The 55744-nt window shown below is 65.6% G+C and carries 43 protein-coding genes and 6 pseudogenes; 20 read left to right on the top strand and 29 right to left on the bottom strand.

Features of this window, described 5'->3' with window-relative positions; genetic code table 11:
* Positions 1-730 precede the first annotated feature (730 nt).
* Together ACMATS_RS37755 and ACMATS_RS37750 are read left to right on the top strand one after the other, a co-directional pair.
* Positions 731-1132, top strand: a complete 402-nt coding sequence (locus ACMATS_RS37755) for a transposase (protein ID WP_414170618.1) — start codon at positions 731-733, stop codon at positions 1130-1132.
* Positions 1036-1656 carry a transposase gene (locus ACMATS_RS37750; RefSeq protein WP_414170617.1) on the top strand — a complete coding sequence of 207 codons (621 nt, stop codon included), beginning with the start codon at positions 1036-1038 and terminating at the stop codon, positions 1654-1656. The genes ACMATS_RS37755 and ACMATS_RS37750 overlap by 97 nt, the downstream gene beginning before the upstream one ends.
* Here ACMATS_RS37750 and ACMATS_RS37745 read toward each other — a convergent pair.
* The 4 genes from ACMATS_RS37745 to ACMATS_RS37730 all read right to left on the bottom strand — a co-directional run bounded on the left by ACMATS_RS37745 (position 1581) and on the right by ACMATS_RS37730 (position 4656).
* Positions 1581-2396 (bottom strand): ExeA family protein, encoded by an 816-nt coding sequence (locus ACMATS_RS37745; protein WP_414170616.1) that lies wholly within the window; start codon positions 2394-2396, stop codon positions 1581-1583. The genes ACMATS_RS37750 and ACMATS_RS37745 overlap by 76 nt on opposite strands.
* Positions 2393-3301, bottom strand: a complete 909-nt coding sequence (locus tag ACMATS_RS37740) for a DDE-type integrase/transposase/recombinase (RefSeq protein ID WP_414170615.1) — start codon at positions 3299-3301, stop codon at positions 2393-2395. The genes ACMATS_RS37745 and ACMATS_RS37740 overlap by 4 nt, the downstream gene beginning before the upstream one ends.
* A gap of 19 nt (positions 3302-3320) precedes the next feature.
* Positions 3321-3947, bottom strand: a complete 627-nt coding sequence (locus ACMATS_RS37735; protein WP_414170614.1) for a DUF6431 domain-containing protein — start codon at positions 3945-3947, stop codon at positions 3321-3323.
* A gap of 472 nt (positions 3948-4419) precedes the next feature.
* On the bottom strand, positions 4420-4656 hold the full coding sequence (locus ACMATS_RS37730) for a hypothetical protein (protein ID WP_414170613.1): 237 nt from the start codon (positions 4654-4656) through the stop codon (positions 4420-4422).
* Positions 4657-5553: 897 nt separating this feature from the next.
* Here ACMATS_RS37730 and ACMATS_RS37725 point away from each other — a divergent pair.
* From ACMATS_RS37725 to ACMATS_RS37710, 4 genes are all read left to right on the top strand, one after another.
* Positions 5554-5712: a DUF5993 family protein gene (locus ACMATS_RS37725; protein WP_414170612.1), complete on the top strand. Its 159-nt coding sequence runs from the start codon at positions 5554-5556 to the stop codon at positions 5710-5712.
* 9 nt (positions 5713-5721) lie between these two features.
* Positions 5722-6279, top strand: a complete 558-nt coding sequence (locus ACMATS_RS37720; RefSeq protein WP_414170611.1) for a disulfide bond formation protein B — start codon at positions 5722-5724, stop codon at positions 6277-6279.
* 375 nt (positions 6280-6654) lie between these two features.
* Positions 6655-7332: a response regulator gene (locus ACMATS_RS37715; RefSeq protein ID WP_414170610.1), complete on the top strand. Its 678-nt coding sequence runs from the start codon at positions 6655-6657 to the stop codon at positions 7330-7332.
* A gap of 110 nt (positions 7333-7442) precedes the next feature.
* Complete coding sequence (locus ACMATS_RS37710) at positions 7443-7616, top strand: hypothetical protein (RefSeq protein WP_414170609.1); 174 nt, start codon at positions 7443-7445, stop codon at positions 7614-7616.
* Between the two features lie 66 nt (positions 7617-7682).
* On the opposite strand, the gene ACMATS_RS37705 is transcribed toward ACMATS_RS37710, so the two are convergent.
* Complete coding sequence (locus ACMATS_RS37705; RefSeq protein WP_414170608.1) at positions 7683-8642, bottom strand: transposase family protein; 960 nt, start codon at positions 8640-8642, stop codon at positions 7683-7685.
* 222 nt (positions 8643-8864) lie between these two features.
* On the opposite strand from ACMATS_RS37705, the pseudogene ACMATS_RS37700 reads away from it, so the two are divergent.
* The 3 genes and pseudogenes from ACMATS_RS37700 to ACMATS_RS37690 all read left to right on the top strand — a co-directional run.
* Positions 8865-9589, top strand: a pseudogene (locus tag ACMATS_RS37700) (IS5 family transposase); the annotation flags it as partial.
* Positions 9590-9856: 267 nt separating this feature from the next.
* The gene (locus tag ACMATS_RS37695) at positions 9857-11443 is read left to right on the top strand and encodes an IS1182 family transposase (RefSeq protein WP_414170607.1); all 1587 of its coding nucleotides are present in this window, start codon (positions 9857-9859) and stop codon (positions 11441-11443) included.
* Between the two features lie 99 nt (positions 11444-11542).
* Complete coding sequence (locus tag ACMATS_RS37690; protein WP_414170606.1) at positions 11543-11887, top strand: transposase; 345 nt, start codon at positions 11543-11545, stop codon at positions 11885-11887.
* Between the two features lie 125 nt (positions 11888-12012).
* Here the strand turns inward: ACMATS_RS37690 and ACMATS_RS37685 are convergent, their stop codons facing one another.
* Together ACMATS_RS37685 and ACMATS_RS37680 are read right to left on the bottom strand one after the other, a co-directional pair.
* Entirely contained in the window at positions 12013-12774 is a 762-nt protein-coding gene (locus ACMATS_RS37685) for an FG-GAP repeat domain-containing protein (RefSeq protein WP_414170871.1), read from the bottom strand.
* 75 nt (positions 12775-12849) lie between these two features.
* Positions 12850-13308 (bottom strand): annotated as a pseudogene (locus ACMATS_RS37680) (fibronectin type III domain-containing protein); the annotation flags it as partial.
* A 722-nt stretch (positions 13309-14030) separates the two neighbouring features.
* On the opposite strand from ACMATS_RS37680, the gene ACMATS_RS37675 reads away from it, so the two are divergent.
* The 3 genes and pseudogenes from ACMATS_RS37675 (at position 14031) to ACMATS_RS37665 (ending at position 15891) form a co-directional block, all read left to right on the top strand.
* The gene (locus ACMATS_RS37675) at positions 14031-14780 is read left to right on the top strand and encodes a transposase family protein (RefSeq protein ID WP_414170576.1); all 750 of its coding nucleotides are present in this window, start codon (positions 14031-14033) and stop codon (positions 14778-14780) included.
* Positions 14781-14834: 54 nt separating this feature from the next.
* A complete protein-coding gene (locus ACMATS_RS37670; protein WP_414170605.1) occupies positions 14835-14978 on the top strand; it encodes a hypothetical protein in 144 nt (47 codons plus the stop codon).
* A 192-nt stretch (positions 14979-15170) separates the two neighbouring features.
* Positions 15171-15891 (top strand): annotated as a pseudogene (locus ACMATS_RS37665) (transposase family protein).
* A 6-nt stretch (positions 15892-15897) separates the two neighbouring features.
* On the opposite strand, the gene ACMATS_RS37660 reads toward ACMATS_RS37665, so the two are convergent.
* From ACMATS_RS37660 to ACMATS_RS37630, 7 genes are all read right to left on the bottom strand, one after another.
* On the bottom strand, positions 15898-17043 hold the full coding sequence (locus ACMATS_RS37660) for a sensor histidine kinase (protein WP_414170870.1): 1146 nt from the start codon (positions 17041-17043) through the stop codon (positions 15898-15900).
* 1201 nt (positions 17044-18244) lie between these two features.
* Entirely contained in the window at positions 18245-18568 is a 324-nt protein-coding gene (locus tag ACMATS_RS37655; protein WP_414170604.1) for a hypothetical protein, read from the bottom strand.
* A 259-nt stretch (positions 18569-18827) separates the two neighbouring features.
* Complete coding sequence (locus ACMATS_RS37650; protein WP_414170603.1) at positions 18828-19316, bottom strand: MEKHLA domain-containing protein; 489 nt, start codon at positions 19314-19316, stop codon at positions 18828-18830.
* Complete coding sequence (gene ilvC / locus ACMATS_RS37645) at positions 19309-20307, bottom strand: ketol-acid reductoisomerase (RefSeq protein ID WP_414170602.1); 999 nt, start codon at positions 20305-20307, stop codon at positions 19309-19311. Before ilvC ends, ACMATS_RS37650 begins: the two co-directional genes overlap by 8 nt.
* A 1435-nt stretch (positions 20308-21742) precedes the next feature.
* Positions 21743-22423 (bottom strand): response regulator transcription factor, encoded by a 681-nt coding sequence (locus ACMATS_RS37640; RefSeq protein ID WP_414170601.1) that lies wholly within the window; start codon positions 22421-22423, stop codon positions 21743-21745.
* Positions 22424-22856: 433 nt separating this feature from the next.
* Positions 22857-23927, bottom strand: coding sequence for a UDP-N-acetyl glucosamine 2-epimerase (locus ACMATS_RS37635; RefSeq protein ID WP_414170869.1), 1071 nt, complete (start codon positions 23925-23927; stop codon positions 22857-22859).
* A 795-nt stretch (positions 23928-24722) separates the two neighbouring features.
* A protein-coding gene (locus tag ACMATS_RS37630; protein ID WP_414170600.1) for an IS5 family transposase occupies positions 24723-25534 on the bottom strand; the annotation gives its coding sequence in 2 pieces (ribosomal slippage) (positions 24723-25208 and positions 25211-25534; 810 coding nt in all).
* 347 nt (positions 25535-25881) lie between these two features.
* Between ACMATS_RS37630 and ACMATS_RS37625 the strand changes: the two genes are divergently transcribed.
* The gene (locus ACMATS_RS37625; RefSeq protein ID WP_414166345.1) at positions 25882-26703 is read left to right on the top strand and encodes an IS5 family transposase; all 822 of its coding nucleotides are present in this window, start codon (positions 25882-25884) and stop codon (positions 26701-26703) included.
* On the opposite strand, the gene ACMATS_RS37620 is transcribed toward ACMATS_RS37625, so the two are convergent.
* The 3 genes and pseudogenes from ACMATS_RS37620 to ACMATS_RS37610 all read right to left on the bottom strand — a co-directional run bounded on the left by ACMATS_RS37620 (position 26630) and on the right by ACMATS_RS37610 (position 28720).
* A complete protein-coding gene (locus ACMATS_RS37620) occupies positions 26630-27193 on the bottom strand; it encodes a hypothetical protein (RefSeq protein ID WP_414166346.1) in 564 nt (187 codons plus the stop codon). The two genes, ACMATS_RS37625 and ACMATS_RS37620, sit on opposite strands and share 74 nt — an antisense overlap.
* A 116-nt stretch (positions 27194-27309) precedes the next feature.
* A pseudogene (locus tag ACMATS_RS37615) lies at positions 27310-27980 on the bottom strand (IS3 family transposase); the annotation flags it as partial.
* Positions 27971-28720 carry a transposase family protein gene (locus tag ACMATS_RS37610; protein ID WP_414170576.1) on the bottom strand — a complete coding sequence of 250 codons (750 nt, stop codon included), beginning with the start codon at positions 28718-28720 and terminating at the stop codon, positions 27971-27973. The pseudogene ACMATS_RS37615 and the gene ACMATS_RS37610, both read right to left, overlap by 10 nt.
* A gap of 518 nt (positions 28721-29238) precedes the next feature.
* On the opposite strand from ACMATS_RS37610, the gene ACMATS_RS37605 reads away from it, so the two are divergent.
* On the top strand, positions 29239-30441 hold the full coding sequence (locus tag ACMATS_RS37605) for an IS110 family transposase (protein WP_414170599.1): 1203 nt from the start codon (positions 29239-29241) through the stop codon (positions 30439-30441).
* A gap of 416 nt (positions 30442-30857) precedes the next feature.
* Here the strand turns inward: ACMATS_RS37605 and ACMATS_RS37600 are convergent, their stop codons facing one another.
* Complete coding sequence (locus tag ACMATS_RS37600; RefSeq protein ID WP_414170868.1) at positions 30858-32318, bottom strand: SDR family NAD(P)-dependent oxidoreductase; 1461 nt, start codon at positions 32316-32318, stop codon at positions 30858-30860.
* Positions 32319-32667: 349 nt separating this feature from the next.
* On the opposite strand from ACMATS_RS37600, the gene ACMATS_RS37595 reads away from it, so the two are divergent.
* On the top strand, positions 32668-33417 hold the full coding sequence (locus ACMATS_RS37595) for a transposase family protein (protein WP_414170576.1): 750 nt from the start codon (positions 32668-32670) through the stop codon (positions 33415-33417).
* A gap of 1200 nt (positions 33418-34617) precedes the next feature.
* On the opposite strand, the gene ACMATS_RS37590 is transcribed toward ACMATS_RS37595, so the two are convergent.
* From ACMATS_RS37590 to ACMATS_RS37555, 8 genes are all read right to left on the bottom strand, one after another.
* Positions 34618-35589: an ATP-binding protein gene (locus tag ACMATS_RS37590; RefSeq protein WP_414170598.1), complete on the bottom strand. Its 972-nt coding sequence runs from the start codon at positions 35587-35589 to the stop codon at positions 34618-34620.
* Between the two features lie 618 nt (positions 35590-36207).
* Entirely contained in the window at positions 36208-37314 is a 1107-nt protein-coding gene (locus ACMATS_RS37585; protein WP_414170597.1) for an LCP family protein, read from the bottom strand.
* 27 nt (positions 37315-37341) lie between these two features.
* Positions 37342-39615, bottom strand: coding sequence for a glycosyltransferase family 4 protein (locus ACMATS_RS37580; protein ID WP_414170596.1), 2274 nt, complete (start codon positions 39613-39615; stop codon positions 37342-37344).
* 20 nt (positions 39616-39635) lie between these two features.
* Positions 39636-41726 carry a hypothetical protein gene (locus ACMATS_RS37575; RefSeq protein ID WP_414170595.1) on the bottom strand — a complete coding sequence of 697 codons (2091 nt, stop codon included), beginning with the start codon at positions 41724-41726 and terminating at the stop codon, positions 39636-39638.
* 651 nt (positions 41727-42377) lie between these two features.
* Positions 42378-42785, bottom strand: a complete 408-nt coding sequence (locus ACMATS_RS37570) for a WhiB family transcriptional regulator (protein ID WP_414170594.1) — start codon at positions 42783-42785, stop codon at positions 42378-42380.
* 634 nt (positions 42786-43419) lie between these two features.
* Positions 43420-44304, bottom strand: a complete 885-nt coding sequence (locus ACMATS_RS37565; RefSeq protein WP_414170593.1) for a class I SAM-dependent methyltransferase — start codon at positions 44302-44304, stop codon at positions 43420-43422.
* Entirely contained in the window at positions 44295-45233 is a 939-nt protein-coding gene (locus ACMATS_RS37560; protein ID WP_414170592.1) for an alpha/beta fold hydrolase, read from the bottom strand. Before ACMATS_RS37560 ends, ACMATS_RS37565 begins: the two co-directional genes overlap by 10 nt.
* Positions 45230-46318: a YcaO-like family protein gene (locus tag ACMATS_RS37555; protein WP_414170591.1), complete on the bottom strand. Its 1089-nt coding sequence runs from the start codon at positions 46316-46318 to the stop codon at positions 45230-45232. Before ACMATS_RS37555 ends, ACMATS_RS37560 begins: the two co-directional genes overlap by 4 nt.
* 1027 nt (positions 46319-47345) lie before the next feature.
* On the opposite strand from ACMATS_RS37555, the gene ACMATS_RS37550 reads away from it, so the two are divergent.
* The gene (locus tag ACMATS_RS37550; protein ID WP_414170590.1) at positions 47346-47531 is read left to right on the top strand and encodes a hypothetical protein; all 186 of its coding nucleotides are present in this window, start codon (positions 47346-47348) and stop codon (positions 47529-47531) included.
* Positions 47532-47772: 241 nt separating this feature from the next.
* Here the strand turns inward: ACMATS_RS37550 and ACMATS_RS37545 are convergent, their stop codons facing one another.
* Complete coding sequence (locus ACMATS_RS37545; protein WP_414170589.1) at positions 47773-49842, bottom strand: FG-GAP-like repeat-containing protein; 2070 nt, start codon at positions 49840-49842, stop codon at positions 47773-47775.
* A 1074-nt stretch (positions 49843-50916) separates the two neighbouring features.
* A pseudogene (locus ACMATS_RS37540) lies at positions 50917-51179 on the bottom strand (IS5/IS1182 family transposase); the annotation flags it as partial.
* A gap of 310 nt (positions 51180-51489) precedes the next feature.
* Between ACMATS_RS37540 and ACMATS_RS37535 the strand changes: the two are divergent.
* On the top strand, positions 51490-52542 hold the full coding sequence (locus ACMATS_RS37535; RefSeq protein ID WP_414170588.1) for a hypothetical protein: 1053 nt from the start codon (positions 51490-51492) through the stop codon (positions 52540-52542).
* Between the two features lie 377 nt (positions 52543-52919).
* Here the strand turns inward: ACMATS_RS37535 and ACMATS_RS37530 are convergent, their stop codons facing one another.
* Entirely contained in the window at positions 52920-54020 is a 1101-nt protein-coding gene (locus ACMATS_RS37530; RefSeq protein WP_414170587.1) for a calcium:proton antiporter, read from the bottom strand.
* Between the two features lie 289 nt (positions 54021-54309).
* On the opposite strand from ACMATS_RS37530, the pseudogene ACMATS_RS37525 reads away from it, so the two are divergent.
* From ACMATS_RS37525 to ACMATS_RS37515, 3 genes and pseudogenes are all read left to right on the top strand, one after another.
* Positions 54310-54511, top strand: a pseudogene (locus ACMATS_RS37525) (transposase); the annotation flags it as partial.
* A 116-nt stretch (positions 54512-54627) separates the two neighbouring features.
* Entirely contained in the window at positions 54628-55152 is a 525-nt protein-coding gene (locus tag ACMATS_RS37520) for a hypothetical protein (protein ID WP_414170586.1), read from the top strand.
* Positions 55062-55676, top strand: a complete 615-nt coding sequence (locus ACMATS_RS37515; RefSeq protein WP_414170585.1) for a signal peptidase I — start codon at positions 55062-55064, stop codon at positions 55674-55676. Before ACMATS_RS37520 ends, ACMATS_RS37515 begins: the two co-directional genes overlap by 91 nt.
* Positions 55677-55744 lie beyond the last annotated feature (68 nt).

The raw sequence follows: 55744 nt of genomic DNA, 5'->3' as shown, positions 1-55744 counted from the left end.
GGCCGGCCCGCCTTCTCTCCGTCCGAAACCGAGCCTGAGCATGCGTCGATGGTGCGCACAGTTCTCAAAGCGCCGGCCACCCGTTGGGGCGACCTCGCCATATACCTTTACGCAAACTGACATGGAGCTCATGAAGCCAGCTTCTCCACATGTGTCGGGAATCCGTCGCCCGGTCTGGCGCACGATCCTCAACTGCCCTAAACGCAGGAGGCTATGAAGAGAATCATTTGCGGCCAGCGAGCTCCTTGAGCTTCTCAGAAATCTTACGGAGCGTCAGCAACGGAAGTTGATGCTTGGTCAACTTAATAGCGGATCCCCCGGTTCGAACGTCACTTTGACGATGAGTGCATGGCTGCCGCACACCGCCCCGGGCATCAACTACTCGTCCCTGGTGGGCGATTCGAGGGGCAGTGGTGATCGAGCGTGTCCAGGAGTATAGGGTTTCACCCGGGGTTGTTCTTCGGTCGGAGTCTGGCCTCGTCCATGCTGCACCGGACTATTCCCACGAGGAAGCTGCCGCCCGTATCGCCTGGTGCATCAGCAACCGGGCGGTCACTGGAAGCGGCGGCGCGGGCAAGGCCGTCGTCTCCCTCGGCCCTGCCCGCTTCATGGATATTTACCAGTCCAATCCCGAGTGCGGGATGCGCGGTCTTTAGAGCTCGTAACACGATCTTGTTGAGTGTGGCTGGTCAGCCGTGACGCCGGGGGTGTTTCTGCTGTTCGTGACGGTGTGAGCAAGCGGCCGTGGATCGTGGATGACGGACTGTGGGCATTGGTCGAGCCGTTGCTGCCGCCGTGGCCCGAGCGGGCTCCGGGGCCGCGGCCGGTGTCCGACCGGCTGTGCCTGCAGGGCATCCTGTACGTGCTGCACCAGGAGATCAGCTGGCAACTCCTCCCGCCGGAGCTGGGGTTCGGCTCGGGCCAGACCTGCTGGCGACGGCTGGGCCGGTGGCACGAGGCCGGCGTTTTCGACCGGCTGCACCGCCTCCTGATCGCAAAACTGCACGCCGCCGGCGAACTCGACTGGTCCCGTGCGTGTGTCGACGCCTCCCACATCCGCGCGAAAAAGGGGGAGCCGGGACCGGTCCGTCGCCGGTCGACCGCAGGAAAACGGGCAGTAAGCACCACCTGATCTGCGACGGCAAGGGCACCCCGTTCAAGGTCATCACCACCGCGGCCAACGTCAACGACGTCACGCAGACCCTCGCACTCGTCGACGGCATCCCGCCTGTCGCCGGACGGCCCGGCCGCCCCCGCAGACGCCCCGACGCCCTGCTCGGTGACAAGGGATACGACAGCAACCCCAACCGCCGGGAAATACGCAAGCGCCGCATCCTGCCGGTCATCTCCCGCAAAGGCACACCGAACATCGAGGACCTGGGCAAGCTCCGCTATGTCGTCGAGCAGACCTTCGCACTGCTCCACCAGTTCAAACGACTCGCCGTCCGCTGGGAACGGTGTTGCGCGACGTTGGCGGTGTGCATGATGGCGACGCTGCGGTTGTCGACGAACGGGTGTGAGAAGTCCCCGGCGGCCGTCAGGCCGCCGGGGACTTCGTGGTCATGGTGTCGCCTTGGTGTTCAGTCTGTCGCGAGGATTTCGGTGATGGCCGCGCGGGCGGAGGACTCGTCGACGATGCTCTTCTCCTCGGTGTAGGCGGCGATCAGGGAATGCCAGGCGATGTTGTTGACCTGGCGGGGCAGGCCGCGGCCGGTGATGTGGATCAGGTCGACGGCGTCGTCGGAGAAGAGCGGGTCGGACCGGCCGGCGATGGTGAGGTGGTGCTTGATGTAGCCGGAGGTCTCCTCTTTGGACATGGTCGGCATTTGGTAGCTGATCGCGATCCGCTGCTCGAGGGCGGCCAGGACGCCCATCTTCATCTTCTTGCGCAAGGTGGGCTGGCCGATCAGCAGGACGGCGAACGGGGTGGTGGAGTCCATGTCGTAGTTGGTGAGCATCCGGATCGCGTCGAGCTCCTGGTGGCTGAGCAGGTGCGACTCGTCGATCACGACGGCCGGGGTGCGGCCGCGCTCGTCGACTTCCGCGGCCAGGGCGGCTGATGCCTGGGCCGCGAGTGCGGCCGAGTGGAATTTCGGGGTGCCGCCGAGGCTGGTGACGATCAGGTCGTAGAGACCGCGCATCCCGCACTCGGGGTTGGGCTGGTAGATGACGGTGAACCGGGCGGGGTCGAGGGAGGCGACGGCGCCTTTGAGGGCGACGGTCTTGCCGGAGCCGACCTCTCCGGTGACCACGCCGATGGCCCGGTTGTTGATGCACCAGGCGATGCGGGCGGCGGCTTCCTTGTGGGAGTGGTGCTGGTGCAGCATGGACGGGGCCAGGCTGCGGCCGAAGGGGACCCGGGTGAACCCGTAGTAGCCCTGGACTCTTTCGATCACCGCTGCCCCCTCGAGTCGTCCATCAGAGTCGAGTAGTTGATGCCCTGGGCGGTGCGGCGGCGGTGCTCGTCACCGAGGACCTTCAGGTAGTCGATCCCGGTCGCCGGGGCCGGCTCGGCCGGTGTCTCGGGGGTGGCCTTGGGGTGGGCATGGCGTCCGACGTGGTGCGGGACGGCTTTGCCCAGGGCCTTGCCGGCGGCCCTCACCTCGATGTCGGTCAGGTCGAACGGATCGAAGACCAGCTCCACCCGCATCCCGGCCAGCGACGGGTCGACCTCGTAGGTGTTGCCGTGCAGGGAGACCGTCGCGGTCTTGGTCACGGTCCGCGTCTGCGACCACAAGAATGCCTCCCGCAGGTCCGCCGGCGAGGGCAGCGGCAGCGGTCTGGGAATCGAACTCAGCCAGCGTTCGATCGGCGGCTGTCCGGTCTCCGAGTGCACCGTGCGGTGATAGACCGTCTCCACCCACGCGGTGAAGAGCCTGTTCAGCTCGGTGAGATGCTCAATCCGGCCGACGGCTTCGTCATCAAGCTCGACGAGGAACTGATCCCGAACTGTTCGGAAGAATCGCTCAATTTTCCCGCGTCCCTGAGGCCGTCCGGGTCTGGAGTGAGTGAGCCGGACCGCCAGGGATGCGCAGGCTCTCAGCAGCCAGGTGTCGACGAAGGCGGAGCCGTTGTCGACATAGACCGCCTCCGGGACACCCCTGGCCGCCAGGGCCGGGCGGAGGGCGGCCGCGAGGCGGACGGTGTCCTCGGCGAACCCGAAGCGGTGCCCCACGATCGCCCGCGAATGGTCGTCGATGAACGCGAACAGGTACGTCTTCCGCCCGCCGATCTTCGGTCCGTGCAAGGCGTCACCGGTCCACAGCTCGTTGCCTCTGGCGGCCTCGAACCGGCCGAACACCCCTTTGCCCCGGCCCCTTTCACCGCTTCCGGTGATGCCGGCGGCGACGAAGTGCCGCTGCAGGGTTAGGTGAAAGCGGACAGGCCAGAAGCCTCCCGGCTATGACCCGGCCGGCAAACGCCCACCGCGACACGGTGTTCACCGCCGGCCACTTCCCTGCAGCGGCCCCGTGGGCAGCGGTGACCACCGCGACCGCGTCGGCCACCGGCGAGCCGGACGGCTCCGGCATCACGGGGTCATCGGCGATCGCGACCAGGGCGATGGTGAAGAAGCGGCGGACGTCCTCGGCCCGGAGGGCGAACCGGCGGATCCAGCCCCTGGCCGTGCTCTCGGCCCGGTCCAGCTGCACCGCGATCCGCCGGTGCCCCAGGCCCAGGGCGGCTATCTCCAGCCCGGCGCCGATGACTTCGGCCGTATCGGCCCGGCGGGGCCACATCGTCTCGGCCAGCAGAACGTGCGTGACCAGGCACTTCGAGCACCGCGTCCGGCGCGGCCGGAAGAACAGGTGAGCGCCCAGCCCGCCCCTGACGGCCCGCGGCCGCCCATGACCCCACGGCGCCAGCACCCCTCCGCACGGCGGACAGAACAGACGGCCTTCCGCCAACTGCTGTTCGACCAGCAGGACGTCGGAGTCGACGACGAGCACTGAGCACCTCCGCCCCGTGCACACCATGTCGTCGTGCACGAAACAAGATCAGGATGCCCAGCAAGATCACGGCTCATACCCACCGTGAATGTCGCAAACCCCCACCCACATGCTCACGCAGAAAGTCGTCCAACAACCACGCCGCCTACGCGTACCGCTGCGCATCGCGGCAGCCATCTGCAGCGAACGCTGCCCATGGAGGCGTCGTGCCGGTCGTCATCGCGTAGCCGATTGCCCGGCGTGGGAACGCGTCATGGACGGTCGCGAGTGGGACTTGCCCTACCCGACTTCGATCTCGGCATATCGTCCCACCACAGCACATCCGGCGTGATCGTGTCGAGGCGGCGTTGTGCCAGGTCACGGGAGGGTTCCGCTCGTCGGGCCGGGTCAGGTTCTTGCGGCGACGTGAGGGCCTGCGGCCTTGGAGTCCAGGGTCGGCCATGAATTGTACGACGATGTTCACCGGGGCCTGTCAGTCCTCGGCCCACGGGTCCAGCGTGATCCGCGGGGAGTCGTAGGTCCGGCCCCATGCGTTGAAGAAGCGGGTGATCCGCTCGGCGAGTGCCGCGCGCCTGACCTCGTATTCGGCGGCTCCGGCGGGCGGCGGTGTCACCTTGTAGAACCGGGACCCGCAGGCTCCCCGGGCCCGACGTGCGACGGCATGCGGGAGGTGGTGCTCGGTCCGCTGGTCGGCAGATGAAGCCCGCAACGGTCACTTCCCTGCCGAGCCCCTCCCGCTCCCACACCCCCCACACCATGAGAAGAGGCCACGGCGAGCAGGCCCTGTTTGATGACCTCGACGACGAGTGCCCCTTTCGTGGCCAAGGTCCGGGCCGACGGCGCACCGCGCAATGAAGGGGAAGTACTGCAACGGCGCCAAGATCAACAGATCGGGGACAACCTACTTTCGGTGATGCGGTCTCCTTCTTCGGCGGATCGCTCATCCAACTAAATCGCCGCTATTCCTGCACAGTTTTGGATTACCGTATATGAGACGTTGGCGGACGGGGTGAGTTCTATGCGGCAATCCGGCGATCCTGCAGGAGGGTGTGGTTACCGTCCTCGGGATTTAACGGTTCCTTTCGCTGCCGGGCCAGTCGGTTACATGTGTGATCAGATCCCTGCGGATACATCCGTCATGATCACCCCACGCCGGGGAGGCTGTGACCAGGGCCATTCGGATGGGGAGGCGTAAGCCACCGCGAACGAGGTTGCTCCCGGTTCACACATACGGATTGAATCTCGGCGAGCACACCTCTGCCAGGCCATCGATATGGACAGGCTACGGCCGCCATTCGGGTCGGTCCGGAACATCTGCCGTCGGGAAGTCAGTTATGGCCTGCAGATGATTCGAGGGCAGCCATGGCGGGCACGGCGAATTAGCTGCTCCTGAAACCAGCATTGATGGTACACGCCTGGGCGAATTAGGACCCGGATAACTTGCGGAAAACATTGCGGCATGGGCGGGTTGCGCTTCGTCAATGATAATCCGAAGTGGCTGGCACGGAGGGGCATCTGCCAGCCGTATCTTTTACGGGGGTGGCAGGAAGTTTTGCGGCACGGTCGAGTGCCACACTAGATGGATAAGTGAGGAAACATTCATCCCATGGACGTGATGATCATGATGGGCATGACAGCCCTCGCAATTTTCGCTATCCGCGGCAGTAAGGCGAAGACATTTTTGGTATGCTGGTCCGCCCTCTTCGTGGCAACTTTTGGGTTTTTTCTCTACCATGCGACCCAAACGCTTCCCGTGAATTTTTAAGAGGCGGTCATGGAAAGATTCATTAGCCGGTTTCTTCCGCCTGCCTATATTGTTGGCCTCTGCGGAGTCCTCATCGGAGCCTTCAGTGTGCAGCTATTCATGGCAGAATGCCCCTGCCCGCTATGCATGTTGCAGCGGTATTTCTTCTTGCTCGCTATCGTCGGCCCTCTGTGGGCGCTCTGCCGGCAGAGGAAGAAGGGGCCCAGTAGACGCGTCACCCTGATCGGCTGGTCCGTATCCATTCCTTCCTGCATCGCCGGACTCGTTGTTTCCGGGCGCCAGGTCCTGCTCCACATCGCTCCGGGGGATCCCGGCTACGGTACCCCCCTGATTGGGCTGCATCTATACACGTGGGCTTTTCTGACATTCTTCCTTGCCATGATTGCCGCAGTGGTAGGAATTGCCTTCGCGGCTGGGTATGTTGACTCAACAGCGCTTCCTCGGTGCGTCACTGGGGTGGTCTTTTTCATTGTTGCAGCGAACGTGGTCGGTATTTTTTTCCTTGAGGGGTTCCACTGGGTTCTTCCGGATAACCCGACCCACTATGCGCTGTGGAATGAACGGTGACTTTCAGCAGAGTGGAGGTGGGTAGCCAGTGTGGTGGGCGATGGGGTCGATACGGCCAGGGGCGGCACGACTCCGCCCCTGCTCCGTGTGCCCGCCGGTCCGCGCCATGGCCATGTTGCACAATATGGTGCAGGGTGGATCGTCCCCGATTCGAACCAAAAGCTTTGAACCATTCGACCGCCCGTATGAAATTGCACGGGCTCGTAGTGCCCTGGTTGCGCCCACGTGAACAGGCGCACCACAATCGGACTCTTGAACACGGAAGCGACTGATCTGCAGCCTTTACGCCCGCAGGCGTACCCCTCGGGTATCTGAAAATAAGAGAACTCTGGTCCTCGCATAAATTAAAATAACCAACCCCGTGGAGGTAAGCTCATGATCCGTACGGTAATCGTGGATGACGAGGTCTTGGTGAGGGGGGGATTGCGGGCTTTGCTGGCCACGGCGGGCGACATCGAGGTCGTGGGTGAGGCGGCTGACGGGGTCGAAGCTATCTCAGTGGTGCGGGAAGCAGCTCCGGACGTCGTGTTGATGGATGTCCATATGACGCTTCGCGACGGCATCGAGGCGACCAGGCAGCTTGTTAAAATGCAGGACGCTCCCGCCATTCTCGTTCTTACGAGCCTGGACACAGACAATAACGTGCTGAAAGCTCTCGACGCAGGTGCCATGGGCTTTATCCTCAAAACGGCACGTCCGGAGCAGATTCTTACTGCAGTGCGTATGGTCGCTGCCGGGGGAACGGCTACGACGCCAGATGTAATGGCACGGCTCGTCGGCGGCCCCCGGGTACGGAACCCGCATCGCGTGGCCAGCGCCCGGCAGCGTATTGAGCTGCTCAACGAGCGTCACCGTGAGGTGCTGCTCCTCGTCAGCCGTGGCTACTCAAATGCCCGAATCGCCAAAGAGCTCGTCATGACGGAGAGCACGATCAAGACCTACGTCTCTAGGATGCTTGATCGCTTGGGTTTGGAGAACCGCACACAAGCCGCCCTGCTCGTGTACGAGTCAGGGATGCTCGATGAACCCACGGACCCTGAAATTCCGAGCTGATCATTTTAAATCTCCGCGTTCGCAAAAATGGTCGCCTGTGGCCCTTTTCTCGTGATGTGGGGGTGTGGGATGGAGGGGAGGGTGAGGGGCTTGGTAGAGAAGCAACGGTTATGGCGTGTGGTTCCGAGGAGGTGCGCTTCGGGCGGATTGTGCTGGAGACGGGGAAGTCGGCCGTGGAGAAATCGGGCGGGCTGGACGAGTCCGGGCGCGGGAAATACAAGCAGCTTCACAGGGAGAACAGCGGCATGGAGCGCCGTGTCCTCAGGCGCTCGGTGGTCCTCTGAGTGGACGTTAACGATCTCGTGCGTGGTTGTGGTTGGGACGTCGCAAGTCGTGATGCGGCGTCCTGCTCACCGTGGTCGTCCAGCTCCGATGGCGGCGGCCGACGTCCGGCTGACGGTTTGCTGTGCGGTCAGGATCGCGGCGACGGCCTGGACGGTTTCGGGGAGGTGTTCACGTCGTCCGTGGTGGCGGGCGAGTGAGCGCCAGTTCTTGAGGTGGGCGATGCCGTGCTCGACGGGGATACGGGCGGAAGAGCGCGCGAAGCGGGCCGCGTCATGATGGGCCATCAGCCATTGCACGTGTTCGAGATGCTTGCCGCGGCGTTTGCGGGGCGGGGTGACGACCTGTCCGCAGGTCTGGCCGCCGAGTCCCTGGTAGCCGGCGTCGGCCAGGATCCGCAGGTGGATCGTGTCGGCGAGGAGGTCGACGATGCCGGCCTGGCGGGCCTGGGTGATGTCCGCGCAACCGCCCGGTCTGGTCTCGCCGCAGAACAGCAGACGGCCGCGGGTGTCGGTGAGGACCAGGGCCTTCATGGCGTTCTGCTTGCTCTTGCCGGAGACGAACCGGTTGCGGCCGGGCCGTCCGGCGGCCGGGCGGCGGACCCGGATCTCGGTGGCATCGATGATCGCTGTCTGACCGGTGGTTCCGATGTGGGCGATCACATCGGCCAAAGTGCGCAGGCGGACACCACTTTCGACGGTGCAGCCCCGTTCGGCGAGCAGGGGCCGCACTTCGCCGACGGCCCGGGTGATGGTCGAGCGGTCGACGCCGAACCAGCAGGCCAGCACGTCGTGGGTGACACCGTGCCGCAGGTGCACGAGAGTGGCCAGCAGACGGTCGACGAAGACCAGCTTGAACCGGGCACCGGCACCGATCGCCCGACGGCGCGGCCGGTCGGACAGCCGCGCCTCGTGACGGGCCTGCCAGACCGGGCCAACTTCCGTGACCAGCAAGGCGATCACTTCATGGGACAGCCCCGTGATCCGTCGGTCCGCGACGATCGCCTCACGAGCACCAGCCCCCACCATGCCCCGGCTAACGACCGACCATCACACCGGCCACGCTAACCACGCACGAGGTCGTAAGGGCCCGCAGAAAAACAACATGTCGGTTTCCGGCGTGCTGACCTGCGGTGTCAAGTAGCAGAACGTGCGACTTGTTTATCTGCGGGCCCTAACAACAGCTAACACAATGAGGCGGATCGGTGCTGATGGCCGTGTCCGGGGTGGGAGTTGAGCGTTCGGTCCGGTGTGGGGACATCGCCTTGGATCGTGTCGGATGAGCTGTGGGACCGCCTGGAGCCGCTACTGCCGCAGCGCGAGCGCCGCTTTCGGTATCCGGGCCGCAAGCTGCTGCCGGACCGGGACGTGCTGTGCGGGATCCTGTACGTGCTGCACACCGGCATCCAGTGGGAGTACCTGCCCAAGGAACTGGGCTTCGGCTCGGGCATGACCTGCTGGCGACGCTTGCGGGACTGGAACGAGGCCGGCGTCTGGCAGCGGCTGCACGAGGTCCTGCTGGCGGACCTCAACGCGGCTTCACGGCTGGACTGGTCCCGTTGCGTGGTCGACTCCTCCCACGTCAGAGCCCTAAAAGGGGGAGCCACACGGGCCCCTCGCCGGTCGACCGGGGCCGGGCCGGCTCGAAGCACCACCTGATCACCGACGGGCACGGCACCCCACTCGCGGTCCTGCTCACTGGCGGCAACCGCAACGACGTCACCCAGCTGCTGCCCCTGCTCGATGCGGTCCCGCCGGTCCGCGGCCGGGTGGGGCGCCCCCGCCGCAAGCCCGACTCGCTCTTCGCCGACCGCGGATACGACCATGACATCTACCGCGACCAGGTCCGCGCTCGCGGCATCGTGCCGGCCATCGCCCGCCGCGGTACGCGACACGGCACCGGTCTGGGCACCTACCGGTGGGTGATCGAACGCAGCTTTGCATGGCTGCACGGCTTCCGACGTCTCCGGATCCGCTGGGAACGCAGGGCCGACATCCACGAAGCCTTCCTCAAACTCGCCTGCTGCCTCATCACCCACCGGCAACTCAGCTCATTGTGTTAGCCGTTGTTACTCAGCAGTTTCCCGGTGCGACGGCGTGATCAACGGGCATGCTCGGGGCTGTTCCGCAGTCCGATGCAGTTGTCGAGGTGCTCGTTGTCCTTCCGTCCCCGTTCCGGTGAGCAAGTCCCTTCTCTGACCGCGCAGATAGCGCGGGCGAGCAACCCGGACGGTACGACGGCAATGTGGGTGCGGGACCGCCTGGACGGGCTGTGGCACGACGAAGACTTCGCCGGCTGGTACCCGCGCGACGGCCGTCCCGGCCTTTCGCCCGCTCAGCTGGCCACGGTCTGTGTGCTGCAGTTCCTGCTCGGTCTGTCGGACCGGCAGGCAGCGGAAGCGGTCCGCTGTCGCATCGATTTCAAGTACGCCCTGGCCATGGAGCTGGACGACCCAGGCTTCCACCACAGCGTGCTGTCCGACTTCCGCGAGCGCGTCGTCCAGGATGACCGCGCCGACCGGCTCCTCGATCTGGCACTCGCCCGCTTGAAGGAGGCCGGACTCGTACGCGAGCGCACCACGCAGCGCACCGACTCCACCCACGTCCTGGCCGCGGTGCGCGACCTGACCCGGCTGGAACTGGTCACCGAGGCGGTCCGTGCCGCACTGGAGGAGGTGGCCCGCACAGCCGGGCATCTGCTGATCGGCCTGGTGGACGAGGACTGGGGGCGCCGCTACGGCCGTCCGGTCCGGCTGGGCAAGAACCCCACCCGGCCCAAGACCAGGATCCTCGCCGCCGGCGACGATGCCTGCCGACTACTGGAACGCCTCCACCGGCCCGGTCCGCAGGCTGAGGCCCTGCGGCAGGTCGTCGTGCAGAACTACTACCGCGACGCGGCAGGCCGCCTGCGCTGGCGCACTGCCGACGACGGCGGGCTGCCGCCCTCCTCCTCGGCCATTGTCTCCCCCTACGACACCACCGCTCGCTACGTCCGTCATGGGCACATCATCCGGTGGAAGGGGTTCACTGCCCATCTCACCGAGACGTGCGCCTCCGGCAGCGTCAACGTGATCACGGACGTGGCCACCACCTCGGCCGCCACGAGCGACGCGCAGGTGCTGCCCGGCCTCCACGCTCGGCTGGCGCGGCGTGGGCTGCTGCCCGCCGAGCACCTGGTCGACGGCGGCTACACCTCGCTGGTCCACCTGGAACAAGCCGCACGCAAACATCAGGTCACCGTCAGCGGACCGTTGACGGTCAACCCCACCCGCCAGCACCGCTTGGGCGAGGGCTTCGGCCGGGACGACTTTCACATCGACTTCGACCGCCAGCAGGTCACCTGCCCGAACGGCCAGGTCAGCGCCGGCTGGCACGGCCCCTACCCGACCTCCGAGCTCGCCGGCGCACCCCTGATCGTGGCCCGGTTCGCCAAGAGCCAGTGCCAGCCGTGTCCGGACCGGCCCCGGTGCACCAGCGCCCCGGCCAGGAACGTGGGCTTTCCTCCGCGAGAACTCCGCGACCTACAGCTGCGAGTCCGAGCCGAGCAGCAGACGCCCGAGTGGAAGGCCCGCTACGCGGTCCGCTCCGGAGTCGAGGGCACCGTCAACGAATTCGCCCACGGACACGGAATGCGCCGTTGCCGCTACCGAGGACAGCCCAAAGCCCATCTGCAGCACGTGCTCACGGCCATCGCCGTGAACATCGAACGGCTCAGTAGCCAACCAGCAACCGAGGAAACCCCCGCACCGAGACCGCCGACCGCCTTCCAGGCCTACCTCGACCAGCACGGGATCTCCCGCTCGAAGTCCTGGCGAACCCTCGGCACCTGACCTCAACCACCAAGATCACCGACAGAGTCAAGCTCAGATGCGCGACGCCCTCTGGCCGCTTCCCGGACCACCCTCACAACGCTGCCCGGCCTCGGGGCCGTGCTGGCCGCAAAAGTCCTCGGACACGTCGGCGACGTCACCCGATTCCCCACCGAGACCCGCTTCGCCAGCTACACAGGAAGCGCACCGCTGGATGCCTCCAGCGGCAAGAACATCGGCCACCGGCTCAACACAGGCGGCAATCGGGCCCTGAACTCGGCCCTCCACATCCTCGCGATCTGCCAGATCCGCGACGGCGGCAGCGGCCAGGAGTACTACCTCCTCAAAATGGTCCGCAAGGCCCTCAAGCGGCGCCTCTCCAACGTGGTCTACCGGAACATAAAACGAGACCAGCGAATCCGGCTCGCAGCAGCCGCTTGGCACAGAGGCGCTACGAGATCATAAACGCCCGTCCGGCCGCGTGCGTGGTGACGCCCGGCGGGCCGATAAATCCCCAGCAGGACAGTCGAGACGTCAGTCAGAGTTCGGGGCAGACCCGCCAGCGGCGTCACCGAGTCACATCCTCACTGTCAGGGTTGGATGGTGAGCTGGACCTTGTGGGAAGAGCCGAAGAGCTTGGAGGTGAGGTGGCCGGTGGACGTCCAGGTCTTGACGGTGTTGTGGCGGGTGTCGACGGCGAGGAGGTCGGCCTTGTGGTCGCCGTTCAGGTCGCCGGCGGTCATCCGGTCGAAGCCGTTCCACGGGGTGAGGGTGACGGGCCTGGCGAAGGGATTGTGCTTGAAGTCGCCGCTGGACTTCCACGCCAGCAGCTTGCCGTGGGGGTCCTTGGCGATGAGGTCGGCCTTGCCATCACCGTCGAAGTCCCCGGCCGTGGTCTGCGTGAAGCCCTTCCAGGGGGTGAGGACGATCGGCTTGGCGAAGGGGTTCTTCGTCCCGGACTGGCCCTTCCACAGCTTGAGCTGGTGGGTCCTGGTGTCCAGGGCGACCAGGTCGGCCTTGCCGTCGCCGTCGAAGTCCCCGGCCGTGGTCTGGGTGAAGCGGCCCCAGCCGCCGGTCAGCTTCACGGGCTTGGCGAACCCGCCCTTGCCGTCGCCCTTCCACAGGTACAGGACGCCGTCCTTGACGGCGACCAGGTCGGTCTTGCCGTCACCGTCGAAGTCCCCGGCCGTGGTCTGCGTGTAGTCCCAGCTCTTGTACAGCTCACGGCCCGCCTTGAAGGAGGAACCGTCCCCCTCGCCCTGCCACAGATACAGCCCACCGGTCGCCTTGTCCTTACCGACCAGATCCGCCTCACCATCCCCCGTGAAATCCCCCAGCACATCCTCCGACAAATCCGACGCCTTCACCGGAGAACCGGCATGCCACTGCATCGCAAACGTCGTCTCTGCAGAGATATACCCCTTGGTGTCAACAGCGGCCACGGCGAAGGAGTACTTCTTCCCCGGAGTCAAGCCTGGAAAAGAATAACTCGTCAGGTTACTGCCTACCTTGGCGTCGGGATCAGGGTACGAGTCGGAACCAGACTCACGGTAGATGTTGAAGTGATCAATCTTGTCCGCGCCGGTCGGCTTCCAATTGATGCAAGCCTTCGTGCCGTTCGCGTTGAAAGATCCTCCGATTGCTTTCGGTGCAGGTGCCGGGCTCGCAATATTGATGGGGTATGATTTTGACGGGCCAGGGTTGGTGGTGGTTGTGGAAAAGAGGGCCGTCTGTTTTCCAGGGACTATGAGATCGTCGTAGTCGTCTGTCTGAGAGATCTTTCCCTTGATCTGGAACCTACCTCCGAAGTAGTAGGCCTGGAAGGTGTTCCCAGGCTGCCAGTTGGCGCCGTCGTTGCTCCACTGGGGGTCCGTGAGGCCGGGCATGTCCACTTGGCCTTCGACTGGCCCTTGTGTTCCGCTGGGAGCGTCAATCTTGGCTGAGAAGGTCACAGTGTCGCCGAACTTCAGCTGCGACGGGTCCTGATCCATGGACCAGGCTATTTTGACGCGTCCGTCGGTTGACGTGGTGGTCACCAGAGAGTAATCCTTGGTCAGACGTTGGCTGGCGACAGAACGTCCGGAGGCGGGAGAGCCGGTCATCGTCAAATGGTCGGCGGCCGAAGCAGGCGGGGCAAGCGCGCTCAGCCCCGCGCATCCAGAGATAGCAAGTGCCATAGTGACCGCCGCAGTCGCCAGCCGGCGTGAACACATATCCACATTCATCAATTATCCAGTTCTTCAGAGTGGAAAGCAAGAAACCAGCCCATCGGCCAAAGAGGATCTGTGGGGTGTGGCTGCTCCCATCTTTGCCGGGCACGGCATGCCGACTGCCGCGCGGAATGAAGACAGCTGGGCTGCTGAATGTTGACTCGAGGACTTCGATCGAGGCCTTGAGGCGGGGCAGAAGTGAATATCTTTCTTCCCGGCTCTGCAGGGGGCGAAGGCTATTCGGACGGGATCTTGTGATGCCGCCTTGAACTGGGCATCTATTAAGGATCTTCAGCGTGGCCTCTGATCGGGTGACGGTTGCCGGCCCGTAACGGGCAGGGCTCCCTGGCTGTTGGGCGAGATGTCTGACGTCTCAACCACCTGGCCAGGGAGCCCTGTTGGTTACCTATCCTTGCGCACTGGACCTGCCGCATGCCCTCGTGGAGTGGGTCACGATGCTGATCGTCACCCGTGAAGGTGACCGCCGCTGCAAGCTCCCGCCTTCGCAACGCGCGCTCGTGGCCTTGGTGTACCTGCGCGAGCACATCACTCTCGCCAAGCTCGCCGCGGGCTTCCGGATCAGCGAGGGCACCGCCCACGCCTACGTACACAGCGTGACCGCACTCCTCGCCGCACGGGCCCCGTCCCTCACCCGCGCACTGCGCAAGGCCCGGCCCGAGTATGTGCTCGTGGACGGCACGATCGCCGAGTGCGACCGCGTCGGCGACCGGGAAGCGGACTACTCGGGCAAGGCCAGGCGGCACGGGGTGAACATCCAGGCCGTCACAGGACCCGCCGGCGAACTGCTCTGGTTCTCGCCCGCGTTGTCCGGCCGGACCGTGGACATCACCGCCGCCCGCACCCACAAGATTGTCACCATCTGTGAACGCTTGAAGATCCCGGTGCTGGCCGACAAAGCCTACGAAGGAGCCGGAGGAACCTTCTGCACACCCTTCAAACGGCACTGCGGACGCGACCTGACCGTCAAACAGGAAGCCGTCAACCGGGCACACGCCCGGCTGCGGATGCCCGTCGAGCGGGCCTTCGCCCGCCTCAAGTGCTGGCGCCTCTTCCGCAAGGCCCGGTGCAGCCCGAACCGGCTCACGTCAATGGTCCAGGCCGTCCTCACCCTGGAGCAGCAACGCTGAAGATCCTTATTGAGTCGAAACTGTCTGGTTTCCTTATTGGATGGTGTAGCGGGTGTGGCAGTAGCCGCGGACGTGGTGGGGCTGTCGCTGGCGGCGGCGGAAGCGGCGGGTCTCGTGGCGAGGTCGTCGGCCGAGCGGGCCCGGGCGGCGTGGACGTGGCGCTTGACGTCGGCGTTCAGCAGCTCGTCGGGGCTGTAGCCGGGCATCAGATGGAGCTCGATGCGCTCGGTGTTCGCGTCCAGCCAGGCGCGGACGGCTTTGCTGCGGTGGCCGGGGGTGGTCGGCGATCGCGTGGACCTCGCGGCCGCTCTGATGGGCGAGGCCCCAGGGGGTGTTGAGCGAGATGGCTCACATCTCAACTCATCACCCAAGGGGCCTGGTTGGTTACCTATCCTTGCGCAGCCGGACCTGCCTCATGCGCTCGTGGAGACGGTCCCGATACTGATCGTCCTCCGTGAGGGTGGCCGTAGGGGCAAGCTCCGCCCGTCCCGGCGTGCTCCGGTCGCACTCGTGTACCTGCGCCAGCACCTCACCCTCACTCAGATCACCGCGGGTTCCGGGTCAGCGTCGGCGCCGCACACGCCCACGTCCGCTCCGGCACCGCCCTGCTGCACCGCCGGGCCCCGGGCCTGCCCCGAGCTCTGCATGAGGTGAAAGACCCGGGCGGAGTATGTGCTGGCTGACGGCACCCTCGCCGGGTGTGACCGGGTCGCTGGCGGCTGCGAGGGTGCTCCGGGAAGCACCACTGTCACGGTGTGAATCTGCAGCTCATCAGCGAGCCCGAGGTCAGCTGACTTTTCGTCTCCGGAGCCCTGCCCGGCCAGACGCACGACCGCAGCCCGACGCCACCGAATCATCCGCACCTGCGTACGACTCGGCATCCCGGTCCTGGCCGACAAGGGCTGCCTCGGCGCCCGCGGCACTTTCGCCGTCCCCACCGACGACGCCCCCGCCAAGAACTCACCGTGAAGCAAAAGCCGGTGAATGGATCCCACGCCGGCTCCGCCACCCCGTCGAACGCGGCGTCGCCCGCCTGAAGATCTGGTATATGCCCCAAGGGGCACGGTGCTCAGCATCAGCCGCGCCATCCAGGCCGTCTACACCATACTAATCGCGGTTATTCAGGGCCCACTTCTAGGGTTGATGGAATCGGGATTTCTGCCCGCAGTTCAAATCCCCCGTCTTCCGTCTGGCCAGCATGCAGGGTACCGCCGAGCATCCGGGCCCTTTCGGAGAGTCCAATGATGCCCTTCCCTCCGCCTGCGACAGCAGCATAATCCCGTCGGCGGCCAGCAGAATTTTGCACGGACAGTTTAACTGTTTCGCCATCTCGGTCCATGCAAATCCGCACAGTAGACCCCGCGGCATGTTTCAGAGAATTTGTAAGACTTTCCTGAAGAATGCGGTAGAGGGCGGCACGGACTGCGACCGAGAGGTTGTCATAGAAACTCCAGTCACATTGGATCACCACGGCAAGACTTGCCCCACGGGCGAGCTCGACCAGCTGGTTCAGGTCTCCTGCAGTCCTGGCAGCCACCTCCTCCTCGTTCTCGCTACGCAGAAGTTCAATGATCTTGCGCAGGCCAACCTGAGTTGAAATAATTGACTCGTTCATCAGCTGCGCAATCTTTCGGACCTCAGTCGGAAGTGAATCCGACTGCTCCAGAGCACCCGAGTAGAGAGAAACGATCGCCAGTCGATGTCCGAGTTCGTCGTGCATTTCGCGTGCCACGGCCGTACGCTCGTGAGCGCGGACCGCCCGGATGCGCTCTTCCTGCTCACGGGAAATCAGCTGGTTCATCCACCGCAGCTCCCGCATGATCTCCGCCCAGGCGCCGAGCACAAAGCCGGCCGTCACTGGAACTCCCATGCGGAATACCCAGTCCAGTGGACCGCAGGAGCCGGTGAAGAAAGCTGCTTGGCTGGAGCCGCAGACCGTGACCACATGTCGGTAACTGCCAACCGTAACGGCTAGCAGTACCAGCACCGTCTGGGCAGCGATGGCGGGTGCGCGCCATTTGGTGCGAAGTAGCGCACCGAGCCCGTATGACGCGGCGATGACAGGCAAAAGAAAATCGGTGGCAACGTACGTGACACCGCTGAATATTGCGTAGGCAAACACGCCCCAGCCCCGCATGACAAAAAAAGCAAGCGCTGTCGCAATATTCATCAGCACCGCCCAGGCATCACTGCCCACAAAAGTGGCATGGGGTCGGACCATCCCCACATCCACAGCATGAGCCGCCATAACGGCCACGATCACCAAGTCACCATACGACCCGGGGAGTCGGCCGACTCTGCGACTGAGCAGTTGCACCATCTGCGCGCGGCGCGTTCGCGCACGCGACATCTAAGACCACCTCACTCCGTGCCCGGCCTCGGCCCAGCCGCTTGGGGGCTACCAGCCTTCACGGCCACCGAGAAGAGTATGGCCGCACTCGCGTCTCATCCTCGAAAAGAAGACACCCGATCGTCAAGTACTCGCAGAAGTCGGTCAGCCAGGTGACGGGATCGGGAGCGCAAGAGGCAGGAACGCGCTCTCTCAGCCGAGCGACGGAGTCATACCACGCCGTCGTCTCCCTGTCGGTCACTGTCTTGAGGCCGTTGAGATGCTGGTGAAACGCGCGAGGCTTTCGGGCAGATACTGTGGGCACTCGATTCTCGACTCATCAGCACGAGCTGCGTCCCTTGTCCTGCGCTCGATCTGCCACATGCGGCGGTACCGGGTGTGGCATCTTGATCATCTTCGCTTGAGGCCCCAAGGAACCAACAAGCCCGGAGTCACGTAGGCCAGAGAGTCAGGAGGGAAAGAACTGTCGGAGAGGCCCAAGAAGCGGCCCCTCAGGCAGCGCGCCGAATCCGTACAGGAAGTCTTGAAGGCTAGCGCCAGTCCGGCAAACGTGTGAACAGAATTTCGTCCAGAATCCCGTAATTCTCTGCGCCTGCTGGTGGCGTAAATATTTCTAGTGCATCGACAGCTTCTACACCACGCGAGCCTCCAGGGACACCTCGGCTGGCTGAACCCTGAGCTGGTGATCAGATGCCAGGATTCACAGCAGACGGTGCCATGGGCCAGAGTGACGGTGTGATCCATGCCTTGATGACACGGATCGGGTTCCCTCCGCCGAGGTGGACCAGATACGAGCTGTCATCCAGCCGCGTGAGAGTAGTTGGGCATCGACCAGCACTGGAGCGGACCAGGAACTGCACACCCGTGCTCCGCGCATCCCGCAGGAGCCCCCAGACATCGAAGCCCGCACCGGCCAGTACGTGCATCCGAGCACCAGGGCGGTCCAGCAGCCAACGGGCGAGGTGAGTCCGCCTTCGGCCTCCGACCTGAATGGCAGCCACAGCACGCCTGTACGGTACCGGTCTCGACCAAGCGGACCGACCGCATCAGCAGATACCCGAACCCCCGCACCTCGCCCCCGTGCTTGGGGAACCGTGAGGCGACCGGATCGCGGTCATACAGCTGCAGGCCGGTGCCGTCGAACGCGACCATGCGCAGCCCTGCCGGTACACACCAGGTATTTCGCGCCAGGCCGCCTACCCTGGACAGGACATCGAACAAGACCTTCAGCGGCCGCACACCGAGCCGGCGACGAGCCCGGGAGGACGGAGAGGAGTGCGGATGCACCACCGGCAGCCCGGCAGGCCCACGCCTGGCTTGCCCCATACCATCCGATCGGGGCACGAGTCGAACGCGACCAGGCGAATACGAAGTACACCACCGCCCATGCTGGCAGAAGCCGTATCCGCTGCTGCACCGTCCCGGTCTCCGCAAGCACCGCATAGCCAACGGGACTCGATCACCTGCGTCAACTCGCCAAGATGCCCCCCGGGACTCCTTGCTTGATCATTTTTCACTACCGAAAGCTGGTCTACAGGAGTCCCCTTGTACGTATCAGAGCACACCGGCCCAGGCCCCATAGACGAAAGCCCCTGGCTACACGCCCTCCCCGGGTAACGCAGCGACGGTGACGGTCACCCGCATGGCCGATCATAAGGTCGAACAATTCAGCGCTACCTCTCACGGTTCGTCAAGGTTCAGGTGTAGGACCAGGAATGGAAGACAGCTGCCTGGCCGTGATGGGTGCCGTCGTTGGCTACGAGGTTCCACACGGTGGCGTCTTCGATCCATAAGATCTGGCCGCTCTTGGCGACTCGCCGGCCTCGGTAGCCGGTGGAATAGCCATGCTCGGCGACTGACCGCAGCAGCATGTCCCGGTCCTCCTGCGCGTCTGATGGAGCGGACAACCGGGAGAGCAGACCGATGAACTCCCCCCAGTCGTACCCAAAGCACTCCTGAGCTGTTTGGTTCGCATACACGAACCGCGGATCGGCGGATGAGTCTGCTGCCAGCAAAACAAACGGTGCCTGGGCGTACAGCCACGTCGCCGCCGTTGCATTGGACGCCCATGGGCGAGGAGCCAGCGGCTTGCCGACGAGCCGCTGGTGGCTGTCCAGCATCAGAGCGGCAAAGGACGGATCTTGACGCGCCGAGGGGATCTGTCCGGCTTTGCTGCTGCTAGGCATCTGCTTCGACCCAGCTCATGAGCTTGCGCAGCTTCTTGCCGGTGGTCTCCAGCAGGTGGTCCTGGTCGGCCTTCTTGTACTCGTTGTACTTGGGCAGGCCGGCCTCGTACTCCTTCATCCAGTTGGCGGCGAAGGTGCCGTCCTGGATCTCGCCGAGGACCTTCTTCATCTCGGCCTTGGTGGCGTCGGTGACGATGCGCGGGCCGGTGACGTAGTCGCCCCACTCGGCCGTCTCGGAGACGGACCAGCGCATCTTCTCCAGGCCGCCCTCGTACATCAGGTCCACGATGAGCTTGAGCTCGTGCAGGCACTCGAAGTAGGCGATCTCCGGCTGGTAGCCGGCCTCGACGAGGGTCTCGAACCCGGCCTTGACGAGCGCCGAGGCGCCGCCGCACAGCACGGCCTGCTCGCCGAAGAGGTCGGTCTCGGTCTCCTCGGTGAAGGTGGTCTTGATGACGCCGGCCCGGGTGCCGCCGATGGCCTTGGCGTAGGACAGGGCGAGCTTGAAGGCGTTGCCCGAGGCGTCCTGCTCGACGGCCGCGATGCACGGCACGCCGCGGCCCTCCTCGTACTGACGGCGCACCAGGTGGCCCGGGCCCTTGGGGGCGACCATGCAGACGTCGACACCGGCCGGGGGCTTGATGAAGCCGAAGCGGATGTTGAAGCCATGGCCGAAGAACAGAGCGTCGCCGTCCTTCAGGTGGTCCTTGACGGAGTCCTCGTAGACCTTGGCCTGGATCGGGTCCGGGACCAGGATCATGATGACGTCGGCCTCGGCGGCGGCCTCGGCGGGGGTGACCACGCGCAGGCCCTGCTCCTCGGCCTTCACCTTGGACTTCGAGCCCTCGTGCAGGCCCACGCGGACGTCGACGCCCGAGTCGCGCAGCGACAGCGCGTGGGCGTGCCCCTGGCTGCCGTAACCGAGGACCGCGACCTTGCGGCCCTGGATGATAGACAGATCGGCGTCGTTGTCGTAGAAGAGCTCGGCCACTTCGGCAACTCCTTATCGCGTTGGTACCGCACCCCGGCATGAGGGGGCTTGTCGGGAAAGCTTCCGGATCCCGCCCACAAGGGGATCCTCGAGTTTGCAAGATGCACCGCAACAGGGTCCAAAGTCCCCGTTTGGCATGCTTCCTTTGTTGAGTAGCGGCTAGTGGGGGCCTTGAATCAAGCCTCTCGTATTGCAAGGTGGGAAAGTAAGCCAGCACCCGACTCTGCAGCGTTCATGGCTCTCCCCTGGGGTGATGGGAGATCTCATGGGCAGTCGGCTTCTTTCTCCCCCGTCCGGCTCGGTTGGGCTGGGGCCATACGGTGCACGTCGAGGTTGATCACCGTGGACATGCACGGCGCGATGTACTCGTCGGCTCCGACTCTCGGGGCCGATGCTCGTGCCGCTCGGCGACATGTGCATCGGCACACCGAGCGAAGTCCCCAGGAGCGTATCTGCGACGGCTAGTTGAGGTCACATAAGTGGCCCAAGACACCACATCTTCGGCGCCTTGTTGTTCCTCGTGCACATAGCCGCTACCTCGATCACCGAGCCCCGGCCTTGCATGTGTAGGTTCCGCCGGACTGCAACTCATGGACCAGCTCGCCCTACTGGCACTACGGCGACCAGATTGCTGAAGTGCCAGTACCGCCGTGCCGGGTCCCGGAGGCTACCCGTCTGTGTTCGCCAAGGAGGACCTCAGCGACCCCTGGCGTAAGCGCCCCTGCAGCTGTCGTGCCCATTTTCTCCTGCGCCAGTTGCGCATGTTGATACCCCGCCCTCGCGTGTCTGGTCGGACTACGTGCTACGAAAAGTCAGAGCACCGGGCCCAGCGGCAATTGTTGCCGCGCTATGCCCATTGGCAGGCTGTACATTTGAATATGCTGTCGATAGGTCGGGGTCCTGCAGCAGCTACACGAGGTGCTTCTGGCCGGCTCGACTCGGCACTCAGGCTGAACTGGTTTCGTACAGTCGTCGACTCCAGCCAGATCCGGGCGCTGGAGGGCCCACAGACCCGTCGCCGGTCGACCGGGGCCGAGCTGTCTGCAAATCACCACCTGGTCACCGACGGGCACGGCGCGCTGCTTGCAGTCCTCTTCGCCGGGGCCCGTCTCGGGCGACATCACCCGGCCGATTTCCCTGCTGGGCGCCGTCCCACTGGCGAGAGGACGCGCATCCCCGCCAGGCGGACTCGGTCTTCGCCGGCCGTGGCCATGACCATCACGCGTACCGTGACCGCCTGCGCAAACGACAGGCCGTTTTCACCATCGCCCGATGCATCACGCCACCACAGCACCGAACCGGGTACCTACAGGCAGACAGCTGAACGCGCCTTTGCCTGGCTCCACGGATTCAAACGTCTCCGCATCCGCTGGGAAGGACGAGCCGACCTCGACGAGGCTTTCCTCCGCCTCGCACGCTGTCAAATCATCGGTGCTTACAGCACGCGACTTTCGTTAGCGAGTGTTTCGTCGAGGAGCCCGGAATCCCGGACCAGCAGTGCAGCCTGGGTCCGGTTGTCCACTCCCAGTTTTTCCAGGGCTCGGGAGACATAGCTTTTGACGGTGTTCTCACTCATCGAAAGCTCCCTGGCGATCCGGGCATTGGGGTATCCGCGCCCCACCAAGAGGATGATGTCGCGGTGTCGGCCGCTGAGCAGGTCGATTCGGGATCGGGCCTGCGCAACATGTCTGGGGTTTCGGAGGTTGTTTTCGTCGATCAACCGTTTCATGACCTCGGGGGTGGTGGCTGTGCCTCCCACGGCGACCATCCGAATCGCGCCGATAATCTGGGCCGGGGTGGCAGCCTTGTGCATGAACCCGTGTGCTCCTGTGGCAAATGCCTGCCATGCGGTGTTGTCGGGGCTGGCACTGGTCATGATGAGCACCCTGGGAGCTTCTGGGAGCTTCACTATCTGAAGGGTGGCTTCCAGGCCGTTCCGTGGAGCCATGTTGACATCCATGAGGACGACGTCCGGGACCGTCTGTCGGACGACGGAGAGGGCTTCGGCTCCATCTCCGGCTTGCCCCACTACCTCAATGTCGTCTGCCAGGCTGAGCAGTGCGCTGAAGCCCGCACGGACGAACACTTCATCATCGACGATCACTATGCGGATCATTCGGGAATCTCCCATGCCACCCGAACAGAGGTGACTTTGCTGTGGCGGTGGATCCCTGCAGAGGCCAAGCAGTCGGCGTATGGCGCGGGACTTGCACCCAGGTGGACAGGTCTTGAGCGCTTTTGGGTGTTCATTGTTCTGTCCGGTCCTCAAAGGCCTGGAAGTCGGGGGTGGACGGGCCGGCGTATGCGGGCAGCCGCGCTAGGTGCTCCCGGCCCCGACGATGCTGCAGTTCCATGGTGCGTTGTTGCGCTGTTGTCGGCGTCCCGCGGCAGCTCCGAGCTGCCGTTGTCGCTGCGAGCCCTTCCCGACCCCGCCGGAAAGGGGCGAAGCAGTCAACATTGCGGCGGGGGCTGGGTGGGAGTGCAGCATAGAAGCGTCGCAGCCCACTGCGGGAGACACTGCCCACAGCACCTGGTCGCTCATCTTCCCGTCAGGGAGAGCGCCGGATGGCGCAGTCAACGGTCTCGCGTATTCGGCGGACAATGCGATCGGCGGCGCGCTGATCACCGAACGGGCTGGGGAGGTCGGCCAGATGCTGAAGAAGGGCAGGCCCCTGGTCGAGAATGTAGTGAGCGGTCTTGCCGATCAGGTCGCTGGAAGGATGGACGAGATGGCCGAAGCAGGTTAGGGATTCGGGACGTTCCGTGGATGTGCGAACCACGATCAATGGGCGTTTGAGAATCGTCGCCTCCTCCTGGAGGCTGCCGGAGTCGGAGATGAGCAGCGCCGCATGTCGGGCCAGGGCCAAGAAGGGGCCGGGGTGCAGAGCCAGCAGCACGGTCAGAGGCGAGAGCAGGGTCTCCAGGCGGTACCGACGGACGGCAATGCGGGTGCGCGGGTGCAGCGGCAACACCACCGGCAGCCGCTCAGCCAGCGCTCCCAGCTCTGCCAGAACGGCTGCGAGCAGGTCGGGGCAGTCCGTGTTCTCGGCCCGGTGCACCGTGGCCAGCACGTACCCGTCCGGCGTCAGGCTGTGCTGGGCCAGTACCTGTTGGCGCTTCTCAGCGGGGGGCAGCAGGTCCCCGACCGCCTCCACGATGGTGCTGCCGGTCCGCGCGATCTGCCCCTGCACCCTTTCTCGGTGCAGGTTGGCCGCATTGTCCCGGGTCGCCGCGCACAGTACTCCCGCCATGTGGTCGACCAGGATCCGGTTGGTTTCCTCCGGCATGGCGGGGTCGAAACTGCGCAGCCCGGCCCCTACATGCACCAGCGGTATCCCCCGGCTTTTAGCTGCCAGTGCCCCGGCCAAGGTGGAATTGGCCTCTCCTTGCACGACCACCGCACGCACCGGTGAGGAGGCCAGCCAGGCGTCTAGCTGCGTCAAGGCGGTCCCTACCTGCGCCCCCCGTGGTAGGCCGCCGGCAGCAAGACGCAACCGTGGTTCTGCCAGCCCTGCTTCCCGGGAGACATCATCCGGCATTGCTGCATCGATGTGCTGTCCAGTGTGCACCAGTGTTGCCGCCGCGCCCAGGCGCCGCGCCACCGGAGCCAGCCTGATCATCTCAGGGCGGGTCCCCAGCACTACTCCAACGCTCCCCGGCGGCAGCCTCAGGTCTCGCGTCACGTTCTTGCCCACTACACATTCGATCCTTCCCGCGAGCATGAAAGCACTGCCTCCCGGCCTGAATCCATCGGCTTCACCGGCCCTCACATCCGGCTGACGGACTGAAAGAGGTTGTAGCAGGTCGCCAACAAGCGCCAGAGCGGCTGCTATCAGCCGGAAACGGCACTTGCAAACTTTGCAGCTACATCTTCCACCTCACCTCATCCCACCCGGTATCCCCCGTTGCTAACGTTCACACCCTGAACTCCAATGTGTAAATATTGATCTACAAAGGTGCACCTGAGGGGGCTACCGATCGCGGCCCCGTCAACATCCCGGCAGGGGTGGATCATTGCCGAATCGGCGACGCCTTTGTTGTGACACACAATTGCAGAATCCTTTGCCACGCTTGTTACTGCGCCGTCCAGTGGCTCGCTTGAGGCAGGCACATCAACCGCCTCTATCGCTCCGAGGCATCGGAGCTGATGCGTTGACTTCGCGTGAGTCAACCGGTAAAGATCTTCTCGGGTATGCCAATTCAATTACCCTGTCTCACATTCGAGATGCTGGTGGTGGTGTCCACTTGGTCAACTGCCAGCCAATGGCCGGGAGTTCGGGCACAGCTGTGACCGGTCACGTAATTCAGCTCCGGCGACGATTTGTAATGCACCCTGGCTGAGCAGAGCATCTACCGGGTGTGCGCTTCAGAGGATTTGGGGTGGTTACTGTCGCATTTACAACGGCTAACAACGGCTAACACAATGAGCTGAGTTGCCGGTGGGTGATGAGGCAGCAGGCGAGTTTGAGGAAGGCTTCGTGGATGTCGGCCCTGCGTTCCCAGCGGATCCGGAGACGTCGGAAGCCGTGCAGCCATGCAAAGCTGCGTTCGATCACCCACCGGTAGGTGCCCAGACCGGTGCCGTGTCGCGTACCGCGGCGGGCGATGGCCGGCACGATGCCGCGAGCGCGGACCTGGTCGCGGTAGATGTCATGGTCGTATCCGCGGTCGGCGAAGAGCGAGTCGGGCTTGCGGCGGGGGCGCCCCACCCGGCCGCGGACCGGCGGGACCGCATCGAGCAGGGGCAGCAGCTGGGTGACGTCGTTGCGGTTGCCGCCAGTGAGCAGGACCGCGAGTGGGGTGCCGTGCCCGTCGGTGATCAGGTGGTGCTTCGAGCCGGCCCGGCCCCGGTCGACCGGCGAGGGGCCCGTGTGGCTCCCCCTTTTAGGGCTCTGACGTGGGAGGAGTCGACCACGCAACGGGACCAGTCCAGCCGTGAAGCCGCGTTGAGGTCCGCCAGCAGGACCTCGTGCAGCCGCTGCCAGACGCCGGCCTCGTTCCAGTCCCGCAAGCGTCGCCAGCAGGTCATGCCCGAGCCGAAGCCCAGTTCCTTGGGCAGGTACTCCCACTGGATGCCGGTGTGCAGCACGTACAGGATCCCGCACAGCACGTCCCGGTCCGGCAGCAGCTTGCGGCCCGGATACCGAAAGCGGCGCTCGCGCTGCGGCAGTAGCGGCTCCAGGCGGTCCCACAGCTCATCCGACACGATCCAAGGCGATGTCCCCACACCGGACCGAACGCTCAACTCCCACCCCGGACACGGCCATCAGCACCGATCCGCCTCATTGTGTTAGCTGTTGTTAGAAGCCGTTGTCCTATCGATCACGGGGACGGTTCTGATCGAACGGGATCTCTGGCCGGGTGGTCTTGGCGGGGTGGGGGCATGAAAGCAGGACCTCCGGTGCAGCACGAGGGTTGCGAAGCCAGCTCGAGTGCAGGGAGGCCCTGTTGTCCCAGTCTTGCGTGCCGGTCCCGGTCCCGTCCAACTTGCCTGTCCCGGTGTGCGATTGTCTCGCGCACCGGTTCGGGAATGCGGCCGACTGCCCCGGCCGGGTGCGGCGGTATCCCTCCGACATGACGGACGCGGAGTGGCAGGTGGTGCGGGAGGCGATGCCGGTCCCGGCCTGGCTGGAGGGCCGGGGCGGCCGGCCGGAGGGCTACTGCCACCGGCAGATGCTCGATGCCGTCCGCTATGTGACCGACAACGGGATCAAGTGGCGTGCGATGCCTGTCGACTTCCCTGCGTGGGACCGTGTGTATGCCTTCTTCCGCAGGTGGCGTGAGAGAGGGCTGGTCAAGGAGTTGCACGACCGGCTGCGCGGACGTCTGCGGCTGGCCGAGGGCCGCGGGGCGGAGCCGACTGCGGCCATCATCGACTCACAGTCGGTCAAGGCCGCGGCCTCGGTGCCCGCCGCCACGCGCGGCTATGACGGCGGGAAGAAGATCAACGGCAGGCGCCGGCACGTCATCACGGACTGTCTCGGCCTGCTGCTGGTGGTGCTGGTGACCGCGGGCAACGTCACCGACCGCCAGGCCGCCCGGGTGCTGCTGCCCCGGCTGCGGGAGCGGTTCAGGAAGATCACCCTGGTGTGGGCGGACGGCGGCTACCGCGGACGGCTCGTCACCTGGACGCGGGAGAAACTCCAGCTCACGCTTGAGATCGTCAAGCGCAGTGACGACATGACCGGGTTCGTGGTGCTGCCGAGACGGTGGGTGGTGGAGCGCACACTAGGGTGGTTGATGCGAACGCGTCGTCTGGTGCGGGACTTCGAGACGCTGCCCGCGTCCAGCGAGGCGTTCATCTGCTTCTCGCTGGCCATGCTCATGAGCCGCCGCCTCGCCCGGAGGGCTCCGCATCCGCAGCCCGATCGGTCCCGGTGGGCTGCCGCGGCGTGAACCGTCCGGTCGGCAACGCCTCCAGCCAGCCCCGCTCGGCCAGGCGCTTCGCCTTCGAGCGCACGCCCTCGACCTTCGCCGGCACCGCCTCGAGCCCCAGCCGGGCCGCCAGTTCCCTCGCCAACACCCCCTCGCCGCCGCCCCCTTCGTCCTCCACCAGCTCGATGATCCGGCGGTAGTCCGCCGCAAGCGCCTCCACGGGCATCCCCGGGTGCCACCTGGGCACGACCGATCCCGTGACCGGGGTTGTCTTCGCTTGCGGGGACACCCCGGCCACGGCCTGCCGCGGACCCTCGCCCGGCGCGTCCGCCGCCCCGGGCACAGGCGCCAGGGCCTCGGCGACCTCCACTCGTGCGATCACCCGGCGTTCCAGCACTGCCTCCGCCTCGGCGAGTTCAGCAAGAACACGCTCGGCCTCCGCTCGAAGCTCCTCCGCCCGCACCCGGGCAGCCGTCTCCCGCTCCTCCAGCAGCCCCATCACCGACGCCACCGCTCACCTCCGCATCGCCGAGAACGAACTGATCGTCCGAACCCTCCCGCAACAACGCGGAGACCATGCCTGACCAGCAGAAACTCAGCGATCACATCCGGAAAGACAACAGCTTCTTAGCCAGTGTGGCGCTCAAACTCGGCTGGTGTGAGGTAGCCGAGCGAGGAGTGGCGGCGACGCCGGTTGTAGTACGACAGCCAACGGAACAGCTCAAGCCGCGTCTGTGCCTCCGAGGTCCGGCGGCATCCGTGCAGCAGCTCGCACTTGAGTCCCTGGAAGAACAACTCGGCGAGGGCATTGTCATAGCTTGAAGCCGACGCGGCCCACGCTGCGGCGGATGCCATGCCGACGGCATACTTCGGCGAAGGCAGCTGCGCTGTACTGGATGCCCCTGTCCGTGTGGAAGACGACACCGTTCACCTGGCCGCCGCGGGCGGCCCCGGCCATATCGATCGCGTCGGTGGCCAGAGAGATGCGCATGTGGTCGGCGATCGACGAGCCCACCACCTTCCTCACCCAGATGTCGATCACCGTGGCGAGGTCATACCAGGTCCGGCCCGGCCGGCGCGGTCCTGTCTGCGATCGTTGTTCGTTTCTTCTTGCGCAGGTGCCGGCCAGCGATGTGGTTGACCTGCATCAGCCGCGTGACGCGCTTGCGGTTGATCCTCCGTCCCTCGCGCGTATCTCTGTATGGATGCGGGGCGCCATAGGTGCCCTGGTGCTCGGCGTGGATGACACGGATCTCGCTCACGGTCCGTTTCTCCTCAGTAAGGATCTTCAGCGTTGCTGCTCCAGGGTGAGGACGGCCTGGACCATTGACGTGAGCCGGTTCGGGCTGCACCGGGCCTTGCGGAAGAGGCGCCAGCACTTGAGGCGGGCGAAGGCCCGCTCGACGGGCATCCGCAGCCGGGCGTGTGCCCGGTTGACGGCTTCCTGTTTGACGGTCAGGTCGCGTCCGCAGTGCCGTTTGAAGGGTGTGCAGAAGGTTCCTCCGGCTCCTTCGTAGGCTTTGTCGGCCAGCACCGGGATCTTCAAGCGTTCACAGATGGTGACAATCTTGTGGGTGCGGGCGGCGGTGATGTCCACGGTCCGGCCGGACAACGCGGGCGAGAACCAGAGCAGTTCGCCGGCGGGTCCTGTGACGGCCTGGATGTTCACCCCGTGCCGCCTGGCCTTGCCCGAGTAGTCCGCTTCCCGGTCGCCGACGCGGTCGCACTCGGCGATCGTGCCGTCCACGAGCACATACTCGGGCCGGGCCTTGCGCAGTGCGCGGGTGAGGGACGGGGCCCGTGCGGCGAGGAGTGCGGTCACGCTGTGTACGTAGGCGTGGGCGGTGCCCTCGCTGATCCGGAAGCCCGCGGCGAGCTTGGCGAGAGTGATGTGCTCGCGCAGGTACACCAAGGCCACGAGCGCGCGTTGCGAAGGCGGGAGCTTGCAGCGGCGGTCACCTTCACGGGTGACGATCAGCATCGTGACCCACTCCACGAGGGCATGCGGCAGGTCCAGTGCGCAAGGATAGGTAACCAACAGGGCTCCCTGGCCAGGTGGTTGAGACGTCAGACATCTCGCCCAACAGCCAGGGAGCCCTGCCCGTTACGGGCCGGCAACCGTCACCCGATCAGAGGCCACGCTGAAGATCCTTAGTCTGGCGCCCGGCACGGCCTGAGTGATGGCCAGGTACTGGTAGCAGCCGACGCGGGAGGGCCCGAGCACGCGGCAGATCCGCTTGACGCCGAAGTCGGCGCGGTTGGCGGATGAAGTCCCAACGGCGGGGGCTCCCCCCGTTATGTTTTCCGCGGTCCTGCAAGAGGGCCGCTGGCCTCCGGGCCCGGCATGGCTGTTCCCCCCTGTCGAACCGATGACCTGGGGGGTGGTGTCACCGGGCCCGAGGGGTGCCGTTGGAGACGCTGATGAGAGGTCCGGCCACTGCCCGGCCGAGCGCAACGCCCGGCCGCTTGCGGGCGGCAGGTCTGCATAACGTGGATGCGCGCGTACGGCGCCAACTCCCTGGCCAGCACCGCACGAACCCCGCTCTGGAGGATGGGTTGCACGACACCGGCGACGTGGGCGTCTTCCTCGGACTGGACGTCGGCAAGACCGCTCACCACGGCCACGGGCTGACCCCGGCCGGCAAGAAGGTCTTCGACAAGCCCCTGCCCAACAGCGAACCCAAACTGCGGGCCGTGTTCGACAAGCTGGCCGCGAAGTTCGGCACCGTGCTCGTCGTGGTGGACCAGCCCGCCTCCATCGGCGCTCTCCCGCTGACCGTCGCCCGCGACGCGGGCTGCAAGGTCGCCTACCTGCCCGGACTGGCCATGCGGCGGATTGCCGACCTCTACCCCGGCGAGGCGAAGACGGACGCGAAGGACGCCGCGGTCATCGCGGACGCCGCCCGCACCATGCCGCACACCCTGCGCTCGCTGGAACTCACCGACGAGATCACCGCCGAACTCGCCGTCCTCGTCGGCTTCGACCAGGACCTCGCCGCAGAAGCCACCCGCACCTCCAACCGCATCCGTGGCCTGCTCACTCAGTTCCACCCGTCCCTGGAGCGCGTCCTGGGCCCCCGCCTCGACCACCAGGCAGTCACCTGGCTGCTCGAACGCTACGGTTCGCCGCAGGCCCTGCGGAAAGCCGGACGCCGCAGGCTCATCGAGGTGATCCGGCCCAAGGCACCACGCATGGCCGAGCGGCTGATCGACGAGGTCTTCGAGGCCCTCGACGAGCAGACCGTCGTGGTCCCGGGCACCGCCACCCTGGACATCGTCGTGCCGTCCCTGGCCCGCTCGCTCGCCGCCGTCCACGAACAACGACGGGCCCTGGAAACCCAGATCGGGGCCCTGCTGGAGGCTCACCCTCTTTCGAAGGTCCTGACCTCGATGCCGGGGGTCGCGGTCAGGACCGCTGCCGTTCTGCTGGTCACCGTCGGCGACGGAACCAGCTTCCCCACCGCCGCCCACCTGGCCTCCTACGCCGGCCTCGCCCCGACAACGAAGTCGTCGGGGACCTCGATCCACGGCGAACACGCACCCCGGGGCGGCAACCGGCAGCTCAAACGCGCGATGTTCCTGTCCGCGTTCGCTGCCCTGCACGATCCCGCCTCCCGCACCCACTACGACAAGTGCCGGGCCAGAGGAAAGACCCACACGCAGGCCCTCCTCTGCCTCGCCCGCCACCGCATCAGCGTGCTCTTCGCCATGCTCCGCGACGGCGTCTTCTACGAACCCCGAACCCCACGCCTCGCTTGACCAAGGACATAGAGGCACCCCCCCGGCGAAATAGGCGGCTGTCCGGCGCAGGGTCTCGCGCTCCAGCTGCGGTTCCTTCTCCGCCTTCAGCAGCCGCGCGTTCTCCGCCCGCGGCCGGGCCGGTTCCTCAGCAGTGTTCGCGCCGACGGTGATCGCGGAGCTCGGGTACCGCCCGGGCCTCGTCCTTGCGAACCCACGTCCGCAGCGGCTCCGCGGTGATGCCGAGATCCGCGGCCACCGCCGCGCATATCCGCTTGCCGGCCACTGCACGGTAGAGCGCGACGGGTCTTTCCTTAACTCCTCCGGATACGGAGACTGACGTCCCGCCTGGACATCCCTGGGACCATCAAGATCCATTGCCGGGGTGTTCACTCCAAAGGATCAGCCTCCGAGCCGTGATGCCCCTACGGCGCAGGTCACTTGTCGCACACCGTCGGGTTCTGGCGCCGTACATCGATCACGTGCCCGGTCATCATGGAGGCCAGAACCTCTACAGCGGCCTTGGCCACTGTCTCGGGGGCGAGCAGCGTGGCGGCGGGCTCCGCTCCGAAGGCGTTCCGCCGCATGGGCGTGCGGGTGCGTTCAGGGTTGATGCAGTTGACGCGGATCGCGTCGACAGCCCACTCGTCGGCGAGCGCCTGTGTGAGGTTGACAGTGGCGGCTTTCGCCGACGAGTAGAGGCCGTATTCGGCTCGGCCGCGGGTGTAACTGCTGGATGTGAAGAGGAGCAGATGTCCCTGCGATGCGTTGAGGTAGAGGTGCGCGGCGCGTGCGATGTGGACTGGAGCAAGGTAGTTCACAGCGGTCGCTTCGGTGATCTGTGCCGACGGGACGTCGGTCAGCTTCCCCGTGCGCAAGAATCCTGCGGTGTTCACTACGTAGTCGATCCGTCCGGCCGTGCGGTGTGCCGTGGCCAGGGCCTCCTCGACATGCTGGGGGTTCTCGACGAATGTGCCGGTGGTGGATCGGCTGAAACCAAATACCTGAACGCCGTTGTCCCGCATGAGTTCTGCGATGCTTGCCCCGATTCCGCTGCTCGCCCCGAAGATGACGGCAGTTTTCCCCTCGAGTGTCTGCCGGAGAGAATCCTCCCTGGAAGGGTCAGGTGACGCGTGGGAAGCGAGCTGGAAGAGCTTTTCGGCCAGAAAAATGTCGGACGGGTGGGTCACCTTCATGTTGCGCTCATCGCCGCGTACGACATGGATGGGCACGTCGGGGCGGTAACGGAGGACCACTCCGCAGTCGTCCGTGGCGTTGAAGTCCGGGTCTCCGGCGGCAGCCTCGTAGGCGTTCTCAATGGTGGAGAGCCTGAATGCCTGCGGTGTCTGGCCGCGCCGTAGGCGGGACCGGCAGGGGATCTCTTCGATGTAGTCGGTGCCGCGACTGTCCTGGCGTGTGACGACGATAGTGTCGGCGGAGGGTATTGCCACGTCGACGGCCTGGTGGTGGTCCAGCGCGTTGACGCATTCGGAGATGATGCGCCGGGACAGCAGCGGGCGGACGGCATCATGGAACAGCACCTTGGGGTCGGCCCCGCCGCCTGTCAGGGTACGAAGGATGCCGATGGCACGCTGTGTCGTCTCGTTGCGTGTCGTCCCGCCTGCGTAGACACCCCGCACCTTCGTCAGGCCGGCAGCGGCGACAACCGATTCCGCCTCCGCGATGTGTCGGTGATGCATGAGCAGTATCACATCGTCAATTTCCGGGGCGTCCTCGAACACCTGCAGCGTGTGCTCGAGAACGGTTTTCCCTGCAATTTTTATCAGTTGCTTGGGGATGTTCAGGCCGACGCGGCGTCCCGTTCCTCCAGCCAAGACCACTGCCACACTGCGCGGCGGCGCTTCGCTCTTGTTCGCATGGGACGAAGGAAAGGACATCTCGCTGCTGCTTCCATTCACCGGACACTCTTCATAGGAGGCATAGGCGCCACCAGCCGCTCCGGACGCTGCTTTTGTTAGCGCCAGCCCAGGGAGCCTCAAACTGATCATAGCTCTTACATCATTTCGAGGCCGGCAGTCTTATGTTGATACTTCCGCATGGAAAGTTGTGTGGTTCTTTCGTGCGACAGGGTTCTTCTCTTGCGTGTCAGGAGCGGGGCCGAATTGATCATTAAGGATCTTCAGCGTGGCCTCTGATCGGGTGACGGTTGCCGGCCCGTAACGGGCAGGGCTCCCTGGCTGTTGGGCGAGATGTCTGACGTCTCAACCACCTGGCCAGGGAGCCCTGTTGGTTACCTATCCTTGCGCACTGGACCTGCCGCATGCCCTCGTGGAGTGGGTCACGATGCTGATCGTCACCCGTGAAGGTGACCGCCGCTGCAAGCTCCCGCCTTCGCAACGCGCGCTCGTGGCCTTGGTGTACCTGCGCGAGCACATCACTCTCGCCAAGCTCGCCGCGGGCTTCCGGATCAGCGAGGGCACCGCCCACGCCTACGTACACAGCGTGACCGCACTCCTCGCCGCACGGGCCCCGTCCCTCACCCGCGCACTGCGCAAGGCCCGGCCCGAGTATGTGCTCGTGGACGGCACGATCGCCGAGTGCGACCGCGTCGGCGACCGGGAAGCGGACTACTCGGGCAAGGCCAGGCGGCACGGGGTGAACATCCAGGCCGTCACAGGACCCGCCGGCGAACTGCTCTGGTTCTCGCCCGCGTTGTCCGGCCGGACCGTGGACATCACCGCCGCCCGCACCCACAAGATTGTCACCATCTGTGAACGCTTGAAGATCCCGGTGCTGGCCGACAAAGCCTACGAAGGAGCCGGAGGAACCTTCTGCACACCCTTCAAACGGCACTGCGGACGCGACCTGACCGTCAAACAGGAAGCCGTCAACCGGGCACACGCCCGGCTGCGGATGCCCGTCGAGCGGGCCTTCGCCCGCCTCAAGTGCTGGCGCCTCTTCCGCAAGGCCCGGTGCAGCCCGAACCGGCTCACGTCAATGGTCCAGGCCGTCCTCACCCTGGAGCAGCAACGCTGAAGATCCTTATTGTGTCCGTTCTGTCCTGCGCTGCTGGGGCGGAACAGGCGGGCATACGGCGAAGCCCCTCGTCGTTGGTGTGGTGATTCCACTCAGCACACCGTTTCCAAGGGTCGTTGGTTACGTGTTCTGCCGTGTTCGATGTCCTGCGCGAGCTGGTCGAACGTGTCTCGTGGCTGGCCCGTGCTCGAAGAGGGCCTCAACTCTTGGTGACAGGCGCCCGGTTGCCCAGGAAGTTCTTGGTCGACCAGTCCTGCTGTTGCTATAAGCACCGGATCCGCGCTCTAGCCCGACGTGCCCGCCCGAATGCCGCGCAGCCATGCGCACCCCTCGGGACTGTCTGCTCGCTATTAGCGGTTTAACCGTGTCCGCGCACGAATTCGAGCCCGGGGGCATGCTTCAGTCGTCTCAAAACCTGGCGAATCCCGCGCCGGGCACGCTGCCCGACCAGCCGCACCAGGAAATCGTCGCCACCGTCTACGCGCTTCCGGCTGCAAAAACGAAGGGTGAAGGAGTTTCTGATCGAAGAGGTTGCTACCCGTGGCGGCTGTTGGGTCGAGGCCGCCCGCTACATGTAGCCTGCCGTTCGCGAGCCGGTCTCACTCGCAGGCAGTCCCGCTCTCCGTTCCCCGGATCGGGGCTTTCAGTCGGCGTCAGCAGTGGGCACGTCGCTGGTCCGGGGAGCAGGCTCCGAGCGGGCATGTTCGTGCCGTGTGTCGCCCTGGGTCCGCGGCTTCCGGGGCGGTCGGTTCGGGCTGAACCGGGTGAGCCACGTGTACCACAGTGTTGTGGCGAACAGCAGGCCGAGGATGATCCAGGAAATCATGAAGCGCAAAGATCCTTTTCAATAGGTGCTGACGAGACGAGCAGTCCCGCTACCGAGGTATTCCGCATACTGCTTGCTTCGACGGCTCGTGCCGACGCTGGTCGCAGCTGGCCAGTGTCGCAGTTTCAAGACTCGCGACAGTAAAAGTCCGAGGCAGTCCGCCCCCGTGTGCAAGGAGTCTGCCAGAGACGGCCGTTCCGGGATGAAGAGCCAATCAGCACACCCTACCGGGGTACAGGTTCAACGACGCCCAGCTTTCGGCTATGTGCTCTGACTTTCGTTGGCAGAGGACCCTCGGGAATCCAGCTGCATCGCATCCGTATCGTTCTCTGTCTGTGCAGCCCGGGCAAGTTCTTCACCCTGCTGAAGGGTCGTCAATCCTCCGTTTTCGCAGGCGCGGAGCGTGTGCACGGCGGCGATGCGGATGGTTGAAGCAGGCGCGGAGCGGGCGTCACCAGGGCTTGGGACTTGCGAACAAGGGTTCGCCGAGTCCGGAGCCAGCCAGTCCTTGTGCACTGCGTGGCCCTCGATGCTCTGACCAGGCCTTCGGTTAACGGTCGGGGCAGCGCTGACGGTGCGTCCGCGGCCTGGGCGGGCCGCGAGGGCTTTGGCGTGAAGAACGCCCAGACGATCTTGCCGGACGGCGAGCAGTCCTCAACGCCCCATCGGTCCGCAAGTGCGTACACGATCTGCAGTCCCCGGCCGGAAGTTTCGCCATCGGCGGGGCAGCGGCGCTGCGGCCGCCGACTGCTGCAGTCGCGCACTTCCAGGCGCAAGGAGCCGTGCTCGTCGATGGCCAGGCGCACCACGAAGCCGTGTCCGGGCCGGGTGCCGTGTACCAGCGCGTTGGAGGCCAGCTCGGAGACGCACAGCCGGATCTCCTCGGAGAGCCCCTCGACCCCCCAGGAGGCCAGGGTCGCTACCACGAAATCGCGGGCCAGGCCAACCGATTCGGGTTGCGGTGCGAAGCGTCGTCGCCGGATCCGGAGCACGCAGCACTCACCCCCCGGCGGCCGGAACTCGAGCCGGACTGGTGCAGCGGCACAGCGTCCGACCTCGCAGGCGCAGCGCGCCGTATCCGGTCGGACGCGACGGGCGGGCCGGCAGCAGTCCTTCCACACGAGCCCTGGACGCCCGCACCAGCCCCGCAGGACCACAGAAGATTGTGTTGCCGGCCCGGTGGTATGCCGTGGAGAGATGTATGGCCATGCCCGCTCGAAATGCTCAGGTGACGTTGACCATTCGATCGTGCCCGTCCCCGGAGGGGATGCGGAAGACACCAAGGGCGTTCCTCGGAGACTTTCGTTGTGTTCCTGCACAGGCTTTTGTTGTGTTCGATGGTGCATCCGTTTCCCTCCCTGTCCCTGCCGAACCCGGATGCCCCTGGGAGCGCGCAGCTGGGGCTGGGTGCACGAAGACGGGCCGACCTGGTCGCCGTTCTCCTTCACGAGCGGCACGAATACCGGTGGGGCCCGGCTGTCGGTGTCCGGCCCTGGCGCGCCTTGTGAGGGGAGCCGGGAATGTGGAGGGGGCCGTGCTCGGCGGCTTCGGACGCAGCGTCATCTCCCATGCCGACACACGCTGCGTCTGCGCCGACGGCCCAGGGCATCGCCTGGAGACCGACTTGCTCAATCTTGTCCCCGGCTGGTCTGCGGTCCGCGGCCGTGCTGATCGTTGTTGCCTGCAGCGAACGTCTGACTGCCGCGGCGGGCTCGGGGCCGCTTCCCAGCGTTGTGGAAGCCTGTCGCATCATCGTTGTCCCGGACGTGCTCCGCGGCAGCGTGCCTGGGGCCTGCCGGATGCGCTCTGCCTCCATCCTGCCAGGGCAGGCGCCGTCACCGCGGCCGGGCACGGCTTTCGGCCCCTGCTGACGGGAGGAGGGCTGCCGCGTGGACGCCGGAGTGCGGTGGCCAGGATGCCTGCCTTGGACGTGCCGGGGCCGAGTGTGTCTCCCGGGTGTCGGCTTACCTTGTCTTCTCTGTGGCGGGGTCGGGGCGCTGGACGGCCTTTACCGAAGCGGGGATGGGCTGCCCGCTCTTCAGGGCGTGCCAGAGTGCTCGTGCTTGCGGCTGCCGGGGCACCACCCGGTTGTGGTCGGTGGGAGCGGGCCGTACCGGCAGGGTCACCATGGTGACGTTGCGTTGGTCCAGTGCTTTGAGGTCTTTGCCGAAGTCGACCAGGTCCTTGACCGAGGCGAGTGCCGAGTCGGTGGTGATGCTGCTGGTCAGCGCGTCGGCCATGCGGAAGAGCCGGACCGGGGAGGTCAGCAGGCCGGTTGTCTTCGCTTTGGTCAGGATGGCGGCGATCATCTGCTGTTCCAGGGTGATGCGGCCGAGGTCGCTGCCGTCGCCGACGCCGTGCCGGGTCCGGGTGAAGGCGAGTGCCTGCTTGCCGTTGAGATGGCTGGTACCGGCCGGGATGTCGAGCCCGCTGTAGGTGTCCTTGATAGGGCGGCTCACGGTGATGTCGACGCCGCCGAGCGCGTCCACTGCGCGTGCGAACCCGGCGAAGTCGATGCTGATGACGTGGTCGATGCGCAGGCCGGAGACGGATTCTGCGGTCTTGACGCTGCACAGGGGGCCGCCGACTGCGAAAGCGGTGTTGAACATCACTCCGCGGGCGGCCGGCACGGTCGCTCCGTCGGCGGTGGTGCACTGCGGGCGGTCGATGAGGGTGTCCCGGGGGATGCTGACCAGCTGGGCCGAGCGGCGGTCGGGGGCCAGGTGCAGCACCATGGCCACATCGCTGCGGCCGGTTTGTTCTTTGCCCCCCGCGTAGCGGGCGTTGTCGCCGGCGCGGGTGTCCGAGCCGAGCAGCAGGATGTTTTCCCCGGTTCCCGGTGCGGGTCTGTCGCTGCCCAGGGCCCCCTTGAGGTCCAGCGAGTGAATGTTTGTATCCAGCCGCAGGTAGAGGGCAGTGCCGATCCCGGCGGCCAGCAGGGTGGTGATGCACAGGGCCAGGGCCAGGCGGCGGATCCAGCGGCGACGGGGGCGCTTGTTGCGCTGAGGGGGTATGCGGCCGGGCGGGCGGACGGGGTATACGGGGGGTGGGGGCGTGGTGGCGTGGTTCATGTCAGGGCTTTCGTGTGTGGATAACGGTCATGAGGCCGGTTTCTCTTCACGTGCCATGTCCTGTCCGAGTCGGGCTAGTTCGGCCGCGCCGCGGGTAAGAGCCTGCTGTGCGTCGTCCAGGCGTCGTTGGAGTGCGCGGATGTGGGCCTCGCGGACCAGGCACAGTTCCACCAGTTCCTCCCGCGGCAGTGCGTCGGCGGACTCGGCGAATTCCTGTTCGACCAGTTCCTGGTCGAGCGGTTTCGCCTCGTCGGCGGGGCGCCGCTTGCGCCGCAGTCGTCTCAGGCCCTTGACCGCCTCGTCGTGTCCGCTGCCGGGGAGGTCGACGACGTTGACGGAGAGCTCGTTGGCGATGGTGTAGAAGGTGCGGGTGCGCGCCCTGCCCCGGGGGGTCGTCTCCAGGACGGTGGCGGGGTAGCGGTAGACGGCCTTGCGGTTGATGCAGTCGCCGGTGAGGCCGGCGATGCGTACGGGGGTGGTGTCCGCCTCGCAGAGGTACAGGTCCCAGATGCTGTGGGCGGTGTGGTGGCGGCGGCCGAACTCCGGGTAGGGGATGGCGAATCGGAGCCGTCTGCCGTCCTGTTCCCGGACCGGGAGCGGGAAGTCCAGCATGCTGTTGCGGCGGCTCTGCGCGATGACCGACAGGGCTCCTTGCGGTTCGGTGCCCCGGAGTTCGACGGTGACGAGAGTCTCCTGGTCGAGGACTTCTACGTTGATGACTTCGGCGTGCCGGGCGCGCACCCATACCCGCACGTCGATGGTGTCGTCGGGGCCGGAGTGCGGGATGAGGGAGACCAGGGCGGGCTGGTCCGCCTGCGCCAGGGAGGGCTGCACTGGCAGGTCGAGGAGTGTGCGGTTGTCGCAGATGCCGGTGCGCAGGCGGCGGCGGGCCTGGCCGTCGGCCGATTCGACGTACAGTTCCCACAGACCCTCGGACAAGGGCAGGTCTTCACGGCGGATGCAGGCTGTGAAGAAGGCTTCGCCGGTGTCCTGGGCAGCCGGCTGGAGTGGGAGTGAGACGTGCGGTTGTGCTGCATTCCCGTCTCCGCTGACACACAGCAGCCGTAGGTCTTCTGCCCGTTTGCCGGGCGCCATCATCCTGATCACGACGTCGCCCGAGGTGGTGGTCCACCAGTCGGCCCTGTCGGGCAGCTTCTGATCGGCCTGCAGCCGGGCCAGCAGCTCGTCGTAGGCGGCAGCGACCGCCTCCGGCGCGTAGCGCGGGGCGATTTTCAAGGCGTTGTGGCCCAGGTACCGGCGGCGTTCGTCGTCCTGGATGAGGCTGAGCATCGCGTCGGCGAGGGCGTCGGGGTCGTCGGTGGGGGTGAGCAGGCCGTCGGTGCCGTGGGTGATGATGCCGCGCGGGCCGTCGCAGGCGGTGCTGATGGTGGGCACGCCGACGCGGGCGGCTTCCACGATGACCAGTGAGAAGGCTTCGGCGTGGGAGGAGGAGACGGCGAGGGCGGCCTTGGCCCATTCGACTTCCATCCGGGAGGAGCTGCCCATGAGGAAGACGTGGTTGGACAGGTTGCGCTGCTTGATCTCGTCGAGGATGCGGCCGCGTTCGGGGCCGACGCCGAAGATGCGGAGTGTCCAGTCGGGTCTCTCTGCGACCACGCGCTCGAATGCCTGGACGAGTTCGTGGAATCGCTTGACCGGTGCGAGTCGTCCGGCGGCGATCACCGTTTTGGAGGAGAGGTCCGAGGGGGCCAGGGGGGTGGGCGGAATGCAGTTGGGGATGGTCTCGATGCGCGTGCCGGCATGGCCGAAGGTCAGCCGGGCCCGTTGTTCGTCCTCGGTGTTGACGGTGACGACGGCGTCCAGTTCCCGGTAGGCGTCGTTGAGGCGCTGGCCCAGCGGGCTGTCGGGCGTGGCCAGGGCCTGGTGTTCCTGGGCCACGCGGATGATGTGTCCTGGGCCCATCGTGGCCAGGCAGACGGAGATGCCGGGGTTGGTGGCGATGATGACGTCGGCGTCGGAGGTGCTGAGGTACTCGCCCAGGCGGACCTCTGTCAGCCGGGAGATGTCGTTGATACGGACCTCGTCGCCCTCCGGGTAGACCAGTGGCGGCGCGGTGTACAGGGGGTGTTTGCCGTCGTAGGCGTAGGAGGTGGCGCGGGTGTCGACCAGGTCGACGACATGTACCCGGGGGTCGAGCGGCAGGGCGGGGTGGTCTCGGTCGCGCCGGGTGGAGACGATCTCCACGGTGTGGGTGCCGGCGAGGGTGCCGGCGAGGTTGAGGGTGCTTTGGATGACACCGCCGATGCCGTAGCGGTTGTGGAGCAGAAATGCGATCTTCATGTGGGGATGTCCTTGGTACGTCAGCCGGACCGGTGCGTGGCGAGCGGGGCCTGGGCGGCGGGGTCCGGCAAAAGCTCGGCTCTCCCCCGTGCGGCGAGGCTGGTGAGCGCCTGTGCGAAGCGGGTGGTGGAGGACGGGGTGGCGGGGCCGAGCAGATAGCCGCGGATCTCCTGGCGCCGATGGCGCAGGGTGTCGTGGGCCGGGAAACGCAGCAGGTCCACCAGGCCGCGCACGCCCCGGGCGTCGGGGGTGAGCAGGTAGGCGCCGCGGGCGGCGGTGTTCAGGCGGCAGAACTCTTGCGGGCCCAGGCCGGCGGTATCGGTGAGCGCGTACGGCTTGAGCGTGGCGATGAAGTCGGAGACCACGCTGGAGATGTCGCTGATGAGCAGGTCAGCCTGGTCGAAGCAGTCATACAGGTGCGGCCCGTCCGGTTCGATGACGGCATGTTCGTAGGGGGCATGCGCCGCCCAGAACAGACGGGTGCGTTTCTGCTGGAGGTCATGGATGCGTTGCAGAGTCGGCAGATCGGCCTGTGCGGTGTCGCGGGAGCGTTGGGCTTCATCGCCCGTGGCGCAGCGCATCTGGGTCTTGAGCTGGTCCAGTGTTCCTTCCACCGTCCGCAGTTCGCGCAGGGCGGCCGCCCGCCGCTGGTGTGACTGGGCCCCGTCCTGGAGCGCCAGGCGGCGCGCCGAGTGTGCGTTGGCGCGTGCCAGCAGGCGCAGGATGCGCTCGTGGGCCGTGCGGGCCGCGCTATCACGGATGCCGGTGAAGGGGTGGGGTTTGTAGATGATGCGTACCGGGGGTTCGATGCTCAGCAGCTCGGTGATGATGTTCTCGCCGGCAGTGATCAGTGAGGTGTTTCCCGGGTCGTCGGTCCAGCCCTCCCAGGTGGGCGCATACAAGACGGTGGGAATGGCAGGGGCAGCGGACCGCGGGGCGTCGGGGACCTGGAACCGGTCCAGCTGAGGGCGTCCCACCTCGATGATGTCGGTGTCGGCGACGCCGACCCGGGCCTGGGCGTAGCGTTCGCGCCCGGCAGGTCCGGCGACCCATACCTCGTCGTAGACCTTGGTGTAGGGGTTGATGCTGGCGATCTTGTCGCTGTCGCCGTGCCCGATGAAGACGTGCTTGATGGTGGGGACGCGTAGCAGGTGAATGTTCTTGCCCACGTTCGCCGAGTACAGCGCCACCCGTACCGAGGACAGGTCCATGTTCATCAGGTGGATGGCCGAGGGAACGCACAGGACGGGCAGGTGGGTGAGGTCCAGTTTGTTCAGCAGGTGGCGTTCGCGCAGCAGGATCAGCGGCCGGGCGTCGAGCGCGGACAGGCACTCCAGCCACATGTTGATCTGGTAGGCCGAGTCACGCGACCCGCTGAAGTACAAGATCACGTCGGGGCGGTACTGGCTGAGCCAGCCGTCCACCTGGGCCAGCATCTGCTCGGCCCTCATGCTCCGGCGGGCACGGGAGACGTGAGGCATCAACGCTGCGAGCGTGAGCAGCATCGCCGTGCCGGAGACGGCCACGCCGAGGTGGGCCCACCGGGGCGTGCCGGTCGCCACGGTGGCGATCAGCCCGATCCAGATCACGGCCTCGTGGTGGAGCAGCCGTTGCCCTGGCCAGCCGGTCAGCCAGCGCGGCGGGGTGTCCTCGATGTCCAGGCGCGGCAGGCGGATGTTGCGGGTGGTGACCGGCAGCTTCCGGCGCCGGCTGATCACGTCCGTCAATGTGGAGAACAGGGCCATGCCCCCGGTGAGCAAGACCGCGCTCAGGGCCAGGAAGTGGCAGCCCCACCCGTACACGGAGGGTATGCCGATCATGAGCGGCACCAGCAACGAGACCCGTCCCATCACCCGGATGGTCACGCCCGCCCGGCGTCGGCTGAGTACTCGCATCAGCGATGGCTCTGCACGGTGCAGGTACACATCCGCCCCGTAGGACAGCAGCGCGGCCCCGACAAACACCCAGGGCCACACCAGCAGGGAACTGACCAGCATCGCCAGGAACGACAGGCCAAGGAGGGCCGCTGCGGCCAGGCCCCGCAGGCGGCGGACCTTGCACGTCCTCTTGATCCGCAGCACGCGACGGCTGCGCGTACCCGAGACAATCACAACAAGCCACCTTCAGTATCGATTTCCGCGCAGCCCCTGCCATAGGCGGCGCAGGAGGCGCTGTCTGCCGGCCCGCGGCCGGCTTTCGGCTTCTCTGCATCCGCGGCATCCGCCCCGGCATGGACTGCGCTCCCCCGCCCCGCACGCCCATCCGGCAGGGCGCCGACGGCGTCCCCGGACAGCACAGTGCGCAGCCCGCAGAACATCTACGCTTTGATGGGCTTCTTCACCTTGGTCCCGCAGAACTGATCGCGGGGCCACGTCCGACGAGGCCCCGGCTTCGAGCCTCGTACTCCCCACCAACGTGACCACTCATCAGCGTCTGTCGGCCGGTGACCAAGCTGAAGGAGCTCAATACCCCTGTCCCGGCCCGGAATTACCGCGCCCGGCACCGCGCGGCCTGTCCCAGCGATTCCGGTGGAAAGGGGAAAGCCTCGTGGCGCTGTCTTTCCTCTGCTCCTCCCCCGCCGGACAGCCACGCCGCGCGTCTTCCCCTTCGGAGGTCTTGCCACCGCCCCGCACGACCAGCCCGGTACCCGAGCCGAAAACGCCGGCCAGCGGACACCCTTTTCGCTGTCCTGGCAGCCGGACATCGCACCAGCACCGTGAACACCGGCGCCCCCGGTCGCCCGGCCCCGCGGGCGGGCACTCTCATGCAGCCGCCGTCCAGGTATCGGCCTCGCCGCCCCGGCTCTTCTTCCTGTGGCTGTCCGACCGCCTGCCATAGGCATCCCAACCGCGGTCGCGCGCAGTCATGCCACCCCACACCCCGAAACGCTCAGGTGTCTCCTCAGCATGCGCGAGGCACTCGGACAGCACAGGACACCTGTCACAGACCGCCAGCGCCTCCGCGACCGTCTCCTCCATCTCCTGCCCCCGCCCACCAGCGAAAAAAGTTTCCGCATCGGCACCGGAACAGGCTGCTCGAAGCGCCCAGTCCGCAAGCCCCGGAGGGCTCAGAATATAATCCGGGAGACGCCTGCGGGAGATCGGATCTATTTCAAAAGAGCTCATTGCTTGCGCCACTATCCGGATGCCGATTCCAATTCTGATGTCCACTGATCGAACGGTCCGCAACCCCGGCATACACGAGCAAATACATCGACACCGCAGCGCGAACCAACGAAATCCACCATATAGCGCCATCAGCCGGGAAACGGCGTAATTTAGTATCCCCCGGAACGGATCACGTAGACAACGACGGACAACTTTCGTCGACCCCTACGCCACCAACAGCACCCCCACCACAGCCATAGGAGCCTTACCCCGCCCCACACCCTCGGGACAGGAGCCATGACACCGCCCCGCCGGCTCCATGACGGGCGGCGCGCTACAGGAAATGGGCTAGATCTGGATTCATCACACAGGCGTCCACGCAGAAGGCTCTCTGCCATACCCCCTGGAGGTCAACGCAACGGTCCGCACCACCATTTCAGACACCGCGAACTGCCAACCCACTACCAACAGTTCAACCGTGCCCACGCCCGCCTGCGAGCTCCCGGTCAACGCGCCTTCGCCCGGCTGAAGCCCTGACGCATCTTCCGGCGGCCCTCTGCTCCACCGACCACAACAGCCGCATCGTCCAGGCTGCCCACACCCTGGGCCGCAGCCATGCTACTGGCCCCGCTTCTTCGATCACCGGTCCGCTCACCCAGTGATCACCGGATCGGAGCCCAGCCGTTCACGATCAATATCACCGATCAGGACGGCTTTTGAGTACGTAGAACTGGAACAGCTCACCGTCGCCCCGCGCTGCAGTGCAGGTCAGTACGTCCATTCCTGCCTCCTGCGCGAGGTGGCGTACGGGGGCGACGATCGGGGTGTGGCCGAAAACCAGGACATATCCACCTGCGGCGAGTGTGCGGCACAGCGATTTGAAGATTCCCACCGTGTCTGCGCTCTTCAAGACCTCGCTGTTCAGGAATCGGATCACCAGAACATGCACCGAGCGGTCGGCCAGCGGTGGGAGGAGTGCGTCGGCGACGAAGACGCTCGTGCCGTGCGCCGATGCTCGGCGTGTCATGCCGTGCGCGAGATCCGATCCGATACAGCGTGCTTGCGGAAAGACCTTCCCAAGTTCCCTGATATAGGTCCCTGTTGAACAGGCCGGGTCATAGATGACATCGCCTGACGAGACTTTACCGTCGAGGAACTTTGCGCTGATGTCACGGAAGTGCTGTTCGTCTTCGTCGAGCCGGTCGGCAAGACCCTCGTTGGCGCTCCAGTGCTCCGTGGAGCAGGTGGGTTCGCACCAGCGGTCGTCGAGCAGGGGGAAGGGGAAAGTGATCTCGGAGTCCGGCATCCCGCTCGCGCAACGGAACGCCTCGCGTTTGTCTGCATCTGGGCGCGGCCAGCATTCGAATGCGACACCTCGTTCACCGAACTGGAAGTCGTGATAGGCGCCGAGGAGCATTTCTGGCCGCAGAACACTGGACAGTGTATTCCGACCGGAAGCAGTGCGCTCCAGACGCTTCCGTCCCAGCCACCGGACATCACCGACACGGAGAATGAAATAAAGGTTCAGGCGGGTACGGTTGGTCTCAACGTACCGCCGGATGCCCTCGCCCTTCACATCCATTTCCCTTCCTTCGGATGCCTGTCGGCGTTGATTTCCTCCAAGGCGATGCTCAAGCCGATCCTCAAGGCCGGCTCAAGGGCGGAATGTCCTCCGTCGATCCATGTGACGGATGTGTTCAGGGCAGATTCCCTGAGAAGCAGGGCATTTTCTGCGCCGAACCGGTCCTGCACGCCCTGGACCACTGTGACCGGCGTCAGCAAGGTGCGTGGAAGCATCGCGAGCACGCCGCCGGACGGAAGAAAGAAGTTGTTCCGGACGTAGTGCGTCTCCACCCGGAGGCTTTCCGCGACGCCAGGGCCGACAGGCACACGGAGCGGGTCGAACTCGAGGGAGGAGCGCACCAAGTCGAACGCGCACCAGTGACGCAGCGCTGTCTCATGGTCGGGGTGGGCCGGGTTGTGGATCCTCCTCGCGTATGCGCCGGGCACGTCCTCGCGCTCCGCGGGGTCCAGCCAGGCAGTGAACCCCCGCCATGCCGACGGATCGACGCCCCTGCCCGTGCGGAACACCTCGCATTCCCGGGCAGTGCCCAGGAAAAGGCCTGTCAGCAGCAGGGCGCGCACTGTATGCGGACGGCGTGCGGCCGAGGCGAGGGCGAGGACCGCGCCCCATGAGGGGCCGAGCACCGTCCAACGGTCTATGCCCAGGTGCCTCCGCAGGCGTTCCAGGTCCTCGACGAGATCGTCAAGAGTGTTGGCAGCGCAGTGACCGCGTGGGGTGGAGCTGCCGCAACCGCGTTGGTCCACCTGGATGATCCGCCATTGGCCCGGGTCGGCCAGAGTGCGTTGGCGGGCGCTGCTGCGCCCCCCGGGGCCACCGTGGAGGATCAGCAGTGCCTTGCCACGAGGGTTACCGGATTGCCACCATCGCAGCGTGTGACCGCCGCCGACGGCGAGGAAACCGGTACGCCGGGATGCCCAAGTCCTCACCGTGGACCCCTCTGACGGCTGCGTGCGGACCGGGCTCGGGCTCCCAGACGTGCAAGATGCCCTTCAGTGATCAGATGGAACCGCTCGAGTCCAGGGCACTGAACCTGAACCACCGTCGTTCCATGCTCCATGACACATAGACGGTGAGCCACCACCCGTCGGCCGACGGAAGCGATGCGTACGACCGCTTCTTCACGCTGCTCCGCCACACTCGTCGGGCAAGGCCTGGGACCGTCCAGCGCCGTGGCCACCGGAGCCTGGCTCAGCCGTTCCGTGAACGACAGCCGGGCGCAGGCCAGGAGGCGTGGATAGGGAGCGAGTCGGGCCTCTACCGCTGCCATGTGGCCCGGATCCACGAAGGCGTCGCGCAGAAGGATTTCCTGGACCAGCTCACTGATCGCCCGCGCGACGGCAGTTTCTATGGACAACGATGCTCCCAGCCCATAGTGGGGGCGTCGGCCGGGCGACGCGGCCGTGCAAGCGAGAACGACCGGGATGCCCACGTCGGTTGTCAGATCCAGCAGAGCAACCGGGCCCTGGGCAAGAGCGGCAGCACGGTCGTACTCGTGGCGCAGCGCTGTGGGCAGGATCGTGGCTGGAATGCGGGACGGCAAGGGGCCGCCGTCATGGACGGAACGCACGAGGAAGAGTGAGAAGGCGTCCCGTTCCGCCCATTCGTTCAACGCGTGCAGCAGCGCCTCGTCCTCGGTCGCGCCGATGGCACACCCGGTGTTGACGCTGCAGGACAGCACTGGACGGTAGTCCGCAGTGTCGCCGAGCCGGCTCCGGGCCGCAGCCATCTCCTGGCTTCTCTTCAAATACCACGGCGCCCAGAGGAATATAGGAACGTCCAGCGGTCCGCCGCCATCGAGTGCCGTATATCGCACACAGGCCGCTTCGGCCCTTTGCCGAGCCAGTATGTGGATGCTCGGCTCCGCCCGCAGCGCGCCGTCCAGCAGGCCGGCCGTATCACGAAGTTGCAGGGGCAGCGACTCCAGAGACCTCGGCCCGCTGAAGGTGTGCTCCAGTGCCTCGAACAGTGCCCCCGCCCGGGCAGAGGGCAGAAATCCTTTGCCGTTGCCCAAGCCTCCAGGCACTGCTTCACCAGATGGGGTCCGCAGAATACACTGCACTGCTGTGAAGCCGCGGTCACCGAACTGGTGCAGCTCCGGATGCCAGCCTGCAGCACCGATGTCGAGCCGCGCCTGTCGCTCAGCCGCAACCAGGGTGAGCTCTCGTTCGAACGGGCGCTCGCGCGTTCCGGTGTAGAGCTCGCGGGGGGACGGGACCAGCTGTCCCGTCCCCCCGGCTGAGCTCTTGGGCTCAGGCCTCAACGGCGGCATCCAGCTCGGCCGCAGCGTTGACATCCTCCGCGTCGGCCGGGCTGATCTCCGTCTCCACGTCCTCAAGGTCGGCAGCGTTGAACGAGAACATGTAACCCATGGTCAACTCCCTTGTTCACTCCGGCTAAAGGCCCCGTTGCCCCTTGCCCGTACTGCCAAATCTGCCATCATCGGCACCGAAAAGGATGGGACTTAAGTCCCCTTATCAGATGAGGAAAAAGTCCCCTCATGACTCATCCTGGGTAACAGTTCGCCAAATTCTTCCACTTGAACCGCGAGTTGACCGACATAGCGGCATCGACCACACGCTGGAGACTGGCCAACCGAGCAGCTCTACTGCTCAATCCCCGCAATTGCTGCGCCGGCGAGGCAATCACTACCCCTTCCTACAGCCCCGAGGAACTCACGGAACAGGTATGCGAACGCCTCCCGAAGGCGACCCAGCCAGTGCCGGACATCGGATCCCGCGGCCCACTTCCTCGCCCCGCCCCGCGCCTCATGACGACGGCCTTCAATACCCGCCTCCCCTGGTCTGGCCAACTCCACGATCAGATCAGCCAAATACCGCGAGGGACACCCACGCCACATAGCTCGTAACACGGCCTTGCGGGGTGTGGCTGGTCGACCGTGACCGGGGCGCTGCTGCGAGTGTTCGTGCGGTGGGGGCAAGCAGATGTGGGTCGTAGATGGTGAACTGCTGGCTGTGACAGGGGTGTTGCTGCCACCGTGGCCGGGGCAGGCGCTGGGTCGGGTCTCATGCCCGACCGGGTTGTGCCTGCAAGGCATCCTCTACGTCCTGCACAACGACATCAGCCGGCAACGCCTCCCGCCGGAGCGGGGATTGGGCTCCGGGCATGCCCGCCAGCGCCAGCTCGGCCGATGGCACAAGTCGGGGGGCCTCGACCGGCTGTACCGCCTGCCGGCACGCCTGCACACGGCCGACCGGCCCGACTGATCCCGCACATGCGTGGACGCAGCCGTCCGCAGTAGCTGCGTCGGCGGTGTGCGTTGCTGTTTGTGTTGGCTGGCGGCCGCGAGGTTCTTCGTGGCTTGGGGTGTGGTTTTGAGCTGGACTGTGGCCGTCTGGGGAATGAGGGGATCCCGTCCGGTCGCAGCCGACCGGACGGGATCGTGTCAGCTGGCCCTGGGCCAGGCCCAGGGCCGGTGTTGCTCATAGGTGGGTTGTTGGTGGGTGGTTAGTTGGGGAGTTGGAGGCGGATGGTGTGGGGTGTGGTGAAGAGGTGGGGGGTGGTGGTGCCGGTGGAGTTCCAGGTTTTGATGGTGTTGTTGTTGGTGTCGACGGCGAGGAGGTCGGTCTTGCCGTCGGCGGTGAGGTCGCCGGCGGCGGGCTGGGTGTAGCCGTTCCAGCGGGTGAGGTACTTGGGCTTGGCGAAGGGGTTGTGGCCGGGGGTGAGGTTGCCGTCGGACTGCCAGTAGTCCAGGTTGCCGCGGGGGGTGTGGGCGAGGAGGTCGGCCTTGCCGTCGCCGTTGTAGTCGCCGGCGGTGGCCTGGGTGTAGCCGTTCCAGCGGGTGAGGTACTTGGGCTTGGCGAAGGGGTTGCCGGACTTGTCCTGGCCCTTCCACAGGTAGAGCGTGTCGGTCTTGGTGTCCATGGCGATGACGTCGGCCTTGCCGTCGCCGTCGAAGTCCCCGGCGGTGGTCTGGGTGTAGCCGTTCCAGCCGTCGGTCAGCTTGACGGGGTCCTGGAAGGTGCCGTCGCCCTTGCCCTTCCACTCGTACAGGGTGTCGCCCTTGGCGGCGACCAGGTCGGTCTTGCCGTCGCCGTCGAAGTCGCCGGCCGTGGTCTGGGTGTAGTCCCAAGTCTTGTACAGCTCGCGGCCCTTTTCGAAGGCGCCCTTGCCGTTGCCCTTCCACTCGTACAGGCCGCCGGTGGCCTTGTCCTTGCCGACCAAGTCCGCCTTCTTGTCCCCGTCGAAATCACCCAGCGCATCCTGCGACAGATCCGACGCCTTCAGATAGGACGGTTTGCCGGGCGTCACCGTCATCGTCACCGTAGCGGCCTTCGACGATTCCTGCCCGAACTCGTCCTTCACCTTGTAGGTGAAGGAATCCTTGCCCGTCCAGGTGGAGTCGGCGGGGGTGTAGACGACCTTGCCGTCCTTCACCGTCGCGGTGCCGTGCTGGCCCTTGCCGTTGTTCTGCAGCTCGATCTGCGCCTTCGACCGGTCACCCGAGATGCTGTCGTTCGCCAGCACATCGATCGGAGCCGACGGCTTCCCCGCCACGGTCTTCACCGGGCCGTCATCCTTCGCCACCGGAGCAGCCGGCTCATTCCACTCCAGCACAATCCGCCCCGCAAAACCCGCAGGATGCAACGAAGAACCACCACCACCGGCCTTCCCCCGCTGCACATCCCCCGCATTGCCCGGCGTCTGACGGTCACCCGCCATCAGCTTCCCACCCGCCAACGACGCACTCACATAACCACCACCACCCCCACCACCACCGAACCCGTAGTTGCCCTCGCCCTGGCCGCCGCCGCCGCCCCCGTAACCGCCGCCGCCGGCCCCGCCATAGTGGTTGAACGTGCTGGTCCCGCCGTTGGCACCGAAACCGTCCCCGCCCTTCTCGCTCGGCGTGAAACCACTGGCATTGCCGCCGGAGCCGCCCTTGCCATCGCTCCCCCCACGACCACTAGTGTCGGGGTATTGCTTCGTCCCCGACCCGTCCTGCCCGCGGTCCCCGCCACCCGCACCACCCGGCGTGGCGCTGCTGCCGCCGCCGCCGCCGGCGACCAGCAGCCGGGTGTCACCGGACCTCACCGAACTCGCACCACCCCCACCACCACCAGACGAGCTGAGGGCTGCATTCGATATTGATCCGCCATTGCCGTCACCGTAACCGCCCGCAGCATTGGTCTGGTATGCCTTATCGCCGCCGCCGGCGGTGGTCAGGGTGAGCTGCTGGCCCCCCTGCACCGAAATAGTGCCCTGCGCATAACCACCCGCACCCCCATAAGCGTCCTTGTTGCCCGAGTTCTTACCGCCGCCGCCGCCGGCGCCCCAGACCTTCGCGAAAACCTTCGACACCCCCTGCGGGACGGTGAAGGTCTGCGTCTTCTTGCCGGTGTAATCAAAGATCTGGCAGTTGGAATAACCATCGGTCGGGGTACAGCCGCCCGCACCGGCCCTGGCCTGACCAGCAGCAGTAGCAGCGGGCGCCGCGGCCCCCAGCGCCGTAATACCCACCGTGGCCACCACAGCCGCCGCAGCAGCCCGGACCAACGCCCGCCGACCACCGGACACCGCACACACCCTCATAGGAATCTTCCACTCGTCGACAATCAAAACCCCACGCCAGACAAGCCAGCCCGCCCGAGCCCCAACGACACCCCGTGCCGCCAACACCCGCACCAGCACAGCCAACCGACGCGCACACCAACGAGTCTCCCTCCACACCCCACCCCACCCACACAAGCCAACGATGACACCCACCCACACAAAGCCCCCACCCCCCACACAAAAGATGCAACACCCACAGACATACAGATCCAGAAGCCACCGACCAACGGCAGATCCCCCTGCATCAGGCACGCCCGCCCGGAGAAACAGAACCACCACACCACTGACGCAACGACAAAACGAGCAGCACCCTGAAAGCCGCCAACCAGGCAACCGACAACCAACCGCCCAGGACACCCACCGAACAGACCCAGACCAGGAACCCGCAACCGACCGGCAAGAACAGGCTGCAACAACAGCTCACGAAGAAAATGCTGGAGCAGACACCAGAGAACGAGATGAACAAACATCCCGGCCATGAATCCACACCGGCCAGCCACCACACCGCCGGACACCAGCCACTACCCGGCAGGCGACTTGGTCAAGCTCTTCCACGAACACCGGTAGGCGAGACAGCCTACTTCGCGATCAAGAAGTCGGTCCTCGGCGGCCGAATCCTGCGCTCAACACGTCCCTCGTCCGTCGCCCAGGATGTGTACACACTGCTGACCACCCCTCAAGTGCTGCGCAGCGCAATCCACGATGTTCCCTGATCCGTGTTCCGGACCCGTAGCGTGCCAACTTGATCGTCGCCGCCCTACAGACCGCTCGCGGCCAAGTCGTCCAAGCCGCGGAAGTGGTCGCCGACGAGACCATCAATCCGGTCGGACAGATCGGCCAGCAGGTCCTGGACAACCCGCCGCACTCCCCAAGCATCCGAATCGCACCCTGTACCGCCCGGCGCCCCCTCTTCCTTCCCCTCGATGCAAGACCCCGAAGATCGACACCCGCACCTACAGGCCACCATCAGCATCGACATCCACCCTGCACCTGCCGTGACGGCGCCCACTCCGCCCTAATTTCGCGATCTTGCTTTTACGAGTAGTACGGCTCGTCCGCCTTGCTTCGGTGGGCGGGTATCCGGGTGCCGTCAACGATGACGAAGTCGCTCTCGCCCAAGCCCATCAGAGCCTCATGGAGGCCGGGTGCTGAGGCCACGAGGATCTCCAGGGTCTCGTCGACGTGTCGCCAGGCCGTCGCCATGGAGACCCGAAACTTCCCACGACCTGTGCGAACATCTCATTCTTCTGCCAGTGCGCCAGGACGAGGAGGGCCCGCTTGGAACAACCCGGCTTCTTCCACGGCAACTTCAGCTTGATCACCATGGTGCGGTGGCCTTTGTGGTGGCCGGCTCGCACCGCTGGCGTTGTCCCCCTTGTTCTCCCTGCCGCCCTCGGTAACGGCGGTATCGGCCTGCTGGTACCGGATCCGGTCGAGGATCCCTCAAAAGGAGAGGCGACACGGCATCCGAATAGAAAATCAATTTCACTTTCCGCCTTCCACCGCAACTGTATACAAAAGTATCTAGCGTCTCCTCCCGTAGCGCCCATAGCATAGGGCGAAACCTCGACAAGCGAACGCTTCACCGCAAGGGAGTCCACTGTGGGAAATATGAGAAACCGCGAGGCCGCTAAAAACATCCGCCGGCGCCGAAATATCTTATTCATTGGCGCTTCGATGTCGGGTGTCCTGCTTCTGCAGGGGCAGGCTTCGGCTGCTGAAGGCAGCTACGCTCAGGCCGATCTTCCAAACGGTCAGAAGCTCACCCTCCCCTACGACCTGCCGGACAGGGCGAGTTTCTACGGATTCCTCCCTCCAGGGAACGGGACTGGGGATGCCAGCCAAAAAGAGGCTTCGTGGGGGGTGACGGCCTCGAACCTCAACCCAAGGCCATTCCTGTCCAGGTACGCGGTCGAGGAGGCCGTGAGAAATTTCCTGCCAAGCGCAAGTTCCGCTCTCGGGGATGCTCACGTAATTATTCACGACAGCTTGAGCGAAGGTAGCACTTATCTTCGATCAACAGGGCAGGGCATCGCCAGCTACTGCGCCAAAAACAAGACAAACTGTGGCTTCGTCGGAAAGCTTTCTGAGACGGCCCCCGTCATGGCGCAAACCGGCATCAGTCAAGGCCCCCAGACCGTATCGGTCACTTCCTCCGTCACCAAGACGAAAACACGCCAGGAAAGCAGCGGATACAGCATCGGGGCCTCCATCACCGGCAAGCTTTCAGGCGGAGGCAAGGACGGGGCGGCCGGTGGGGGCGTTGATGTCAGTGGAAGCTTTACGTACAGTAAAATGACAACTGACATCAATTCAACCTCCACCGCGAACAGTACAACATATACGCGCACCATCCCTGCCGGAAAGTGGGGGTATGAGCAGTTGCGATTTACTGGCGGGCAATACACGGGAATCGCAGTTGCGAAGATAAATCCGCGCGCCATGTATCTTCCTCTCTGGAAGGAGAAAGAGGCGGGGAATGAGTGGTCCAGTAAGGGGCTCTGTCGAGGTACAACTGGCAGAGTGGAGGGGAAGCCGTGGATCAGTGGAACCATCGAACCCCATCCCGTGCTCGAAGTCTTTCCCGCGAAGGCCGTGGTGAAGGCTCCAGGGAATCTTCCTGCTACCACACGAAATGTCGTCCTTACTGAGGACAGGAACTAGCACCAACGGCATGGCTCATGCCGATGCCGATATGGTCCAGTACTTCTCCCAAGCCTGACTGGAGGTCTTCTCGCAACCTTAACTGCGCGGTGATGTGCAGGTGTTGGAGACTTCTGGGCTCTGATCAGTCGGCGAGGGCGATGGGTGCATGTGGGCGATGCTGTTGATAGCCCAGTGGATTCCGTCGCCCTTGAGCCCGCAGTCGCGGGAGATCTTTCAGTTCTTCACGCGGGCGAAACTATGCTCAGCACGTGCCGGTACCCGGCGGTGAGGGGCGTTGCGGTTGCCGGGCAACGGCAACCGGCTGCGAGCACGAGACTGGTGTCAGCCTTGATGAGAACCTGCATGCTCGCCCTGGGCCTTCATCGGGTATGCCCTCACGGGCTGACGGCGAGTACGAGGTAGGCCCCGAGGAGCGAGAGGTGCACGCCGCCCTGGAGCGGTGTCGCACGGCCCGGGATCACGGTCAGGGTACCGACGACGACGGTGAGGGCCAGCAGCACCATGTGCGTCGCGCTCAGACCGAGGACCAGCGGCCCGTCGAGCCAGATCGAGGCCACGGCGACGGCGGGGATGGTCAGTCCGATGCTCGCCATGGCCGAGCCCAGCGCCAGGTTGAGGCTGGTCTGTACGCGGTCGCCGCGCGCGGCCCGGAGGGCGGCGATCGACTCGGGCAGCAGGACCATCAGCGCGATGACGACGCCGACGACCGACGCGGGCAGTCCGGCCGCCGACACCGCCGACTCGATCGTGGGCGAGACGACCTTGGCCAGGCCGACCACGGCGACCAGCGCGACGAAGAGCAGGCCCAGGCTGCCCAGGGCGGCCCGTGCCGAGGGCGGTTCGGCGTGGTCGTCGGTGTCGATGACCTCGCCCTCGGCCGTCACCGGCAGGAAGTAGTCCCGGTGCCGCACCGTCTGTGTCGACACGAACAGCCCGTACACGATGGGCGCGGCCAGCGCGGCGAAGACGAGCTGCGGAGGGGAGAAGCGCGGGCCCGGGGTGCTGGTGGTGAACGTCGGCAGGACCAGGCTCAGGCCCGCCAGTGTCGCCACCGCTCCGAAGGCGGCTCCCGTGCCCTCGGGGTTGAAGGTCGCGACCCGCCGGCGCAGCGCGCCCACCAGCAGGCACATTCCGACGATGCCGTTGCAGGTGATCATCACGGCGGCGAAGACGGTGTCGCGGGCCAGGGTGCTGCTCTTGTCGCCGCCGTCGGCCATGAGCGTCACGATCAGGGCCACCTCGATGACGGTCACGGCGAGCGCCAGCACCAGGGACCCGAACGGTTCCCCGACCCTGTGCGCGATCACCTCCGCGTGATGCACGGCGGCCAGTACCGCTCCCGTGAGCGCGCACCCTACGAGCACCACCAGCCCCGCCGACAACGACTGCCCCCAGGACAGCGCCAGAACGACGGCCGCCACCACAGGCACGTACACCGGCCACTGCGAAACAAACAAGCGGAGCTGAACATTCATAGGATGTGTCAATCTAACGGCCGATCTGGGCAGTTGCCTTCCCGGCGCCCTGGTGCCGCTGTGGCTGCTGCCGGGTCCAGCCAACCGGGCGGGGCGCGGGGCCGTGCGTGCTTTTCGTGCCTATCTTGTATACCGAAGCTGCCCGTGCGGGTCGGAAGGTTGCCATGGCTGGTGCCTGCGGCAGCCCTCCTGCAGTGGGCTGCAGGAGGGCAATGACAACGGCTAACAGAATGGACTGGTTGAGGTCGGTAGCCGGCCTCCGAAGGGAAGGTTGAGTGTTGTCCGGCTCTTGGGGGCATCGCTGTGGCTCGTGTCGGACGGGCTGTGGGAGCGGATCGAGCCGCTGCTGCCACGCACAAAGCGAAGGTTCCGGTGCCCGGGCCGTAAGCGGCTGCCGGACCGACAGGTGCTGTGCGGAATCTCGTGTACGTGCTGCGTACCGGTATCCAGGGGGAAGTACCCTGCAGCGGGAGCTGGGATTCGGCTCGGGCATGCGTCAACAAAAGACTATGCCCGAGAACTTTCGCGACAGACCTTAATGTTGGTAGCCGTGACAACATTTGTGCGGTAATCAAAGGACCGTACTGCAATCAGGATCAAGCACATCATGCGTAAGCTCGTCAAGCTCGCCACCGTCCCCGCCGGCCTTCTCGTCTCCGGTCTCATGGTGATGACCGCTTCGCACGCTGCCTTCACCGCCACTACCAACACTGACAGCAGCACGTGGCACACCGGCAGCGTCGCCCTTACCAACGATCACAGTGGCAAGGTCGTCTTCAATGCCGACGGCATCGCCCCCGGCCGCACGGGTACCAAGGACGTCACGGTCGCTTATCACGGCAGCGGAGCCCACATCCGCATGACCGCAGCGCCTACGGGCGACGCAGGCCTCGTCGCCGCCCTGCAGCTTCACATCACCGACAGCGAGGGCCACGACGTCTATCAGGGCAGCCTCCAGAACCTGGCCGCTCACAGCACTTACGCGACCGGTATGGGCGACATCAAGACGAGTGCTGACAGCACTGTCACGTACCACATCGAGTGGAGTCTTCCGGAGAGCGCGGACAATCCTGCGATCATGGACAAGTCCGCCGCAGCGGTCTTCTCCTGGACTGCTCAGAGTGGCAAGTGACGGTCTTCCCCCGCATCTTCGCGACAGCCCGTGACCTGCGAGTCGTGGGCTGCCGTGCCGCACTTGCCGCCCTCGCAGGCCTCGCACTATGGGCCCTGCTGCCCACGGCAGTTGGTTGGGAGCCGACCAGCGTCGTCTCGGGCAGCATGACTCCCAACATCCGACGCGGCGACGTCGCCGTATCCAGCCCGGCGTCCTCCGTACGGCCCGGGCAGGTCATCACCTTCCATGGCGACCAGGGCATCATGACCCATCGCGTCACCGCGTTCGCCGATGGCCGCATCACCACCAAGGGCGATCACAACCAGTCGCCCGACCCCGACCAGATCACCATGGAAGATGTCATCGGCCTCGGCCGCCTCCGTGTCCCCTATGTTGGCTACCCCGCGGCCTGGCTTCACGACCGGCAGTGGGACCGGCTCGGTCTGTGTGCCGGAGCTCTTGTCGCCGTGGTCTTTGGAGCCCGCGTAACCTCGCGGTCCGGCAGGGCAGGTGGTCTGCACGTGGCATCGCGAATGCGTTGAGGCGTTCGCCGGGGTTTATCTGTCCCGCGGATGGGTCGGTGTGCAGCCTTCCGTCGTCCCCGATGCCA

It is taken from the genome of Streptoverticillium reticulum, from assembly GCF_047456005.1.
Lineage (GTDB): Bacteria > Actinomycetota > Actinomycetes > Streptomycetales > Streptomycetaceae > Streptomyces > Streptomyces reticulum.
Note: the sequence above shows the minus strand (reverse complement) of the source record. Positions and strands in the feature narration are given on the sequence as shown.

Excerpts from the sequence above, each read along its gene's own strand:
- ACMATS_RS37710 (WP_414170609.1), top strand. The coding sequence starts at position 7,443 with ATGGCGTGTGGTTCCGAGGAGGTGCGCTTCGGGCGGATTGTGCTGGAG.
- ACMATS_RS37535 (WP_414170588.1), top strand. The coding sequence starts at position 51,490 with ATGAGAAACCGCGAGGCCGCTAAAAACATCCGCCGGCGCCGAAATATC.
- ACMATS_RS37625 (WP_414166345.1), top strand. The coding sequence starts at position 25,882 with ATGACGGACGCGGAGTGGCAGGTGGTGCGGGAGGCGATGCCGGTCCCG.
- ACMATS_RS37635 (WP_414170869.1), bottom strand. The coding sequence starts at position 23,927 with ATGATCAGGCTGGCTCCGGTGGCGCGGCGCCTGGGCGCGGCGGCAACA.
- ACMATS_RS37520 (WP_414170586.1), top strand. The coding sequence starts at position 54,628 with ATGCGTAAGCTCGTCAAGCTCGCCACCGTCCCCGCCGGCCTTCTCGTC.
- ACMATS_RS37695 (WP_414170607.1), top strand. The coding sequence starts at position 9,857 with ATGTGGGTGCGGGACCGCCTGGACGGGCTGTGGCACGACGAAGACTTC.
- ACMATS_RS37590 (WP_414170598.1), bottom strand. The coding sequence starts at position 35,589 with ATGCACCATCGAACACAACAAAAGCCTGTGCAGGAACACAACGAAAGT.
- ACMATS_RS37650 (WP_414170603.1), bottom strand. The coding sequence starts at position 19,316 with ATGCCTAGCAGCAGCAAAGCCGGACAGATCCCCTCGGCGCGTCAAGAT.
- ACMATS_RS37715 (WP_414170610.1), top strand. The coding sequence starts at position 6,655 with ATGATCCGTACGGTAATCGTGGATGACGAGGTCTTGGTGAGGGGGGGA.
- ACMATS_RS37640 (WP_414170601.1), bottom strand. The coding sequence starts at position 22,423 with ATGATCCGCATAGTGATCGTCGATGATGAAGTGTTCGTCCGTGCGGGC.
- ACMATS_RS37585 (WP_414170597.1), bottom strand. The coding sequence starts at position 37,314 with ATGAACCACGCCACCACGCCCCCACCCCCCGTATACCCCGTCCGCCCG.
- ACMATS_RS37705 (WP_414170608.1), bottom strand. The coding sequence starts at position 8,642 with ATGGTGGGGGCTGGTGCTCGTGAGGCGATCGTCGCGGACCGACGGATC.
- ACMATS_RS37530 (WP_414170587.1), bottom strand. The coding sequence starts at position 54,020 with ATGAATGTTCAGCTCCGCTTGTTTGTTTCGCAGTGGCCGGTGTACGTG.
- ACMATS_RS37720 (WP_414170611.1), top strand. The coding sequence starts at position 5,722 with ATGGAAAGATTCATTAGCCGGTTTCTTCCGCCTGCCTATATTGTTGGC.
- ACMATS_RS37725 (WP_414170612.1), top strand. The coding sequence starts at position 5,554 with ATGGACGTGATGATCATGATGGGCATGACAGCCCTCGCAATTTTCGCT.
- ACMATS_RS37600 (WP_414170868.1), bottom strand. The coding sequence starts at position 32,318 with ATGTCCTTTCCTTCGTCCCATGCGAACAAGAGCGAAGCGCCGCCGCGC.
- ACMATS_RS37580 (WP_414170596.1), bottom strand. The coding sequence starts at position 39,615 with ATGAAGATCGCATTTCTGCTCCACAACCGCTACGGCATCGGCGGTGTC.
- ACMATS_RS37565 (WP_414170593.1), bottom strand. The coding sequence starts at position 44,304 with ATGGATGTGAAGGGCGAGGGCATCCGGCGGTACGTTGAGACCAACCGT.